The organism is Streptomyces zinciresistens K42, assembly GCF_000225525.1.
In the GTDB taxonomy this organism is placed as follows: domain Bacteria; phylum Actinomycetota; class Actinomycetes; order Streptomycetales; family Streptomycetaceae; genus Streptomyces; species Streptomyces zinciresistens.
Genome location: NZ_AGBF01000005.1, coordinates 55,881 through 113,551, shown reverse-complemented (window position 1 = coordinate 113,551; position 57,671 = coordinate 55,881). Strand labels below are relative to the sequence as shown.

Sequence of the window (57,671 nt, the reverse complement as noted above, 5' to 3'; positions counted from 1 at the left end):
GACGCCGACGCCCTCGCCGAGGCGGCGGTGCGCCTCCTGGGGGACCCGGACCGCCGCGAGGAACTGAGCCGGCGCGGCAGCGCCCATGTGCGCCGCTTCGACTGGTCGACGGTCGGCGCGGACATCCTGTCGGTCTACGAGACGGTGACGGCCGGCGCGGCGGCGGTCGCGGCGGACGAGGGACCGGGCTCCGGCGGGGGCCTGCGGGCCCGGCTGGGACTGGCCCGCGACTGAGCGGCCGGGCCGCGGGGGACGGACGCCGGCGCGGAGCGCGGGGCCGCTCCCGCGCGCCCCGCCCGCCCCGGTGACGACCCGGCGTCGCTAGTCTGCCGCCCGTGACCGCAACCCTGATCTGGATCCTCGTCGCGCTCGTCGCGATCGGCCTCTACCTGAGCTGGACCGCCGGCCGCCTCGACCGGCTGCACGCCAGGATCGACGCCGCACGCGCCGCGCTCGACGCCCAACTGCTGCGCCGCGCCTCGGTGGCCCAGGAACTGGCCACGTCCGGCGTGCTGGACCCGGCTGCCTCCATCGTCCTGTACGAGGCCGCCCACGCCGCCCGGCAGTCCGAGGAGGAGCAGCGCGAGGTCTCCGAGAGCGAGCTCACCCAGGCCCTGCGCGCGGTGTTCGCCGAGAGCCAGCAGGTGGAGGCGGTGCGCGAGGCGCCCGGGGGAGAGGCCGCCGCCCGCGAACTCACCGAGGCCGTCCGCCGGGTGCCGATGGCCAGGCGCTTCCACAACGACGCCGTCCGCGCGGCCAGGGCCCTGCGCCGCCACCGCAAGGTCCGCTGGTTCCGGCTGGCCGGCCACGCCCCCTCCCCGCTGGCCTTCGAGATGGACGACGAGCCGCCCGCCGGACTCGTGGAACGGGCCGCCTGACCAGCGTTTTCGCGCCACAAAGCGGGAAAATGAGCCACCGGCTCCCCATTGGCCCTTGCTGTGGACTGGTCCGCTGCCGTTGTCTCGGTGCTTGCAGCAACCCCCCGTTCACCCAGTGAGGTCACCCGTGTCCATCTCCGAAAACCAGGCTCCCGAGACCGGCACCGCGCGCGTGAAGCGCGGCATGGCCGAGCAGCTCAAGGGAGGCGTGATCATGGACGTCGTCACGCCGGAGCAGGCGAAGATCGCCGAGGACGCGGGCGCCGTCGCGGTCATGGCCCTGGAGCGGGTTCCCGCGGACATCCGCAAGGACGGCGGCGTGGCCCGCATGTCCGACCCGGACATGATCGAGGGCATCATCGAGGCCGTCTCCATCCCGGTCATGGCCAAGTCCCGCATCGGCCACTTCGTCGAGGCCCAGGTCCTGCAGTCCCTCGGCGTGGACTACATCGACGAGTCCGAGGTCCTCACCCCGGCCGACGAGGTCAACCACTCCGACAAGTGGGCCTTCACCACCCCCTTCGTCTGCGGCGCCACCAACCTGGGCGAGGCGCTGCGCCGGATCGCCGAGGGCGCGGCCATGATCCGCTCCAAGGGCGAGGCCGGCACCGGCAACGTCGTCGAGGCCGTCCGCCACCTGCGCCAGATCAAGAACGAGATCGCCAGGCTGCGCGGCTTCGACAACAACGAGCTGTACGCCGCCGCCAAGGAGCTGCGCGCCCCGTACGAGCTGGTCAGGGAGGTCTCCGAGCTCGGCAAGCTCCCCGTGGTGCTGTTCTCCGCCGGCGGTGTCGCCACCCCGGCCGACGCGGCCCTGATGCGCCAGCTCGGCGCCGAGGGCGTCTTCGTCGGCTCCGGCATCTTCAAGTCCGGCGACCCGGCCAAGCGCGCCGCGGCCATCGTCAAGGCGACCACGTTCTACGACGACCCCAAGATCGTCGCCGACGCGTCCCGCAACCTCGGCGAGGCCATGGTCGGCATCAACTGCGACACCCTCCCCGACGCCGAGCGCTACGCCAACCGCGGCTGGTAAGGCGCCCCGTCCATGAGCGACACCCCCGTCACCGGCGTCCTCGCCCTCCAGGGCGACGTACGGGAGCACCTCATCGCCCTGGCCGCGGCCGGCGCCGTGGCCAGGCCGGTGCGGCGCCCCGAGGAGCTCGCCGCGGTCGGCGGCCTGGTCATCCCGGGCGGCGAGTCCACCACCATCTCCAAGCTCGCCGTCCTCTTCGGCGTGATGGAGCCCCTGCGCGCGCGGGTGCGCGACGGCATGCCCGTCTACGGCACCTGCGCCGGCATGATCATGCTCGCCGACAAGATCCTCGACCCGCGCTCGGGCCAGGAGACCGTCGGCGGCATCGACATGATCGTCCGCCGCAACGCCTTCGGACGCCAGAACGAGTCCTTCGAGGCGGCGGTCGACGTGCGCGGCGTCCCGGGCGCTCCCGTGGAGGGCGTGTTCATCCGCGCCCCCTGGGTCGAGTCCGTGGGTGCGCGGGCGGAGGTGCTGGCCGAGCACGACGGCCACATCGTCGCGGTCCGCCAGGGCAACGCGCTCGCCACGTCGTTCCACCCGGAACTGACCGGCGACCACCGCGTGCACTCCCTGTTCGTCGACATGGTGCGCGCGAGCCGCCGAGCCGAGTCCTAGTAGGATCGCGGGAGTCCCCGGGCCCTGAGAACTCGGGGGAGTTCGTACAGGATGGGTTACGCGAAGGAGACAGGCAGATGTCCGGCCACTCTAAATGGGCCACGACGAAGCACAAGAAGGCCGTCATCGATGCCAAGCGCGGCAAGCTCTTCGCGAAGCTGATCAAGAACATCGAGGTCGCGGCGCGCATGGGCGGCGTCGACCTCGAAGGAAACCCGACGCTCTACGACGCCGTCCAGAAGGCCAAGAAGCAGTCGGTTCCCAACAAGAACATCGACTCCGCGATCAAGCGCGGCGGCGGTCTCGAAGCCGGCGGCGCCGACTACGAGACCATCATGTACGAGGGCTACGGCCCGAACGGCGTCGCGGTGCTCATCGAGTGCCTCACCGACAACCGCAACCGCGCCGCCTCCGACGTGCGCGTCGCCATGACCCGCAACGGCGGCAACATGGCCGACCCGGGCTCGGTGTCCTACATGTTCAGCCGCAAGGGCGTCGTGATCGTCCCCAAGGGCGAGCTGACCGAGGACGACGTCCTCACCGCCGTCCTGGACGCCGGCGCCGAGGAGGTCAACGACCTCGGCGAGTCCTACGAGGTCATCAGCGAGGCCACCGACCTGGTCGCGGTGCGCACCGCCCTCCAGGAGACCGGCATCGACTACGACTCCGCCGACTCCAGCTTCGTGCCGTCCGTCCAGGTCGAGCTGGACGAGGAGGGCGCCAGGAAGATCTTCAAGCTGATCGACGCCCTGGAGGACAGCGACGACGTGCAGAACGTCTTCGCCAACTTCGACGTCAGCGACGAGGTCATGGAGAAGGTCGACGCCTGACGCCGGCGCGGCGGGCGGGCTCAACGGGCCGACGGGGCATCCCGTCGGCCCGTCGCCTTGCCGGGAGTTGCTGCCCGGCGTTGTCGGTGGCACCCGATAGCCTGCACAAACAGGTGGTCGAACGGAGGGGCGCGGGGTGCGTGTACTGGGGGTGGACCCGGGGCTGACGCGATGCGGCGTCGGCGTGGTCGAGGGCGTCGCGGGCCGCCCGCTCACCATGCTCGGGGTCGGCGTCGTCCGCACCCCCGCCGACGCCGAGCCGGCCCAGCGCCTGGTCGCCGTGGAGCAGGGCATCGAGCGCTGGCTGGACGAGCACCGGCCCGAATGCGTCGCCGTGGAGCGGGTGTTCAGCCAGCACAACGTCCGCACGGTCATGGGCACCGCACAGGCCAGCGCCGTCGCCATGCTCTGCGCCGCCCGCCGCGGCATCCCCGTCGCGCTGCACACCCCCAGCGAGGTCAAGGCCGCCGTCACCGGCTCGGGCCGCGCCGACAAGGCCCAGGTCGGCGCCATGGTGACCCGGCTGCTGCGGCTCAGCGCCCCGCCCAGGCCGGCCGACGCGGCCGACGCCCTCGCCCTGGCCATCTGCCACATCTGGCGGGCCCCCGCCCAGAACCGGCTCCAGCAGGCCGTCGCCCTGCACACCGCCACCGCACCGAAAGGCCGTCCGGCATGATCGCTTTCGTCAGCGGCACCGTCGCCGCACTCGCTCCGGACGCCGCGGTGGTCGAGGTGGGCGGGGTCGGCATGGCCGTCCACTGCACCCCGGACACGCTGTCCGCCCTGCGCGTCGGCCGGCCCGCCAAGCTGCACACCTCGCTCGTGGTGCGCGAGGACTCCCTCACGCTGTACGGCTTCGCCGACGACGACGCGCGCCAGACGTTCGAGCTGCTCCAGACCGCGAGCGGGGTCGGCCCCCGGCTGGCCCAGGCCATGCTGGCCGTGCACACGCCCGACGCCCTGCGCCGCGCGGTCTCCACCGGCGACGAGAAGTCCCTCACCGCCGTGCCGGGCATCGGCAGGAAGGGCGCCCAGAAGCTCCTCCTGGAACTCAAGGACCGCCTGGGCGCGCCCACCGGGGCACCCGTCGTCGGGGCACCGGTCGCCCAGGGCTGGCGCGACCAGCTGCACGCCGCCCTGCTCGGCCTCGGCTACGCCACCCGCGAGGCCGACGAGGCGGTCGCCGCCGTCACCCCGCAGGCCGAGGCCGGCGACGGCCCGCCCGAGGTGGGCCGCCTGCTGAAGGCCGCCCTGCAGAGCCTCAACAGAGCCCGCTGACCGAGCGGCGTCCCCGGGGGCCGAACACGCCCCGCCGGGACACCGCGACGGCCCCGCCCGACCGACCCGACCGCGACCACGAGGCACACGCAATGAACTGGGACGACGCCACCGACACCCCCGACAGCTCCGCCGCCGAGCGGCTCGTCGGTGCGTCCGCCGACGGCGAGGACCAGGCCGTCGAGGCCGCGCTGCGCCCGAAGGACCTCGGTGAGTTCATCGGCCAGGAGAAGGTCCGCGAACAGCTCGACCTCGTCCTGCGGGCCGCCCGCGCGCGGGGCGCGACCGCCGACCACGTGCTGCTCTCCGGCGCCCCCGGCCTCGGCAAGACCACCCTCTCGATGATCATCGCGGCCGAGATGGCCGCCCCCATCCGCATCACCTCCGGCCCCGCCATCCAGCACGCGGGCGACCTCGCCGCGATCCTCTCCTCCCTCCAGGAGGGCGAGGTCCTCTTCCTGGACGAGATCCACCGCATGTCCCGGCCCGCCGAGGAGATGCTGTACATGGCGATGGAGGACTTCCGCGTCGACGTGATCGTCGGCAAGGGCCCCGGCGCCACCGCCATCCCCCTCGAACTGCCGCCGTTCACCCTGGTCGGCGCCACCACGCGCGCGGGCCTGCTGCCGCCCCCGCTGCGCGACCGCTTCGGCTTCACCGCGCACATGGAGTTCTACGAGCCCGGCGAGCTGGAGCGGGTGATCCACCGCTCGGCCGGCCTGCTCGACGTCGAAATCGACACGGACGGCGCCGCCGAGATCGCCGGCCGCTCCCGCGGCACGCCCCGCATCGCCAACCGGCTGCTGCGCCGCGTCCGCGACTACGCCCAGGTCAAGGCGGACGGCGTCATCACCCGCGACATCGCCGGCGCGGCCCTCGCGGTCTACGAGGTCGACGCGCGCGGCCTGGACCGTCTGGACCGCGCCGTGCTCCAGGCCCTGCTCAAGCTGTTCGGCGGCGGACCCGTCGGCCTGTCCACGCTCGCCGTCGCCGTGGGGGAGGAGCGTGAGACCGTGGAGGAGGTGGCGGAACCCTTCCTCGTGAGGGAGGGGCTGCTGGCGCGCACTCCCCGTGGCCGGGTCGCCACCCCCGCGGCATGGGCGCACCTGGGACTCACCCCGCCCGGGTCGTCCCCCGTGGGAAACGGACAACAGGACCTGTTCGGGGCGTGACCTCATCGTGACGGCGAGCTCCATGGCCCCGGCAGGAACCCTGGTGCCATGCTGAGCGTTGTTCCCTGCGCGGAGACTCGCTTAGACTCCGCCGATGCCGCCGTTGTCGGCGGCAGACAATCCCCCAACCATCAGGCCGCTCACCACCCGCGGTCGTGTGAAGGAAGTTCCGACCCGTGAGTCTCGTGACCCTCCTCCCGTTCATCGTGCTCATCGGGGCCATGTTCCTGATGACCCGGTCGGCCAAGAAGAAGCAGCAGCAGGCCACCGACATGCGGAACCAGATGCAGCCCGGATCCGGTGTCCGCACCATCGGGGGCATGTACGCCACCGTCAAGGAGGTCAGCGAGGACACGGTCCTTCTCGACGCCGGACCGGGCGTGGAACTCCTCTTCGCCAAGAACGCGATCGGTGCCGTTCTCTCCGACGACGAGTACAACCGCATCGTGCACGGCGTCGAGCACGACCTGAAGTCCGACCTCGTCCCGGACGACGCCTCCTCCCTCACCGAGAGCGACGCGGCCGACACCGCCGCCTCCGACGAGAAGCCCGTCGACCTCGGCAAGAAGGCCGAGAGCGACGAGGCCGAGGAGCCGTCCGACGCCGTGGCCGCCGAGGCGAAGGCGGACGACGACGCGAAGAAGACCGGCGGCGACTCCGACGCGAAGTAGTCATGTTCCTGGGCGCGCGGGCCACGCCTGCGCGCCCCCGGGCATGCCGACTTCGCACGGGATCCCTTAACCATGTCATGGCCGTCCGCCCGCCGATCCGGAGCGGGGCGGCCCGAGAGGGAGTACGAGAAGGTGGCAGCACCTAAGAAGGGCCGGAGCGCGAGCGCCCAGAGCAAGCCGGGGCGCTCGCTGGCCCTCATCCTGATCGCCATCGTGGGTCTCACCGCAGGGATGTTCGCCACGGGAGACACCACGCCGCGCCTCGGCATCGACCTGGCGGGCGGCACGAGCATCACGCTCCGTGCCGAGACCGAGCCGGGCCAGGGTTCCGCGATCAACAAGACGAACATGGACACCGCGGTCGAGATCATGAACCGCCGTGTCAATGGCTTGGGTGTCTCCGAGGCCGAGGTCCAGACCGAGGGCAGCCGGAACATCATCGTCAACATCCCCAAGGGCACCGATTCGAAGGAAGCCCGAGCCCAGGTCGGCACCACCGCGAAGCTGTACTTCCGTCCGGTGCTGTCCACCGAGCCCTCCGGCCAGGCGGCCACCCCCACCCCGTCGGCGGGCATGTCCACGGCCCCGGGCGGCAAGCCGACCGAGAAGGCGACGGACAAGGGAAACCCCTCGGCCTCCGCCTCCCCGTCGGACTCCACCGGCCCCTCGGCCTCCTCCACCACCCAGGGCCGCGCGGCCAGTGGCGCGCTGAAGGCGGACGCCTCCCCGTCCGCGAGCACCCCGCCGTCGCCGTCCGGTGACGCCGCCGCGGGCAAGCTCCAGCAGCAGTACACCAAGCTGGACTGCACCAAGGAGAAGGTCCGCGCCGACACGGGCAAGGGCACCAAGCCCTCCGACACCACCCTGGCCTGCGGCAAGAACGCCCAGGGCCAGTGGCAGAAGTACATCCTCGGCCCGGCCGAGGTCGACGGCACCGACGTCAAGAAGGCCCAGGCGGTCTTCAGCACGCAGACCGGCGCCGGCTGGACCGTGACGATGAACTTCACGGGCAAGGGCAGCGACAAGTTCGCCTCCATCACCGGCAAGCTGGCCAAGAACCAGTCCCCGCAGAACCAGTTCGCGATCGTCCTGGACGGCGAGGTCGTCTCCGACCCCTACGTCCGCCAGGCCCTGACCGGCGGCAGCGCCGAGATCTCCGGCAACTTCGACCAGGAGTCGGCCCAGAGCCTCGCGAACATGCTGTCCTACGGCGCCCTCCCGCTCACCTTCAAGGAGGACAGCGTCTCCACGGTGTCCCCCGCCCTGGGCACCGACCAGCTGCAGGCCGGTCTGATCGCGGGCGCCATCGGCCTCGCCCTGGTCGTCCTCTACCTGGTGATCTACTACCGCGGTCTGGCACTCATCGCCGTCGCCTCGCTGCTGGTCTCCGCCGCGCTCACCTACGTGATCATGTCCCTGCTCGGCCCGGCCATCGGCTTCGCGCTGAACCTCCCGGCCGTCTGCGGCGCGATCGTCGCCATCGGCATCACGGCGGACTCGTTCATCGTGTACTTCGAACGGGTGAGAGACGAGATCCGCGAAGGCCGTACGCTGCGGCCCGCCGTGGAGCGCGCCTGGCCGCGTGCCCGGCGCACCATCCTGGTCTCCGACTTCGTGTCGTTCCTGGCCGCCGCCGTGCTGTTCGTCGTGACCGTCGGCAAGGTGCAGGGCTTCGCGTTCACGCTCGGCCTGACCACCCTGCTCGACGTGGTCGTGGTGTTCCTCTTCACGAAGCCGCTGCTGACGATCCTGGCCCGCGGCAAGTTCTTCGGGGGCGGCCACAGCTGGTCCGGCCTCGATCCCAAGCGACTGGGCGTCCAGCCGCCCCTGCGCCGCACGCGCCGTACCTCCGCCCCCCTCGAGACGAAGGAGGCGTGAGATGTCGAAGCTCGGCAACCTCGGCGCCCGACTGCACCACGGCGAGATCGGCTACGACTTCGTCGGCAACCGGAAGATCTGGTACGCCGTCTCCATCCTGATCACCATCACGGCCATCGTCGGCCTGGCGGTGCGCGGCCTGAACATGGGCATCGAGTTCCAGGGCGGAGCGGTCTTCAACACCCCGAAGACCAGTGTCTCGGTGGCCAAGGCGCAGGCGTACGCGGAAGAGGCGTCCGGCCACGACGCGATCGTGCAGAAGCTCGGCAACGGCGACAGCACCCCGCTGCGCATCCAGATCTCGGGCATCGACACCAGCCAGGCCGACAAGGTCTCGGCGCAGCTGGCCAAGGACCTGGGCGTCGCCGAGAAGGACGTCACCGGCGAACTGGTCGGCCCGAGCTGGGGCGAGCAGATCGCCAACAAGGCATGGCAGGGCCTGGGAATCTTCCTGGTCCTGGTGGTGATCTACCTGGCGATCGCGTTCGAGTGGCGCATGGCGATCGCCGCGTTCATCGCCCTGATCCACGACATCACGATCACGGTCGGCATCTACGCCCTGGTCGGCTTCGAGGTCACCCCGGGCACGGTGATCGGTCTGCTCACGATCCTCGGTTACTCGCTCTACGACACGGTCGTCGTCTTCGACAGCCTCAAGGAGCAGACGAAGGACATCACCAAACAGACCCGCTGGACCTACAGCGAGATCGCCAACCGCTCGATCAACAGCACCCTGGTCCGCTCGATCAACACCACGGTGGTCGCGCTGCTGCCGGTGGCGGGCCTGCTGTTCATCGGCGGCGGCTTCCTCGGCGCCGGAATGCTCAACGACATCTCGCTGTCGCTGTTCGTCGGCCTCGCGGCCGGCGCGTACTCCTCGATCTTCATCGCCACGCCGCTCGTCGCCGACCTCAAGGAACTCGAGCCGCAGATGAAGGCCCTGAAGAAGCGGATCCTCGCCAAGCGGGCCCAGGCCGCCGCCGCGGGCCCGGCCGGGAGCGTCCCGGCCGGCGACGACTCCTTCGACGACGACCCGGAGGACGCCGCCGCGGTCGTCGGCCCGCGCAGCCAGACCGCCTCCCGCAACCGGGGCCGGGGCCGTCCGTCGGGCAAGCGCCGATGACCGGCGTCCAGGAGCTGCTGCTCAGCCGTATCCGCGATGTGGCGGACTACCCGGAGCCGGGGGTGATGTTCAAGGACATCACCCCGCTCCTGGCGGACCCCGCCGCGTTCACGGCGCTCACGGACGCGCTCGCGGAGATCGCCGGGAACACCGGGGCCACGAAGATCGTCGGCCTGGAGGCCCGCGGCTTCATCCTCGGCGCCCCGGTCGCCGTCCGCGCGGGCATCGGGTTCATCCCCGTCCGCAAGGCGGGCAAGCTCCCCGGGGCGACCCTCAGCCAGGCGTACGACCTGGAGTACGGCTCGGCCGAGATCGAGGTCCATGCCGAGGACCTGGTCTCGGGGGACCGCGTCCTCGTCATCGACGACGTCCTCGCCACCGGCGGCACCGCCGAAGCCTCGCTCCGGCTGATCCGCCGGGCCGGCGCCGACGTGGCCGGCCTGGCCGTCCTGATGGAACTGGGCTTCCTCGCCGGCCGCAGCCGACTGGAGCCGGCCCTGGCCGGCGCTCCGCTGGAGTCGCTGCTCACGGTCTGAGCCCCCACCGCCGCACATGCCGCGCACCCGCACCCCGGGCGCGCGGCATGCGCGCGTCCGGGCGGAACCGGGCCCCGAGCACCGGCGCGGCCCCGCGCACACCGGCGCGCGACCTCCCCCGCGCACGCGGCCTCACTGCTTCGATCCACCGCGTCCGCGATGGCGGGAAACCGGCGTTTCACCCCGGTCGGCCGCCCGGCGACGGCACCCCCCGCCCCGCCCGCGGCAGCCCCGCGACGGCCTGGACCGCCCGCTGGCCTGGGCCCACGGCACCGGCGGAATCCAGCGGAGGGCTCAGGCGTTCCCCGTGGGTAGACGGCCCTCACATCGGCCTGAAGGCGATCCTGGGGCACAGGATCGCTACCATGGGGTCTCCGGAGCCTGACCGGGGGACCCGGATCGCGCACGAGGAGTCCTCTTGCCAGACGAGGCCCAGCACCTGACCGCCGCCAAGCCCGAGTCCGCCTCGGCGGCGACGGCGAAGCCCGCGCCGACCGCGCCGCACCCGAAGAACGACACGCGCGGTTCGGTCGAGCACGCCCAGTCGGCGCCCGTCGACAAGCCGGCCGAGCAGACGCGACCCAAGCCCGCCCCGCCCGAGCGGCCCGTCAACCCGCCCGCGCGCCCCTCCGCGGGCCAGCCCGCCCGCTCCGGCTCCTCCAACCGCGTCCGGGCCCGTCTGGCCCGCCTCGGAGTGCAGCGCTCCAACCCCTACAACCCGGTGCTGGAACCGCTGCTGCGCATAGTCCGCGGCAACGACCCGAAGACCGAGACGGCCACGCTCCGCCAGGTCGAGAAGGCGTACCAGGTCGCCGAGCGCTGGCACCGCGGCCAGAAGCGCAAGAGCGGCGACCCGTACATCACCCACCCCCTCGCGGTCACCACCATCCTCGCCGAGCTGGGGATGGACCCGGCCACCCTGATGGCGGGCCTGCTGCACGACACCGTCGAGGACACCGAGTACGGCCTAGACCAGCTCCGCCGCGACTTCGGCGACTCCGTGGCCCTCCTCGTCGACGGCGTCACCAAGCTGGACAAGGTCAAGTTCGGCGAGGCCGCCCAGGCCGAGACCGTGCGCAAGATGGTCGTCGCCATGGCCAAGGACCCCCGCGTCCTGGTCATCAAGCTCGCCGACCGCCTGCACAACATGCGCACCATGCGCTACCTCAAGCGCGAGAAGCAGGAGAAGAAGGCGCGCGAGACCCTGGAGATCTACGCGCCGCTCGCCCACCGCCTGGGCATGAACACCATCAAGTGGGAGCTGGAGGACCTCGCGTTCGCGATCCTCTACCCCAAGATGTACGACGAGATCGTCCGGCTCGTGGCCGAGCGGGCGCCCAAGCGCGACGAGTACCTGGCCATAGTGACCGACGAGGTCCAGCAGGACCTGCGCGCCGCCCGGATCAAGGCCACCGTCACCGGCCGCCCGAAGCACTACTACAGCGTCTACCAGAAGATGATCGTCCGCGGCCGGGACTTCGCGGAGATCTACGACCTGGTCGGCATCCGCGTCCTCGTCGACACGGTCCGCGACTGCTACGCCGCCCTCGGCACGGTGCACGCGCGATGGAACCCGGTCCCCGGCCGGTTCAAGGACTACATCGCGATGCCCAAGTTCAACATGTACCAGTCGCTGCACACGACGGTCATCGGACCCAACGGCAAGCCGGTCGAGCTCCAGATCCGCACCTTCGACATGCACCGCCGCGCCGAGTACGGCATCGCCGCGCACTGGAAGTACAAGCAGGAGGCCGTCGCCGGCGCCTCCAAGGTCCGCACCGACGCCCCGAGGACCTCCGGCAAGGGCAAGGACGACCACCTCAACGACATGGCGTGGCTGCGCCAGCTGCTGGACTGGCAGAAGGAGACCGAGGACCCGGGCGAGTTCCTGGAGTCCCTGCGCTTCGACCTCTCCCGCAACGAGGTCTTCGTCTTCACGCCCAAGGGCGACGTCATAGCGCTGCCGGCCGGTGCCACCCCCGTCGACTTCGCGTACGCCGTCCACACCGAGGTCGGCCACCGCACCATAGGAGCGCGGGTCAACGGCCGCCTCGTACCGCTCGAATCGACCTTGGACAACGGCGACCTGGTGGAGGTCTTCACCTCCAAGGCGTCCGGTGCGGGCCCCTCGCGCGACTGGCTCGGCTTCGTGAAGTCGCCGCGCGCCCGCAACAAGATCCGGGCGTGGTTCTCCAAGGAGCGCCGCGACGAGGCCATCGAGCAGGGCAAGGACGCCATCGTGCGGGCGATGCGCAAGCAGAACCTGCCGATCCAGCGCATCCTCACCGGCGACTCCCTCGTCACCCTCGCCCACGAGATGCGCTACGCCGACATCTCCGCCCTCTACGCGGCGATCGGCGAAGGCCATGTCTCCGCGCAGAACATCGTGCAGAAGCTCGTGCAGGCCCTCGGCGGCGAGGAAGCGGCCACGGAGGAGATCGACGAGTCGGTCCCGCCGACCCGCAGCCGCAAGCGCCGCTCCAGCGCCGACCCGGGCGTCATCGTCAAGGGCGTCGAGGACGTGTGGGTCAAGCTGGCCCGCTGCTGTACGCCCGTTCCCGGCGACCCCATCATCGGCTTCGTGACCCGGGGCAGCGGAGTATCGGTTCACCGCAGCGACTGCGTGAACGTGGACTCCCTGTCCCGCGAGCCCGAGCGCATCCTGGAGGTCGAGTGGGCGCCCACCCAGTCCTCGGTCTTCCTCGTCGCCATCCAGGTCGAGGCACTGGACCGCTCACGGCTGCTGTCGGACGTCACCCGGGTCCTGTCCGACCAGCACGTCAACATCCTCTCCGCGGCCGTGCAGACCTCCCGCGACCGGGTCGCCACCTCCCGCTTCACCTTCGAGATGGGCGACCCCAAGCACCTCGGGCACGTCCTGAAGGCCGTCAGGGGAGTGGAGGGCGTCTACGACGTCTACCGCGTGACCTCGGCGCGCAGCCGCTCGTAGCACCGCGCCCCGCACGACGAGGAGGGCCCCGTACCTCGGGTACGGGGCCCTCCTCGTCGTGCTACGTGCCGCCGGCGTCAGCCGCCGAACTCCTGCAGCCCCTTCAGGGCCTGGTCCAGCAGCGCCTGGCGGCCCTCCAGCTCACGCTCCAGCTTGTCGGCCTTCGCGTTGTTGCCCTGGGCGCGCGCCTGCTCGATCTGGCCCCTCAGCTTGTCCACGGCGGCCTGGAGCTGGCCCGTCAGCCCCGCGGCACGCGCGCGTGCCTCCGGGTTGGTCCGGCGCCACTCGGCCTCCTCGGCCTCCTGGATGGCCCGCTCGACGGTGTGCATCCGGCCCTCGACCTTCGGACGGGAGTCGCGCGGCACATGGCCGATGGCCTCCCAGCGCTCGTTGATCGAGCGGAAGGCGGCACGGGCCCCCTTCAGGTCGCCGACCGGCAGGAGCTTCTCGGCCTCGCCGGCCAGCTCCTCCTTCAGCTTCAGGTTCTCGGTCTGCTCGGCGTCCCGCTCGGCGAAGACCGAGCTGCGGGCGGCGAAGAAGACGTCCTGGGCGCCGCGGAAGCGGTTCCACAGGTCGTCCTCGTGCTCGCGCTGGGCCCGCCCGGCGGCCTTCCACTCCGACATCAGCTCGCGGTAGCGGGCCGCGGTCGGACCCCAGTCGGTCGACCCGGACAGCGACTCGGCCTCGGAGACCAGCCGCTCCTTGGTCTTGCGGGCCTCTTCGCGCTGCGCGTCCAGGTGCGCGAAGTGGCCCTTGCGCCGCTTGGAGAAGGCCGACCGGGCGTGCGAGAAGCGGTGCCACAGTTCGTCGTCCGACTTGCGGTCGAGGCGGGGCAGGCCCTTCCAGGTGTCCACCAGGGCCCGCAGCCGCTCACCGGCCGCCCGCCACTGGTCGGACTGCGCCAGCTCCTCGGCCTCGGCGACCAGCGCCTCCTTGGAGTGCCGCGCCTCGTCCGACTGCTTCGCCCGCTGGGCCTTGCGCTCCTCGCGACGCCGGTCGACCGAGGCGACGAGCTGGTCGAGCCGCACCCGCAGCGCGTCCAGGTCGCCGACCACGTGGTGGGCGTCGACCTGCTCACGGATGTGGTCGATCGCGGCCTGCGCGTCCTTGGCCGACAGATCGGTGGTCTTCACCCGCTTCTCGAGGAGGCCGATCTCGACCACCAGGCCCTCGTACTTGCGCTCGAAATAGGCCAGCGCCTCTTCGGGGGTGCCGGCCTGCCAGGAGCCGACGACCTGCTCGCCGCCGGCCGTACGCACGTACACGGTCCCCGTCTCGTCGACGCGGCCCCACGGGTCGCTGCTCACAGCGCCTCCTCCACATGATGCCTGCGGGGGGCTGGTGCTCCCCCGGGCATCGTCCACAGTTTCGTCACGGCCAACATAGGCGACCGGCGGGTTGCCTGTCCGCATCCCGCGCGACCGAAATTACGCAGTTGAGGGTCAGGATTTCGTGACCGTCGCCTTGTTGACCACGACCGTCGCGTTGGGCGCCCCGTCGCCCTGACCGGTGCTCTCGCCCGCGTCGGCGATCTTCTTGAGGACCTTCATCCCGGACGCGGAGACGGTACCGAACGGCGTGTAGCTGGGCGGGAGCTGACTGTCCTGGAAGACGAGGAAGAACTGGCTGCCGCCGCTGTTCTTCTGCCCGGTGTTCGCCATCGCCACGGTCCCGGCCGGGTACGTGTTGTTCTTGAGGCTCTTGTCCTTCAGGTTCTCGTCCGGGATCGTGTAGCCCGGACCGCCCGTCCCGGTGCCCGTCGGGTCTCCGCACTGCAGCACGTAGATGCCGTTGGTGGTCAGGCGGTGGCACTTCGAGCCGTTGAAGTAGCCCTTCCTGGCGAGGAAGTCGAAGGAGTTGACCGTGCGCGGCGCGGCCGACGTCTTCAGCGAGATGTCTATGTCACCGCACGTCGTCGCGAGCTTCATGCCGTACGTGGCCGACTTGTCGATCGCCAGCGTCGGCTCCTTCTTCCAGGTGGCCGTCTTGGGCTTGCCCGCCGTGGGCTTCTCGCACGGGTCCGGCGCCTTGCTGGTCGGGGGAGCGCTGGGCGTGACCTCCGCGCCCGCGTTCTCCTTCTTGGAGCCGTCGTCCTTCAGCACACCGGTCGTGTACAGCGCGAGGCTGCCGATGATGACGACGCCGAGCGCCGCCGCGATCACCGAGTTCCGCGTGCGCGTCTTGCGCCGCGCGGCCGTGCGCCGCTGCTGCTGTCGCAAGAACTTCTCCCGGGCGAGCTGACGCCGCCGCTGTTCCTGGCTGACCACCGGGTTCTCTCCTCATGCGTCGGGTGTCGACGGTACGCGTGCGTTCAGTGAGCCGACTGCCTGCGTGTGTGCCCCGTACCGTATATGGGTTCGCTGTGGAATCGGCAGCGCCGGTAGGCTCTGACGACAGGCGATGCCCGCCGACAAACCACTCTTGTCGACACAAACGAAGGACGATCGTGCTCATTGCCGGGTTCCCCGCCGGGGCCTGGGGGACGAACTGTTATCTCGTCGCCCCCGCCGCCGGTGAGGAGTGCGTGATCATCGACCCGGGCCACGAAGCGGCCCCCGGAGTCGGGGAAGCGCTGAAGAAGCATCGGCTCAGGCCCGTCGCCGTCGTCCTCACCCACGGCCACCTCGACCATGTGGCCTCGGTCGTCCCGGTCTGCGGGGCGCACGACGTCCCGGCCTGGATCCACCCCGAGGACCGGTACATGATGAGCGACCCCGAGAAGGCGCTCGGCCGCTCCATCGGGATGCAGCTGATGGGCGAACTGACCATCGGGGAGCCGGACGACGTCCGGGAGCTCTCCGACGGCTCGAAGCTGGAACTCGCGGGTCTGGAGCTGACGGTCGCGCACGCGCCGGGCCATACCAGGGGGTCGGTGACCTTCGGCCTGCCCGAGGCGGCGGACGTCCCGCCCGTGCTGTTCTCGGGCGACCTGCTGTTCGCCGGCTCCATCGGACGCACCGACCTGCCCGGCGGCGACACGACCGAGATCCTGAAGTCGCTGGCCCGCGTGTGCCTGCCGCTCGACGACTCGACCGTGGTGCTGTCCGGCCACGGCCCCCAGACGACCATCGGCCAGGAGCGCGCCACCAACCCCTATCTGCGGCAGGTGGCCGCCCGCCCGGGAGCCCAGGAGGCTCCCCGACGAGGAATGTGACGAGTAACTCCCGTGAGCACCTTCAAGGCCCCCAAGGGCACGTACGACCTGATCCCGCCGGACTCGGCCGCGTACCTCGCCGTCCGTGAGGCCATCGCCGCCCCGCTGCGCACCTCCGGCTACGGCTACATCGAGACGCCCGGCTTCGAGAGCGTCGAGCTGTTCGCGCGCGGGGTCGGCGAGTCCACCGACATCGTGACCAAGGAGATGTACGCCTTCGAGACCAAGGGCGGCGACCGGCTCGCCCTGCGCCCCGAGGGCACGGCCTCCGTCCTGCGCGCGGCCCTGGAGGCCAACCTGCACAAGGCGGGCAACCTGCCGGTCAAGCTCTGGTACTCGGGCTCCTACTACCGCTACGAGCGCCCCCAGAAGGGCCGCTACCGCCACTTCTCCCAGGTCGGCGCCGAGGCGATCGGGGCCGAGGACCCGGCGCTGGACGCCGAGTTGATCATCCTGGCCGACCAGGCGTACCGCTCGCTGGGCCTGCGTGAGTTCCGCATCCTGCTCAACAGCCTGGGCGACACGGAGTGCCGGCCGGTCTACCGCGCGGCCCTCCAGGACTTCCTGCGCGCCCTCGACCTCGACGAGGACACCCGCCGGCGCATCGACATCAACCCGCTGCGCGTCCTCGACGACAAGCGCGAGTCCGTCCAGAAGCAGCTGACCGGCGCCCCGCTGCTGCGCGACTACCTGTGCGACGCCTGCAAGGCGTACCACGAGGAGGTCCGCGAGCTGATCACGGCGGCCGGCGTGGCCTTCGAGGACGACGCGAGGCTGGTGCGCGGCCTGGACTACTACACGCGCACGACCTTCGAGTTCGTCCACGACGGTCTGGGCGCGCAGTCCGCGGTGGGCGGCGGCGGCCGCTACGACGGGCTGTCCGAGATGATCGGCGGCCCCGCGCTGCCCTCCGTCGGCTGGGCGCTCGGCGTCGACCGCACGGTGCTCGCCCTGGAGGCCGAGGGGATCACCGTGGACGTCCCCGCGCCCACCAGCGTGTTCGCGGTGCCGCTCGGCGAGGAGGCCCGCCGGGTGCTGTTCGCCAAGGTCACCGAGTTGCGCAAGGTCGGCATCGCGGCGGACTTCTCCTACGGCGCCAAGGGCCTCAAGGGCGCCATGAAGAACGCCCACCGCAGTGGCGCCCGTTACACCGTGGTGGCCGGCGAACGCGATCTCGCCGAAGGCGTCGTCCAGCTGAAGGACATGGAGTCCGGGGAGCAGGCCGCCATCGGCGTCAACGAGATCGTCGCGGAACTGGAAGCCCGATTGGGCTGAATTCCGACGAGAGGGGGATCCGCGGGGATCCCCCTCTTTTCGCTGTTCCGGGGGTGTCCGGAACCAGTCGTCCGCGCGGGGCCGCGGGCATTTCCTTATGCGCAGCGAACGGTGAGCACACGGCCGCGTGCGGCACAATGTGCCGTGTCCGGGGAAATTCCAACTCTCAAGTGACGGAATCGGCGTGATGAGCAAGACGACAGTCAAGGACGTCTCCACCGAGCCCGAGGCGGAGCGGGCCGAGGCCGCACCGGGTTCGGTGGGCGGCGGCCGCGCGTTCGCCCTGATGCTGATGATCACGGGCGCGGCCGGGCTGCTGGCCGCCTGGGTCATCACGATCGACAAGTTCAAGCTGCTGGAGGCGAAGGTCGCGGGCGAGACCTTCACGCCCGGGTGCAGCCTGAACCCCGTCGTCTCCTGCGGCAGCGTCATGGAGAGCAAGCAGGCCGCCGCCTTCGGGTTCCCCAACCCGATGCTCGGCCTGGTCGCCTACGGCATCGTCATCTGCGTCGGTGTGAGCCTCCTCGCCCGCGCCCGCTACCCGCGCTGGTACTGGCTCACGTTCAACGCCGGCACGCTGTTCGGCGTGGTCTTCTGCGCCTGGCTGATGTTCCAGTCGCTGTACCGGATCAACGCCCTGTGCCTGTGGTGCAGCCTCGCCTGGGTCGCGACGATCACCATGTTCTGGTACGTGACCTCGTTCAACGTCCGCCAGGGCTTCCTGCCCGCGCCGAGGTGGCTCAGGAGCTTCTTCGGCGAGTTCACCTGGGTCATGCCGGTCCTGCACATCGGCATCATCGGCATGCTGGTCCTGACCCGCTGGTGGGACTTCTGGACCAGCTGAGCCCCCACCGGGGGCCCGGCCGGATTGTCGGTGCCGTCCTTTAGGGTTGCCGACGTGGAGCCCGACCTGTTCACCGCCGCCGCAGAAGAACGCCAGGAGAAGGACCCCGCGGGGAGTCCGCTCGCCGTGCGCATGCGCCCGCGCACCCTCGACGAGGTGGTGGGCCAGCAGCACCTGCTGAAACCGGGCTCCCCCCTGCGCCGGCTGGTCGGCGAGGGGGCCAAGGGGCCCGCCGGACCCTCCTCGGTGTTCCTCTGGGGGCCGCCCGGCACCGGCAAGACCACCCTCGCCCACGTCGTCTCCAAGGCCACCAACAAGCGCTTCGTGGAGTTGTCCGCGATCACCGCCGGGGTCAAGGAGGTGCGCGCGGTCATCGAGGCCGCCCGCCGCGCCACCGGCGGCTACGGCCAGGAGACCGTCCTCTTCCTCGACGAGATCCACCGCTTCAGCAAGGCCCAGCAGGACTCCCTCCTGCCGGCCGTCGAGAACCGCTGGGTGACCCTGGTCGCGGCCACCACCGAGAACCCGTACTTCTCGGTCATCTCCCCGCTGCTGTCCCGCTCCCTCCTGCTCACCCTGGAACCCCTCACCGACGACGACGTCCGGGGCCTGCTGCGCCGGGCGCTCGCCGACGAGCGGGGCCTCAAGGGCGCCGTCGGCCTCCCCGAGGACACCGAGGGGCACCTGGTGCGGATCGCCGGCGGGGACGCCCGCCGGGCCCTGACCGCGCTGGAGGCCGCCGCCGGAGCCGCCCTGGACCAGGGGGAGAGCGAGATCACCCTCGCGACCCTGGAGCAGACGGTCGACCGCGCCGCCGTCAAGTACGACCGCGACGGCGACCAGCACTACGACGTGGCCAGCGCCCTGATCAAGTCCATCCGCGGCTCCGACGTCGACGCGGCCCTGCACTACCTGGCCCGGATGATCGAGGCCGGCGAGGACCCCCGCTTCATCGCCCGCCGCCTCATGATCTCCGCGAGCGAGGACATCGGCCTCGCCGACCCCCACGCCCTGCCGATCGCCGTCGCCGCCGCCCAGGCCGTCGCCATGATCGGCTTCCCGGAGGCGGCCCTCACCCTCAGCCACGCCACCATCGCCCTCGCGCTCGCCCCCAAGTCCAACGCCGCGACCACGGCGATCGGCGCCGCCCTGGAGGACGTCCGCAAGGGACTGGCCGGACCGGTCCCGGCCCATCTGCGCGACGCCCACTACAAGGGCGCCGCCAAGCTCGGCCACGCGCAGGGGTACGTGTACCCGCACGACCTCCCCGAGGGCATCGCCGAACAGCAGTACGCGCCGGACGCCCTCAAAGACCGCGCGTACTACACCCCCACCCGGCACGGCGGCGAGTCGCGGTACGCCGACGCCGTGGACTGGACCAGGAAGCACCTCGGTCGCGGGCGGTCCTGAGCACCCTGTAGACTCCGCCGCAGTGCTGCGTCCCGTGTCCGGCCCCCGGCCGGCGCCTCAGGCGGGACATCCAGCCGGATCTTCGATCCAGGAGCGTCGCGCACCGTCGTAGGTGTCGCGGGCAGCCCACCACCACCCGGGATTCCGGGACCGGCCGGTGGGCCGTTCGTGTGCTGCACGTATGTGCCCAGACCAGGGAACGGCTGCCTGGCAAGTCCCCCGCGGACCTGCCGGGAATCCCCGGCTGCGGACGGCGACCTCCCGTAACCCTGAGGCAGCCGAATGAGAAAAGGAAAAGAAGTGGCGAACCAGTCCCGCCCCAAGGTCAAGAAGTCGCGTGCCCTCGGCATCGCGCTGACCCCGAAGGCCGTCAAGTACTTCGAGGCCCGTCCCTACCCGCCGGGTGAGCACGGCCGCGGCCGCAAGCAGAACTCGGACTACAAGGTCCGTCTGCTGGAGAAGCAGCGTCTGCGTGCGCAGTACGACGTGTCCGAGCGTCAGCTCGTGCGCGCCTACGAGCGTGCCTCCAAGGTGCAGGGCAAGACCGGCGAGGCCCTGATCATCGAGCTGGAGCGCCGTCTCGACGCCCTGGTCCTGCGTTCGGGCATCGCCCGCACCATCTACCAGGCCCGCCAGATGGTCGTGCACGGCCACATCGAGGTCAACGGCCAGAAGACGGACAAGCCGTCCTTCCGCGTCCGTCCCGACGACGTCGTGATGGTCCGCGAGCGCAGCCGCGAGAAGACCCTCTTCTCCATCGCCCGTGAGGGTGGCTTCGCCCCCGACGGCGAGACCCCGCGCTACCTCCAGGTGAACCTCAAGGCCCTGGCGTTCCGCCTGGACCGCGAGCCGAACCGCAAGGAGATCCCGGTGATCTGCGACGAGCAGCTCGTCGTCGAGTACTACGCCCGCTGATCCCCCGGCGGCCGCAGGACTCCCGCGCCTGAGCCCGTCGTCCTTCCGCCTCTCCGGGCGGGGGGACGGCGGGCTTTCGCCGTCCCGGCGACCCGGGCCCGCGCGGGCGGTAATCCGGTGCGGTGGGGCACCCCCGGCGCGATAGGCTCGGCGCACGACTTTTTCGATGCAGACCGATGTAGTGGCACGTTTCAGGGAGCGGGTGCGCACAGTGTCCGGTGGAGAGGTTGCCGGGATCCTGGTGGCCGTGTTCTGGGCGATTCTGGTCTCCTTCCTCGCCGTCGCGCTGGCGAGGCTGGCGCAGACGCTCAGGGCGACCACCAAGCTCGTCGCGGACGTGACCGACCAGGCGGTGCCCCTCCTGGCGGACGCCTCCTCGGCGGTGCGCTCCGCGCAGACCCAGATCGACCGGGTCGACGCGATCGCCTCCGACGTCCAGGAAGTCACATCGAACGCCTCCGCGCTGTCGACCACCGTCGCCTCCACCTTCGGCGGCCCCCTGGTCAAGGTCGCGGCCTTCGGCTACGGCGTCCGCCGGGCGCTCGGCGGACGCAAGGACGACGAGCCCGCCGCGCCCGCCCGGCGCACCGTCGTGGGCCGCACCGTGCCCGGCGCCCGGCGCGAGAAGCGCAACCTCCGCGGGAAGAGGGACTGAGAGCCAGCATGTTCCGCCGTACGTTCTGGTTCAGCACGGGCGTCGCCGCCGGTGTGTGGGCCACCACCAAGGTCAACCGGAAGCTGAAGCAGCTGACCCCCGAGAGCCTGGCCGTCAGCGCGGCGAACAAGGCGATCGAGACCGGTCACCGCATCAAGGACCGGGCGGTGGGCTTCGCCGTCGACGTCCGCGACAACATGGCCCGGCGGGAGGCCGAGCTCGGGGAGGCGCTGGGCATCCACGAGGATCCCGAACTCCCCGCACCCCGGCGCTACCCCGCCATCGAGAACCGCACCCAGCACAAGACGTACGTCATCGACAGCACGACGTACTCGCCCAACCGGAATGAGGACCACTGATGGAGTCGGCCGAGATTCGCCGCCGCTGGCTGAGCTTCTTCGAGGAGCGCGGGCACACCGTCGTCCCTTCGGCGTCGCTCATCGCGGACGACCCGACTCTGCTGCTCGTCCCCGCCGGCATGGTGCCCTTCAAGCCCTACTTCCTGGGCGAGGTCAAGCCCCCGTTCGACCGCGCCACCAGTGTGCAGAAGTGCGTGCGCACGCCGGACATCGAAGAGGTCGGCAAGACCACCCGGCACGGCACGTTCTTCCAGATGTGCGGCAACTTCTCCTTCGGCGACTACTTCAAGGAAGGCGCCATCACCTATGCCTGGGAGCTGCTCACCAGCCCCCAGGACAAGGGCGGTTACGGCCTGGAGCCGGAGAAGCTCTGGATCACCGTCTACCAGGACGACGACGAGGCCGAGCGGATCTGGCACGAGGTCGTCGGGGTGCCGAAGGAGCGCATCCAGCGCCTCGGCATGAAGGACAACTACTGGTCCATGGGCGTCCCCGGCCCCTGCGGCCCCTGTTCCGAGATCAACTACGACCGCGGCCCCGAGTTCGGCGCCGAGGGCGGCCCCGCCGTCAACGACGAGCGGTACGTGGAGATCTGGAACCTGGTCTTCATGCAGTACGAGCGCGGCGAGGGCGTCGGCAAGGACAACTTCGAGATCCTCGGCGAGCTGCCCAGCAAGAACATCGACACGGGCCTCGGTCTGGAGCGGCTCGCGATGATTCTGCAGGGCGTGCAGAACATGTACGAGATCGACACCTCCATGGCCGTCATCGAGAAGGCCACCGAGCTGACCGGTGTCGCCTACGGCGACGCCCACGACTCGGACGTCTCGCTGCGCGTCGTCACCGACCACATGCGCACCTCCGTGATGCTCATCGGCGACGGCGTCAGCCCCGGCAACGAGGGCCGCGGCTATGTGCTGCGCCGCATCATGCGCCGCGCCATCCGCAACATGCGCCTGCTCGGGGCCACGGGCCCGGTCGTGCTGGACCTCATCGACACCGTCATCGGGATGATGGGCCGGCAGTACCCCGAACTGGTCACCGACCGCGAGCGGATCGAGAAGGTCGCCGTCGCCGAGGAGAACGCCTTCCTCAAGACGCTCAAGGCCGGCACCACCATCCTGGACGCCGCCGTCGGCGAGACCAAGGCCGCCGGCGGCACGGTCCTCGCCGGCGACAAGGCGTTCCTGCTCCACGACACCTGGGGCTTCCCGATCGACCTCACCCTGGAGATGGCCTCCGAGCAGGGGCTGTCGGTGGACGAGGACGGCTTCCGCCGGCTGATGAAGGAGCAGCGGGAGCGCGCCAAGGCCGACGCCCAGGCCAAGAAGACCGGGCACGCCGGCGCGGGCGCCTACCGCGAGATCGCCGACAAGGTCGGTGAGACCGACTTCACCGGCTACACCGACACCCAGGGCGAGTGCACCGTCGTCGGCATCCTGGTCGACGGCGTGTCCTCCCCTGCCGCCAGCGAGGGCGACGAGGTCGAGATCGTCCTCGACCGCACCCCGTTCTACGCCGAGGGCGGCGGCCAGATCGGCGACACCGGCCGCATCAAGGTCGACACGGGCGCCGTCATCGAGGTCCGCGACTGCCAGAAGCCGGTCCCGGGCGTCTACGTCCACAAGGGCGTCGTCCAGGTCGGCGAGGTCACCGTCGGTGCCTCCGCCCACGCCTCGATCGACTCGCGGCGCCGCACGGCCATCGCCCGCGCCCACTCGGCCACGCACCTCACCCACCAGGCCCTGCGCGACGCCCTCGGCCCGACGGCCGCCCAGGCCGGTTCCGAGAACCAGCCCGGCCGCTTCCGCTTCGACTTCGGCTCGCCCTCGGCGGTGCCGACGGCCGTCATGACCGACGTGGAGCAGAAGATCAACGAGGTGCTCGCCCGCGACCTCGACGTCCAGGCCGAGGTCATGGGCATCGAGGACGCCCGGAAGCAGGGCGCCATCGCCGAGTTCGGCGAGAAGTACGGCGAGCGGGTCCGCGTCGTCACCATCGGCGACTTCTCCAAGGAGCTGTGCGGCGGCACCCACGTCCACAACACCGCTCAACTGGGCCTGGTCAAGCTGCTCGGCGAGTCGTCCATCGGCTCCGGCGTACGCCGCATCGAGGCCCTCGTCGGCGTCGACGCCTACCACTTCCTCGCCCGTGAGCACACGGTCGTCGCGCAGCTCCAGGAGCTGATCAAGGGGCGTTCCGAGGAGCTTCCGGAGAAGGTCTCCGCCATGCTCGGCAAGCTGAAGGACGCCGAGAAGGAGATCGAGAAGTTCCGCGCGGAGAAGGTGCTCCAGGCCGCCGCCGGCCTCGCCGGCTCCGCCAGGGACGTCCGCGGCGTCGCGGTCGTCACCGGCCGGGTCCCGGACGGCACCACCGCCGACGACCTGCGCAGGCTGGTCCTCGACGTGCGCGGCCGCATCCAGGGCGGACGCGCGGCCGTCGTCGCCCTGTTCACCGTGAACAACGGCAAGCCGCTGACGGTCATCGCCACCAACGAGGCCGCCCGTGAGCGCGGCCTCAAGGCGGGCGACCTGGTGCGTACGGCCGCCAAGACCCTCGGCGGCGGCGGTGGCGGCAAGCCGGACGTCGCCCAGGGCGGCGGTCAGAACCCGGCCGCCGTCGGCGAGGCCGTGGACGCGGTCGAGCGGCTCGTGGCGGACACGGCCAAGTGAGTTCCGACACACGGGCGGGGGACGGCGGCCCGGCCATGCGCCGCGGTCGCCGTCTCGCCGTCGACGTGGGCGACGCCCGGATCGGCGTCGCCTCGTGCGACCCCGACGGGATCCTCGCCACACCCGTGGAGACGGTCCCGGGCCGGGACGTCCCGGCGGCCCTGCGGCGCCTCGGACAGCTCGTGGAGGAGTACGAGCCCATCGAGGTCGTCGTCGGCCTTCCCCGCTCCCTGAAGGGGGGTGAGGGGCCCGCAGCGGTCAAGGTCCGGGGCTTCGCCCGGGAGCTGGCCCGCATGATCGCGCCCGTACCGGTCAGGCTCGTCGACGAGCGGATGACGACGGTGACGGCCAGTCAGGGGCTGCGCGCCTCCGGGGTGAAGTCCCGGAAGGGCCGCTCGGTCATCGACCAGGCGGCCGCTGTGATCATCCTTCAGCAGGCGCTCGAATCCGAACGGGTGTCAGGTAAAGCACCGGGCGAGAGCGTCGAAGTGGTTATCTGATCGCGATACGGTAACGTTCCGCGCGATGCGACGGCCTTCGAACATCCGTCGCGTGGCAGCGAGGCCGGGGGGCTTCTGAGGCTGATCGCTCAGGGGCCGGCCGCCTCGTGCCTCCAGGAATCGGTCACCCCGCCACCGGCCCCCGGCCGGACTCGTCCCCCGGGGACGGCATGGTGAGGGGGACCGGTCCGAGTCACCGCGTGGAGGAGGTGTGATCGGTGACCACGTGTCAGATGATGGACGAGCCCCGGCTGCGGCAGGCGGTGGCCACCGGCCGCGCCGTCCCGGCCGAGCAGGGGCTGGTGGCGACCGGAGCACGACATCGGGGGGCGTACATCCACCAGGCAAGGCTGCGGCGATTCACGGACGGACGTGCCACGAGCAGTGACAGGTCGGTCCTGGACGGTTCCGCTTCGGAGACGCGGTGCCGCCGCGTCCCCGCGCTTCAACGGGCCGACGGCTACGGCTACATCACCCGAGAGGAGGAAGACGCGCACTGCTCCGCCGACGGCGGGAATCCGGCGCGTCGACCGCTCTGATGACTGAGTATGGCCGGGGCGAAGGCTCCGATCCGTGGCATGAGGACCCGTTGCGCGGTGATGGCGGGTGGGGCGGCCAGCAGGCCCACGCGGCCGACCAGCACGCCTACGGCGGCCAGCAGCAGCACTACCCGCAGCAGACCCAGCAGCAGCACTACGGCGGGTGGAACGACGGCGGCCAGTCCGGCTACGGCCAGCAGCAGCACTACCCGCAGCAGCACCCGCACCACCCGCAGCAGCCTCAACAGCACCCGCAGCAACACCAGCCCCAGCAGTACCACCCCCAGCCCCAGCAGCATCCCGGCCAGGGGCAGCAGCCGTACGACACCGGCGGCTGGGGCACGGGCGCCCACCCGCAGGTCCACTACGGCGACCCCTCCGACCCGTACGGCCGGCAGCAGGCGGCCGGGTACGGCGGCGGGCAGCAGGACTACTACGGCACACAGGACGCCTACCCGCCGCCGGAGCCGCCGACCAGGCGCACCGCCGAGCCCGAGCCGGCCGACTGGGACCCGGGGCCGGACCAGGGCGAGCACGCCTTCTTCGCGGGCGCGGACGACACGGACGACGAGGACGCCGACACGGACGGCGCCGGGGACGACGACATCGAGAGCGGGCGCGGTGACCGGCGCGGCAAGAAGCCGAAGAAACGTCGCGGCGGACCCGCCTGCCTGGTGCTGACGCTGATGTTCGTGAGCGCGGTCGGCGGCGTCGGCTACTTCGGCTACCAGTTCTACCAGGACCGGTTCGGCCCGGCCCCCGACTACGCGGGCGGCGGCAACGGCGCCCAGGTCACCGTCGTCATCCCCAAGGGCGCGGGCGGCTGGATCATCGGGCAGAAGCTCAAGTCCGCCGGTGTCGTGCAGAGCGTCGAGGCGTTCGTGTCGGCCCAGAACTCCAATCCGGACGGCAGGTCGATCCAGGACGGCGTCTACACGCTCCAGCGGCAGATGTCGGCGTCGAGCGCCGTCGATCTGATGCTCAGCCCGAAGAGCCGCTCGAACCTGATCATCGCCGAGGGCTCCCGCAACGTCGCGATCTACGCCCTGATCGACAAGCGCCTCGGCGTTGCGGACGGGACCACGGCGGACGTCGCGAAGAAGCAGTACAAGGAGCTGGGCCTGCCGCAGTGGGCGCTGGACCAGCCCAAGGTGAAGGACCCGCTCGAAGGGTTCCTCTACCCCTCCAGCTACGCGGCCAGCAAGGGGCAGAAGCCCCAGACCGTGCTGAAGGAGATGGTCGCGCGGGCCACGGAGAACTACACGCGGCTCGGCCTGGAGAAGAAGGCCGCGGGCCTCGGGCTGGACAGCCCCTGGCAGGTGCTGACCGTGGCGAGCCTGGCCCAGGCCGAGGGCACCAGCCACGACGACTTCCGCAAGATGGCCGAGGTCGTCTACAACCGCCTCAAGCCGCAGAACCCCGAGACCTACGGCGCCCTGGAGTTCGACTCCACGTACAACTACATCAAGAACCAGAGCAAGATCGACCTGAGCATCGCCGAACTGCGGCGCTACAACAGCCCGTACAACACCTACTTCGCCAAGGGACTGCCGCCCGGCCCCATCGACAACCCCGGCGAGGACGCCCTCAAGGGCGCGCTCAACCCGACGAAGGAGGGCTGGTACTACTTCATCTCGCTCGACGGGAAGACCAGCAAGTTCACCAAGAGGCTCAAGGACCACGAGAAGCTGGTCGAGCAGTTCAACGCGTCCCGCGACAAGGGCTGAGGCCGACGGCTCCGGGCGGACCGCCCCGCGGCGGTCCGCCCGCGCGGCCCTGCGGTACCTTGATCGCGTAGAGGACCGGCCGAGGAACGCAGTGAACGGTGGAGTGATGGCCGCGGAAGATCAGCGATGCCGGGCGGCGGTGCTCGGTTCCCCCATCGCCCACTCCCTCTCCCCGGTGCTGCACCGCGCCGCCTACGCCGAGCTGGGGCTCACCGGCTGGTCGTACGACCGCTTCGAGGTCGACGAGGCGGCGCTGCCCGGGTTCCTCGCCCGGCTCGGCCCGCAGTGGGCCGGGTTGTCGCTGACCATGCCGCTGAAGCGGGCCGTCATCCCGCTCCTGGACACGATCAGCGAGACGGCCGCGTCGGTCGAGGCCGTCAACACCGTCGTGCGCACCGAGGACGGCCGCAGCCTCGGCGACAACACCGACATCCCCGGGATGGTCGCCGCACTGCGCGAACGCGGCATCGAACAGGTCGGGTCCGCCGCCGTCCTCGGCGCCGGCGCCACCGCCTCCTCCGCCCTGGCCGCGCTGGCCCGGATCTGCACCGGCGAGGTCGTCGCGTACGTGCGCAGCGAGGCCCGCGCCGCCGAGATGCGGCAGTGGGGCGAACGGCTGGACGTGCAGGTGCGTACGGCCCCCTGGGCGGACGCCGAGCAGGCGCTGCGCGCGCCCCTGGTGATCGCGACGACGCCGGCCGGCACCACCGACGCCCTCGCCGCCGCCGTGCCGGAGCGCCCCACGACCCTCTTCGACGTGCTCTACCACCCCTGGCCCACCCGGCTCGCCGCGCGCTGGTCCCTGGCCGGTGGGGCCGTGGTCGGCGGACTCGACCTCCTGGTCCACCAGGCGGTGCTCCAGGTGGAGCAGATGACCGGCCGGGCCCCGGCCCCCCTGGAGGCCATGCGAAGAGCGGGAGAACGCGCCCTCGCGGCCCGCTAGCGCTGTGGCCGGGAGGGTTCGCCGGGCGTCGCGAGCCGGTGGACCCTCGCGGTGGCAGCGCCAGGATCCGCCGACCGTCTCGGCCCCTGCGCCCCGCGGCAGCGGGCGCCGCAGCCGAGCGGCGCGGACTTCCTCGGCGCGTACGCCCCGCAGCGGCAGCCGCGGACGGCCCGGTCCTCCGTGCCGGGCGGTGCCGACTTCCCCGGGCCGTACGCCCCGGCTCCGGGGCCCGCGCCCGCGTGTCCGGTCCGCCAGCTGGACCGGCGGCCGGACCGCCGCCGCGGACGTGGGAGGATCGGAGGTGGCGGGCCGGGGCCGCGCACCAGGTCGCGCCGTCGCCGTACGCGAGGACGTGCGTACGCAGTGCAGTACCAGGGCGCGAGCACCGAGGAGCACCGTTGAGCAGGTTGCGCTGGCTGACCGCGGGGGAGTCCCACGGCCCCGCACTCGTGGCGACGCTGGAGGGCCTTCCCGCCGGCGTGCCGATCACCACGGAGATGGTGGCGGACCACCTGGCCAGGCGGCGGCTCGGCTATGGACGCGGCGCGCGCATGAAGTTCGAGCGCGACGAGGTCACCTTCCTCGGCGGTGTCCGGCACGGCCTCACCCTCGGCTCCCCGGTCGCGATCATGGTGGGCAACACCGAATGGCCCAAGTGGGAGCAGGTCATGGCGGCCGATCCGGTCGACCCGGAGATCCTCGCCGGCCTCGCCCGCAACGCCCCGCTGACCCGTCCGCGCCCCGGCCACGCCGACCTGGCGGGCATGCAGAAGTACGGCTTCGACGAGGCCCGGCCGATCCTGGAGCGGGCCTCCGCCAGGGAGACCGCCGCCCGGGTGGCGCTGGGCGCGGTGGCCCGGTCGTACCTCAAGGAGACGGCCGGGATCGAGATCGTCAGCCATGTCGTCGAGCTGGCCGCGGCGAGGGCGCCCCAGGGCGTGTACCCGACGCCCGCCGACGTCGAGAAGCTGGACGCCGACCCCGTGCGCTGCCTGGACGCGGACGCCTCGAAGGCGATGGTCGCCGAGATCGACCAGGCCCACAAGGACGGCGACACCCTCGGCGGTGTCGTCGAGATCCTCGCCCACGGCGTCCCGGTCGGCCTCGGCTCCCACGTCCACTGGGACCGCAAGCTCGACGCGCGGCTCGCGGGCGCGCTCATGGGCATCCAGGCGATCAAGGGCGTCGAGATCGGTGACGGCTTCGCGCTGGCGCGCGTGCCCGGTTCCCAGGCCCACGACGAGATCGTGAACACCCCCGACGGCATCCGCCGGGTCTCCGGCCGCTCCGGCGGCACCGAGGGCGGTCTCACCACCGGCGAGCTGCTGCGGGTGCGTGCCGCGATGAAGCCGATCGCGACCGTGCCGCGCGCCCTGCAGACCGTGGACGTGGCCACCGGGGAGGCCGCGCAGGCCCACCACCAGCGCTCCGACGTCTCCGCCGTGCCGGCCGCGGGCATCGTCGCCGAGGCCATGGTGGCCCTCGTGCTCGCGGACGCCGTCGCGGAGAAGTTCGGCGGCGACTCGGTCACCGAGACCCGCCGCAACGTCTCCTCGTACCTCGACAGCCTGGCGATCCGGTGAGCGGGCCGCTGGTCGTGCTCGTCGGACCGATGGGCGTGGGCAAGTCGACCGTCGGGCAGCTGCTCGCCGACCGGCTCGGCGCGGGCTACCGCGACACCGACGACGACATCGTCGAGGAACAGGGCCGCAGCATCGCCGAGATCTTCGTGGACGAGGGCGAGGACGCCTTCCGGGCCATCGAGAAGGAGGCGGTCCGCCGGGCGATCGCCGCGCACGACGGCGTCCTGGCGCTCGGCGGCGGCGCGATCCTCGACCCCGGCACGCGCGCGCTGCTCGCCGGGCAGCGGGTCGTCTACCTCTCGATGGACGTCGAGGAGGCGGTCAGGCGGACCGGGCTGAACGCCGCCCGCCCGCTGCTCGCGGTCAACCCGCGCAAGCAGTGGCGCGAGCTGATGGAGGCCCGCCGCCCGCTGTACGAGGGGATCGCCACCGCGGTCGTGGCCACCGACGGCCGCACGCCCGAGGACGTGGCACAAGCCGCCCTGGACGCACTGGAGTTGAAGGAAGCATGAGCGAGACCATCATCCGGGTCCAGGTCGGCGGCACCGCGGGCACCGACCCCTACGAGGTCCTGGTGGGCCGCCGGCTCCTGGGCGAACTGGCCGGGCTGATCGGCCCCCGCGCCAAGCGGGTCGCCGTGCTCCACCCCGAGGCGCTCGCCGAGACCGGCGAGGCGCTGCGCGCGGACATCGCCGGCCAGGGCTACGAGACGGTCGCCATCCAGGTCCCGAACGCGGAGGAGGCCAAGACCGCCGAGGTCGCCGCCTACTGCTGGAAGGCGCTCGGCCAGTCCGGCTTCACCCGCTCCGACGTCGTCGTCGGCGTGGGCGGCGGGGCCACCACCGACCTCGCCGGGTTCGTGGCGGCGACCTGGCTGCGCGGGGTGCGCTGGATCGCGATCCCGACCACCGTGCTCGCCATGGTGGACGCGGCCGTCGGAGGCAAGACCGGCATCAACACCGCCGAGGGCAAGAACCTCGTCGGCGCCTTCCACCCGCCGGCCGGCGTGCTGTGCGACCTGGCCGCCCTGGAGTCCCTGCCGGTCAACGACTACGTCTCCGGACTAGCGGAGATCATCAAGGCCGGCTTCATCGCCGACCCGGCGATCCTGGAGCTGATCGAGGCCGACCCGCAGGCCGCGCGCACCCCGGCCGGCCCGCACACCGCCGAGCTGATCGAGCGCTCGATCCGGGTCAAGGCCGAGGTGGTCTCCTCGGACCTGAGGGAGTCGGGCCTGCGGGAGATCCTGAACTACGGCCACACCCTCGGCCACGCCATCGAGAAGAACGAGCGCTACTCGTGGCGGCACGGCGCAGCGGTCTCCGTCGGCATGCACTTCGCCGCCGAACTCGGCCGTCTCGCCGGGCGGTTGGACGACGCGACGGCCGACCGCCACCGGGCGATCCTGGAGTCGGTGGGCCTGCCGCTGCACTACCGCCACGACCAGTGGCCCAGGCTGCTGGAGGCCATGAAGGTCGACAAGAAGTCCCGCGGCGACCTGCTGCGCTTCATCGTCCTGGACGGTCTGGCCAAGCCGACCGTGCTGGAGGGACCGGACCCCGCCGTCCTGCTCGCCGCGTACGGCGAAGTCGGCCAGTAAGTCCGCCGAAGCGCGCTTCCGTCCGATTCGCCTGTGGTGATGGGCACTTCGGACCGCCTCCGGCCGTTCACCAAACGGCGGCCGGGGGCGGTACCGTTCGGTGGGAGCGCGGCCCGAGCCCCGCTGCCAGCGCCAACGGCCATGGACGACGAGACGGAGTGGCACCGGATGCAGCACCCAGTGGGTTCTCCGCTGCCGCCGCCCCACCAGCCGGGGCACGGCTGGTCGTCGGCCGCGCATCACCCGGGCGCGCACCCCCCTGGCACGCACCAGGGCCCCGCGCCGCAGCACCAGGGCCCCGCCGCGCACCAGGGCTCGGCTCCGCCCCCGCCCCCTCCCGCGCCGGGCTTCGCCCCGCCCGGACCCGTCCCCGCGCCGCCGCGCGCCCCGGTCCCGCCCACGCCCGAGACCACCGGCCATGTGCCCCTGCCGCCCGGCGGCCCGGTCGCGATGCCCACGGTCCCGCCCGCCGTGGCACCGGACCCGGCGGCCACCACCCTCGCCGTGCTGCTGATCGGCCCGGCCGGGGCCGGCAAGACGAGCGTCGCCAAGTACTGGGCGGACCACCGCAGGGTGCCCACGGCCCACATCAGCCTCGACGACGTCCGCGAATGGGTCCGCTCGGGCTTCGCCGACCCCCAGTCCGGGTGGAACGACCACTCCGAGGCCCAGTACCGCCTGGCCCGCCGCACCTGCGGATTCGCCGCGCGCAACTTCCTCGCCAACGGGATCTCGTGCATCCTCGACGACGCCGTCTTCCCGGACCGTCCCGTGGTCGGCCTCGGCGGCTGGAAGCGGCACGTGGGCCCCGGCCTGCTGCCCGTCGTCCTGCTCCCCGGCCTGGAGATCGTCCTGGAGCGCAACGCGGAGCGCTCGGGCAACCGCCGCCTCACCGACGACGAGGTCGCCCGCATCCACGGCCGGATGGCGGGCTGGTACGGCTCGGGTCTGCCGATCATCGACAACTCCCAGCTGGACGTCCCCCAGACGGCCCGGATCCTGGACGACGTCCTCGCCCGCTCGATAGCCAGCCCGCCGGCCTGGTGACGGTGCGGCGCCCCGGCACGGGGGCGTCCGTAAAGGGTGCGGGCCGGCCACCCGGTCCGGCTCCCGCGGGTACGCCTCCGGCGGGCCGTGCGGTGTGCCGCGACCCGGGGCGCCTGCCCGGCGCGGGGGGCACGCGCCGGGCGGCTCGTCCGGGCGGTGCGGGAGCCGCCCCGTCCGCCGCCGGGCCGGCCGTCACGGGTCCGTACGATCCCGGTACCGCCCACTCAGCCCTCCTCGACCGGCGCCGACCCCGCGAAGCTCTTACGCTCGGGGCATGTCAGAGGTGTACGCCACCCGCCGATCCCGGCTGAGGGAACGCTGTCAGGCCAGCGGCAGCGCCACCGCGCTGATCTCCCGCCCCGCCAACGTCCGCTACCTGGCGGGCGCCGCCCCGCAGAACGCCGTGCTGCTCCTGGGCAGGACCGAGGACCTGCTCGTGTGCTCGGGCCCGACCGACGGCCGCCCCACCGAGGGCCGCCTCGACGAGGCGCTGCGCACCCACACCCTCTCCGGCCCCGGAGGCGACACCGCCGTGGCGGCCGCCGACCTCGCCGCGTCCCGGGGCGCCGAGTCGCTGGCCGTGGAGGAGCGCCATCTGACCGTCGCCCGGCACCGGGCCATCCGCTCGGTCGTCCCGCGGCTGCGGCTGGCCGACCTGGGGGCGGGCGTCGAGCAGCTGCGGGTGGTCAAGGACGAGGAGGAGATCTCCTGCCTGCGCATCGGCGCCGAGATCGCCGACCAGGCGCTCGGTGAACTCCTCGAATCCATCCTGGTGGGCCGCACCGAACGCCACCTGGCCCTGGAACTCGAACGCCGCCTCGTGGACCACGGTGCCGACGGGCCCGCGTTCCCCACCGCCGTCGCCACCGGCCCCCACTCCGGCCGCCGGGCGCACCGGCCCACCGACCGCCGGGTCGAGGAGGGGGACTTCCTCTCGGTCTGCCTCGGCGCCACATACCGCGGCTACCGCTGCGAGATCGGCCGGACCTTCGTCATCGGGACGTCCCCGGCCGACTGGCAGATCGAGCTGTACGACCTGGTCTTCGCAGCCCAGCGCGCCGGACGCGAGAGCCTGGCGCCCGGCGCCGCCTGCCGGGACGTCGACCGTGCCGCCCGCCAGGTCCTGGACTCCGCCGGGCACCACGCGGCGCTCCCGTCCCTCACCGGTCACGGCGTCGGACTGGAAATCGACGAGGACCCGCAGTTGGCCCCCGCGGCCATGGGTAAACTGGACGCTTGCGTGCCGGTCACCGTCGAACCGGGGGTCCACCTCCCGGGCAGGGGCGGTGTCCGGATCGATGACACGCTCGTCGTCCGCCCCGAGGCGGACGGCGGACCCGAGCTACTCACCATCACGACCAAGGAGCTGCTCGCCCTCTAGGCAGGTGCGTGCGCCGGGGTCGTCCACGTCAGTCCAGGAGATTCCGCAACCGTGGCTTCCACGAACGACCTCAAGAACGGCATGGTGCTCAAGCTCGAAGGCGGCCAGCTCTGGTCCGTCGTCGAGTTCCAGCACGTCAAGCCCGGCAAGGGCCCGGCCTTCGTGCGCACCAAGCTCAAGAACGTGCTCTCCGGGAAGGTCGTCGACAAGACCTTCAACGCCGGCGTGAAGGTCGAGACGGCCACCGTCGACAAGCGCGACATGCAGTTCTCGTACATGGACGGCGAGTACTTCGTCTTCATGGACATGGAGACCTACGACCAGCTCCTGGTCGACCGCAAGGCCGTCGCCGACGCCGCCAACTTCCTGATCGAGGGCTTCACCGCCACCGTCGCGCAGCACGAGGGCGAGGTGCTCTTCGTCGAGCTGCCGGCCGCCGTCGAGCTCGTCGTCCAGGAGACCGAGCCGGGCGTCCAGGGCGACCGCTCCACCGGCGGCACCAAGCCCGCCACGCTGGAGACCGGTCACCAGATCCAGGTCCCCCTCTTCATCACCACCGGAGAGAAGATCAAGGTCGACACCCGCACCAGCGACTACCTCGGCCGGGTGAACAGCTAACCGTGGCTGCCCGCAACACGGCCCGCAAGCGCGCTTTCCAGATCCTCTTCGAGGGCGACCAGCGCGGTGCCGACGTCCTCACGGTCCTCGCGGACTGGGTCCGGCTCTCCCGGGACGACACCCGGCAGCCGCCCGTCAGCGAGTACACGATGGAGCTGGTCGAGGGCTACGCGCAGCGCGCGAGGCGGATCGACGAGCTGATCGCGCAGTACTCCGTCGGCTGGACGCTCGACCGGATGCCGGTCGTGGACCGCAACCTCCTGCGCCTCGGCGCGTACGAGCTGATCTGGGTCGACGGGACCCCGGACGCGGTCGTGCTGGACGAGATGGTGCAGCTGGCGAAGGAGTTCTCCACGGACGAGTCGCCCTCGTTCGTCAACGGCCTGCTCGGCCGGCTGAAGGACCTGAAGCCCTCGCTGCGCCGCGAGGAAGCCTGAGGCTCCCGACCGCGCCGTCGTGCCGAGGGCCCGCAGCACCGCCGCTGCGGGTCCTTCGGCACGATGACGCGCCCCGAGGGCCCGGCCCCGGCTCCCGGCGGCCTCACGGGCCCGGAGAGGCCGCCGGGGAGGACAGGTACGTACAACGCCGCCGGGGTGGCCGGAACCGATCGGTTCCGGCCACCCCGGCGGCACGTTTCTTCTGAAGAGCCCGACCCCGGGGAGCGCTCAGCCCTCGTCGGCGTGGGAGACGGCGCGACGCGCGTCGGCGTCCAGCACGCCCCAGCTGATCAGCTGCTCGGTCAGGACCGAGGGGGACTGGTCGTAGATGACGGCGAGTGTGCGCAGGTCGTCCTGGCGGATCGACAGCACCTTGCCGTTGTAGTCACCGCGCTGCGACTGGATCGTCGCCGCGTACCGCTGGAGCGGGCCCGCCTTCTCGGCCGGGACGTGCGCCAGCCGCTCCAGGTCCAGGACCAGCTTCGGCGGCGGCTCGGCGGCCCCGCCCGGAGTGGTGCCCGGCAGGAGCTCCTGCACCGGGACGCCGTAGAAGTCCGCCAGCTCGGCGAGGCGCTGCACGGTCACGGCGCGGTCGCCGCGCTCGTACGAACCGACCACGACGGCCTTCCAGCGTCCCTGGGACTTCTCCTCGACCCCGTGGAGGGAAAGGCCCTGCTGGGTGCGGATGGCCCGGAGCTTGGCCCCGAGCTGTTTGGCGTATTCGCTGGACATATGGCTCCCCGGCACTGGGTCGACGCGGCTGGCTTGGCTTCCATGCCGCGCGGTTGGTAACTCACTGTGAGGTTACGCAGCGTTACTCTGGCCCGTCAAGCCGAATGGTCCACACCGACGCTTCCGTGCTATCGGTGGCCGATTGGGCCAAGCGGGTGAACGGAGGTGTACGACCGGCCTGCTACGGTAGACGGCGCAAACCAGACGTCCTTTAAGGTCCGTCCCGTGAGGCGGAGAAGGAGGTCCTTTCCGCATGGACAGGCAGCAGGACACGCAAGGCCCCGATGCCAGGCCCGTTCTCGAAGGCCCCGACATCGCGCGGGTGCTGACCCGCATCGCCCACGAGATCGTCGAGCGCGCCAAGGGCGCCGACGACGTGGTGCTCCTCGGAATCCCCACCCGCGGCGTCTTCCTCGCCCGGCGGCTGGCGGTCAAGCTGGAGGAGATCACCGAGCGCGCGATCCCGGTCGGTTCACTGGACATCACGATGTACCGCGACGACCTGCGCATGCACCCGCCGCGCGCGCTCGCCCGCACCGAGATCCCCGGGGACGGCATCGACGGCCGGCTCGTCGTCCTGGTCGACGACGTCCTCTTCTCCGGCCGCACCATCCGCGCCGCGCTCGACGCGCTGAACGACATCGGCCGCCCGCGCGCGGTGCAGCTCGCGGTCCTCGTCGACCGAGGCCACCGGGAACTGCCGATCCGCGCCGACTACGTCGGCAAGAACCTCCCCACGTCGCTGCGGGAGACGGTCAAGGTCCTGCTCGCCGAGGAGGACGGTCGCGACACCGTGCTGCTCGGCGCCAAGCAGACCGCCCAGTAGCGCCCACGGCGTACGGCCCGCGCGCCGTACGCCCGCTCCGTGCGCTCGCGCGCACCCGTCTGCCCCGAACCTCCCGACTGAACTGCCTTACGGAGCCTGACAGATGCAGCGTCATCTCATCTCGGCCGCCGACCTCTCCCGCGACGACGCCGTCCTGATCCTCGACACCGCCGAGGAGATGGCCCGGGTCGCCGACCGGCCGATCAAGAAGCTGCCGACCCTGCGCGGCCGCACCGTCGTCAACCTCTTCTTCGAGGACTCCACGCGCACGCGTATCTCCTTCGAGGCCGCCGAGAAGCGGCTGTCCGCGGACGTCATCAACTTCTCCGCCAAGGGGTCCAGCGTGTCCAAGGGCGAGTCCCTGAAGGACACCGCCCAGACCCTGGAGGCGATGGGCGTCGACGCCGTCGTCATCCGGCACGGCGCCTCGGGCGCCCCGTACCGCCTCGCGAACTCCGGCTGGATCGACGCGGCCGTCATCAACGCCGGCGACGGCACCCACCAGCACCCCACCCAGGCGCTCCTCGACGCCTTCACGATGCGCCGGCGCCTGGTCGGCCGGGACGCCGGGCTCGGCCGGGACCTCGCCGGGCGGCGCATCACCCTCGTCGGCGACGTCCTGCACAGCCGGGTCGCCCGCTCCAACGTGGACCTGCTGCACACCCTCGGCGCCGAGGTCACCCTGGTCGCCCCGCCCACCCTGGTGCCGGTCGGCGTCGGGTCCTGGCCGTGCGAGATCTCGTACGACCTCGACAGCGTGCTGCCCAAGTCCGACGCCGTGATGATGCTGCGCGTGCAGCGCGAGCGGATGAACGCCGCGTTCTTCCCCACCGAGCGCGAGTACTCCCGGCGCTACGGCCTCGACGCCGACCGCATGGCGCGGATGCCCGGGGACGCCATCGTGATGCACCCCGGCCCGATGGTCCGCGGCATGGAGATCACCGCCGAGGTCGCCGACTCCGAGCGCTGCACCGCCGTCGAGCAGGTCGCAAACGGAGTCTCCATCCGGATGGCCGTGCTGTACCTCCTGCTCGGGGGCAACGAGCCCGCCGTCACCCACACCCGTACCGAGGAGAAGTAAGACGATGAGCAAGACCCTGATCCGTGGTGCGCAGGTGCTCGGGGGCGAGCCGCAGGACGTACTGATCGAGGACGGCACCGTCGCGCAGGTCGGCACCGGCCTGAGCGCGGAGGGCGCCGAGGTCGTCGAGGCGGCGGGCAAGGTCCTGCTGCCGGGCCTGGTCGACCTGCACACCCATCTGCGCGAACCCGGCCGCGAGGACTCCGAGACGGTCCTGACCGGCACGCGCGCGGCGGCCTCCGGCGGCTACACGGCCGTGTTCGCCATGGCCAACACCTTCCCCGTCGCCGACACCGCCGGCGTCGTCGAGCAGGTCTACCGGCTCGGCCAGGAGCACGGGTACTGCGACGTGCAGCCCGTCGGCGCCGTCACCGTCGGCCTGGAGGGCCGCAAGCTCGCCGAACTGGGCGCCATGCACGAGTCCGCGGCCGGCGTCACCGTCTTCTCCGACGACGGCAAGTGCGTCGACGACGCCGTGATCATGCGCCGCGCCCTGGAGTACGTGAAGGCGTTCGGCGGCGTCGTCGCCCAGCACGCGCAGGAGCCGCGGCTCACCGAGGGCGCCCAGATGAACGAGGGCGTCGTCTCCGCCGAGCTGGGCCTCGGCGGCTGGCCGGCGGTGGCCGAGGAGTCGGTCATCGCCCGGGACGTCCTGCTCGCCGAGCACGTCGGCTCCCGCGTCCACATCTGCCATCTGTCGACCGCCGGATCCGTCGAGATCGTCCGCTGGGCCAAGTCCCGCGGCATCGACGTCACCGCCGAGGTCACCCCGCACCACCTGCTGCTCACCGACGAACTGGTGCGGACCTACGACCCGGTCTACAAGGTGAACCCGCCGCTGCGCACCGAGCGTGACGTGAGGGCGCTGCGCGAGGCCCTCGCCGACGGCACCATCGACATCGTCGCCACCGACCACGCCCCGCACCCCCACGAGGACAAGGACTGCGAGTGGGCCGCGGCAGCCATGGGCATGGTCGGCCTGGAGACCGCGCTGTCGGTGGTCCAGGAGACGATGGTGGACACCGGACTGCTGACCTGGGCCCAGGTCGCCGAGCGCATGTCCTTCAAGCCCGCCGAGATCGGCCGGGCGAGCGGCCACGGACGTCCCGTCTCGGCTGGTGAGCCCGCCAACCTCACGCTCGTGGACACGGCTTACCGTGGACCGGTGGACCCCGCGGGCTTCGCCTCGCGCAGCCGCAACACCCCGTACCGGGGGCGTGCGCTGCCGGGCCGTGTGACGCACACCTGGCTCCGGGGCAAGGCCACGCTCGTCGACGGGAAGCTCACGTGACACCTGCAACACTGCCCATGACCGGACTCGCCACCCGCCTCGCGGTCGAACAGAAGTCCGCCGAGGTGACCGACTGGGCCGCCAGAATCGGCTGGGTCATCGGTCTCGCCCTCTTCGTCGCGCTCGTCTACTGGCTGATGCGCGAGGGCTGGAAGTGGCGCGGCACCCTCCAGAACGACCTGCCGGAGCTGCCCACCGCGCCGGACGACCCCGGCGCCGCCAGACTGAGCCTGAGCGGCCAGTACCACGGTTCCACCACCGCCGGCCAGTGGCTGGACCGCCTCGTGGCGCACGGCCTGGGCAACCGCAGCCGGGTCGAGCTCACCCTGACGGACGCGGGACTGGACGTCGTACGCCCCGGCGCGGCCGACTTCTTCGTCCCGGCGGGGCAACTGCGCGAGGCCCGGCTCGACAAGGGCATCGCGGGCAAGGTCCTCACCGAGGGCGGACTGCTCGTCGTGACCTGGGCGCACGGCGACCGGCTGATCGACTCGGGGTTCCGCTCCGACCGGGCGGCCGAGCACAACGAGTGGGTCGACGCCGTCAACTCCATGATCAAAACCGACAGCACGGAAGGCGCCGAACGATGACGACCTCCACCAGGGGAGCCGCGAAGACTCCCGCCGTACTCGTCCTGGAGGACGGCCGGACCTTCCGCGGCCGCGCCTACGGGGCCGTGGGGGTGACCTTCGGCGAGGCCGTGTTCTCCACCGGGATGACCGGCTACCAGGAGACCCTGACCGACCCGTCGTACCACCGCCAGGTCGTCGTGATGACCGCCCCGCACGTCGGCAACACCGGCGTCAACGACGAGGACCCGGAGAGCGGCCGGATCTGGGTCGCCGGCTACGTCGTGCGCGACCCCGCGCGCGTGCCGTCCAACTGGCGCTCCCGGCGCTCCCTGGACGAGGAGCTCCACCGGCAGGGCGTCGTCGGGATCTGCGGCATCGACACCCGCGCCCTCACCCGCCACCTGCGCGAGCGCGGCGCCATGCGCGTCGGTATCTTCTCCGGCAACGCCCTGCCCGACGAGGGCACCATGCTCGCCGAGGTCCGCCAGGCCCCCGAGATGAAGGGCGCCGACCTCTCCGCCGAGGTCGCCACCAAGGAGGCGTACGTCGTCCCGGCGATCGGCCCCGACGGTGCGGCCGTCCCGATCGGCACCGCGAGGTTCACCGTCGCCGCCGTCGACCTCGGCATCAAGGGCATGACCCCGCACCGCATGGCCGAGCGCGGCATCGAGGTCCACGTCCTGCCCGCGACCGCCACCGCCGAGGACGTCTACGCCGTGCACCCGGACGGCGTGTTCTTCTCCAACGGCCCCGGCGACCCCGCCACCGCCGACCACCCCGTCTCCGTCATGCGGGCGGTCCTGGAGCGCGGCACCCCGCTCTTCGGCATCTGCTTCGGCAACCAGATCCTCGGCCGCGCCCTCGGCTTCGGCACCTACAAGCTCAAGTACGGCCACCGGGGCATCAACCAGCCCGTGCAGGACCGTACGACGGGCAAGGTCGAGGTCACCGCGCACAACCACGGCTTCGCCGTCGACGCGCCGGCCGACCGGGTCTCCGAGACTCCCTACGGCCGCGCCGAGGTCTCCCACGTCTGCCTGAACGACGACGTGGTGGAGGGTCTGCACCTCCTGGACCGGCCGGCCTTCAGCGTCCAGTACCACCCCGAAGCGGCGGCCGGCCCGCACGACGCCGCCTACCTGTTCGACCGCTTCGTCTCCCTGATGGAGGGCCAGCGTGCCTAAGCGCACCGATATCCAGTCCGTCCTGGTCATCGGCTCCGGCCCGATCGTCATCGGCCAGGCCGCCGAGTTCGACTACTCCGGCACCCAGGCGTGCCGCGTCCTGAAGTCCGAGGGCCTGCGCGTCGTCCTCGTGAACTCCAACCCGGCGACGATCATGACCGACCCGGAGATCGCCGACGCCACGTACGTCGAGCCGATCACCCCAGAGTTCGTCGAGAAGATCATCGCCAAGGAGCGCCCCGACGCGCTGCTGCCCACCCTCGGCGGTCAGACGGCCCTCAACACGGCCATCTCGCTGAGCGAGGCGGGCACCCTGGAGAAGTACGGCGTCGAACTCATCGGCGCCAACGTCGAGGCCATCAACAAGGGCGAGGACCGCGACCTGTTCAAGGCGGTCGTCGAGGCCGTCCGCGGCAAGATCGGCCACGGCGAGTCCGCCCGCTCGGTCATCTGCCACTCCATGGACGACGTGCTCGGCGGTGTCGAGACACTGGGCGGCTACCCGGTCGTCGTCCGCCCGTCCTTCACCATGGGCGGCGCCGGCTCCGGCTTCGCCCACGACGAGGAGGAGCTGCGCCGCATCGCAGGCCAGGGCCTCACGCTCTCCCCGACCACCGAGGTGCTCCTGGAGGAGTCCATCCTCGGCTGGAAGGAGTACGAGCTGGAGCTGATGCGCGACAAGCACGACAACGTCGTGGTCGTCTGCTCCATCGAGAACTTCGACCCGATGGGCGTGCACACCGGTGACTCGATCACCGTCGCCCCGGCGATGACGCTGACCGACCGCGAGTACCAGATCCTGCGCGACATCGGCATCGCCGTCATCCGCGAGGTCGGCGTCGACACCGGCGGCTGCAACATCCAGTTCGCGGTGAACCCCGAGGACGGCCGGGTCATCGTCATCGAGATGAACCCGCGCGTCTCGCGCTCGTCGGCCCTCGCCTCCAAGGCGACCGGCTTCCCGATCGCCAAGATCGCCGCCAAGCTCGCCGTCGGCTACACCCTCGACGAGATCCCCAACGACATCACGCGCGAGACCCCGGCCTCCTTCGAGCCGACCCTCGACTACGTGGTCGTCAAGGCCCCCCGCTTCGCCTTCGAGAAGTTCCCGAGCGCCGACTCCACGCTGACGACCACCATGAAGTCGGTGGGCGAGGCCATGGCCATCGGGCGCAACTTCACCGAGGCGTTCCAGAAGGCGCTGCGCTCGCTGGAGAAGAAGGGCAGCCAGTTCACCTTCGTCGGCGAGCCCGGCGACAAGACCGCGCTGCTCCAGGAGGCGGTCCGCCCCACCGACGGCCGGATCAACGCCGTCATGCAGGCCATCCGCGCGGGCGCCACCCAGGAGGAGGTCTTCGCGTACACGAAGATCGACCCCTGGTTCGTCGACCAGCTCTTCCTGATCAAGGAGATCGCCGACGAACTCGCCGAGGCGCCCGAACTCACCCCGGACCTGATCGCCGAGGCCAAGCGGCACGGCTTCTCCGACGCCCAGATCGGCGAGATCCGCGGACTGCGCGAGGACGTGGTGCGCGAGGTCCGCCACGCGCTGGGCATCCGGCCGGTCTACAAGACCGTCGACACCTGCGCCGCCGAGTTCGCCGCGCGGACCCCGTACTTCTACTCCTCCTACGACGAGGAGAGCGAGGTCGCCCCGCGCGAGAAGCCCGCGGTCATCATCCTGGGCTCCGGCCCCAACCGCATCGGCCAGGGCATCGAGTTCGACTACTCCTGCGTCCACGCCTCCTTCGCGCTGAGCGACGCCGGGTACGAGACCGTCATGGTCAACTGCAACCCGGAGACCGTCTCCACCGACTACGACACCTCCGACCGGCTGTACTTCGAGCCGCTGACGCTGGAGGACGTGCTGGAGATCGTGCACGCCGAGCGGCAGGCCGGCCCCGTGGCGGGCGTCGTCGTCCAGCTCGGCGGCCAGACCCCGCTGGGGCTGTCGCAGGCGCTCAAGGACAACGGCGTGCCGATCGTCGGCACCTCCCCGGAGGCCATCCACGCCGCCGAGGACCGCGGCGCCTTCGGCCGCGTCCTGGCCGAGGCGGGCCTGCCTGCCCCCAAGCACGGCACCGCCACCACCTTCGCCGGGGCCAAGGCCATCGCCGACGAGATCGGCTACCCGGTCCTGGTGCGGCCCTCGTACGTCCTCGGCGGACGCGGCATGGAGATCGTCTACGACGAGACCCGGCTGGAGTCCTACATCGCCGAGTCGACCGAGATCAGCCCCTCGCGGCCGGTGCTCGTCGACCGCTTCCTGGACGACGCCATCGAGATCGACGTCGACGCGCTCTACGACGGCCGCGAGCTCTACCTCGGCGGCGTCATGGAGCACATCGAGGAGGCCGGCATCCACTCCGGCGACTCGGCGTGCGCGCTGCCGCCGATCACGCTGGGCGGCTTCGACATCAAGCGCCTGCGGTCCTCGACGGAGGCCATCGCCAGGGGCGTCGGCGTACGCGGCCTGATCAACATCCAGTTCGCGATGGCCGGCGACATCCTCTACGTCCTGGAGGCCAACCCGCGCGCGTCCCGCACGGTCCCCTTCACCTCCAAGGCGACCGCCGTGCCGCTGGCCAAGGCCGCCGCCCGCATCTCGCTCGGCGCCACCATCGCGGAGCTGCGCGCCGAGGGCCTGCTCCCGGCGCACGGCGACGGCGGCGAGCTGCCGTTCGACGCGCCGATCTCCGTCAAGGAGGCCGTGATGCCGTGGTCGCGCTTCCGCGACATCCACGGCCGCGGCGTCGACACCATCCTCGGCCCGGAGATGCGCTCCACCGGCGAGGTCATGGGCATCGACTCCGTCTTCGGCACGGCGTACGCCAAGTCGCAGGCCGGCGCGTACGGGCCGCTGCCCACCAAGGGCCGCGCGTTCATCTCGGTCGCCAACCGCGACAAGCGTTCGATGATCTTCCCCGCGCGCGAACTGGTCGCCCACGGCTTCGAACTGCTCGCCACCTCCGGTACGGCCGAGGTGCTCAAGCGCAACGGCATCAACGCCACGGTCGTGCGCAAGCAGTCCGAGGGCATCGGCCCCAACGGCGAGAAGACCATCGTCCAGCTCATCCACGACGGCGGGGTCGACCTCATCGTCAACACCCCGTACGGCACCGGCGGCCGCCTCGACGGCTACGACATCCGTACGGCGGCCGTGGCGCGGTCCGTGCCGTGCCTGACGACGGTCCAGGCGCTCGCCGCCGCCGTCCAGGGCATCGACGCCCTGAACCACGGCGACGTGGGCGTGCGCTCGCTCCAGGAACACGCCGAACACCTGACCGCGGCCCGCGACTAGCAGCCGAGGAGGGGGACACCGGAAACGGTGTCCCCCTCTTCATGCTCCTCATGAGGTCACCCGAGACTTCAGAAGGACCCAGAAGTATCCAGAAACAATGAGAAGTACCCAGAAGTACCCAGAAGTGCTCAGAAGGATTCAGAAGGACCCAGAGGACACGGACATGTACAAGCTCTTCTTCCGCCTGGTCTTCACGAGGATGGACCCGGAACGCGCCCACCACCTGGCCTTCCGCTGGATCCGCGGCGCCGCGCGCGTCCCGGTGCTGCGCACCTTCCTCGCCGCCGCCCTGGCGCCCCGCCACAAGGAGCTGCGCACGGAGGCGTTCGGACTGCGCATGCACGGCCCCTTCGGCCTCGCCGCGGGCTTCGACAAGAACGCCGTCGCGATCGACGGCATGGCCATGCTCGGCTTCGACCACGTCGAGATCGGCACGGTCACCGGGGAGGCGCAGCCCGGCAACCCCGGGAAGCGCCTCTTCCGGCTCGTGAACGACCGCGCGCTGATCAACCGCATGGGCTTCAACAACGAGGGCTCGCTCGTCGTGGCGGCCCGCCTGGCCTCGCGCACGCCGCTCCTGCGGACCGTCGTGGGCGTCAACATCGGCAAGACCAAGACCAAGACCGTCCGGGAGGAGGACGCGGCCGGCGACTACGTGAAGTCGGCCGAGCGCCTCGCGCCGTACGCCGACTACCTGGTCGTCAACGTGTCCTCGCCGAACACCCCCGGACTGCGCAACCTCCAGGCCGCCGAGTCGCTGCGGCCGCTGCTGAGCGCCGTGCGCGAGGCCGCCGACCGCACGGCGACCGGCCGCCGGGTGCCGCTGCTCGTGAAGATCGCGCCGGACCTCGCCGACGAGGACGTGGACGCGGTGGCCGACCTCGCCGTCGAGCTGGGCCTGGACGGCATCATCGCCACCAACACCACCATCGCGCGCGAAGGGCTCGGCCTGGCCTCCGCGCCCGCCCTGGTCAAGGAGACCGGCGGGCTCTCCGGCGCGCCCCTGAAGGCCCGCTCCCTGGAGGTGCTGCGGCGCCTCTACGCGCGCGTGGGCGACCGGATCACCCTGGTGGGCGTCGGCGGCGTCGAGGACGCCGAGGACGCCTGGCAGCGCATCCTGGCGGGCGCCACCCTGGTGCAGGGCTACAGCGCCTTCGTCTACCAGGGCCCCTTCTGGGCCCGCGCCGTCCACAAGGGGCTCGCCGCGCGCCTGCGCACCAGCCCGTACGCCACCCTCGCCGACGCGGTCGGCGCCGACGTGAGGAAGCCCGTATGACCGAGTCCTTCGGCGCGCGACTGCGCCGTGCCATGGACGAGCGCGGCCCCCTGTGCGTGGGCATCGACCCGCACGCGTCCCTGCTCGCCGAATGGGGCCTGGCCGACGACGTGGCGGGCCTGGAGCGGTTCAGCCGCACGGTCGTGGCGGCGCTGGCCGGCCGGGTCGCGGTGCTGAAACCGCAGAGCGCGTTCTTCGAGCGGTTCGGCTCGCGCGGCGTCGCCGTCCTGGAAAGGACCGTGGCGGAGGCGCGCGCGGCCGGCGCGCTGGTCGTGATGGACGCCAAGCGCGGCGACATCGGCTCCACCATGGCCGCCTACGCCGAGTCGTTCCTGCGCGAGGACTCGCCGCTGTTCTCGGACGCGCTCACCGTCTCGCCCTACCTCGGCTACGGCTCGCTGGCCCCGGCCGTCGCGCTGGCGCGCGAGAGCGGCGCCGGGCTGTTCGTCCTCGCGCTGACCTCGAACCCGGAGGGCGGCGAGGTCCAGCACGCGGTCCGCGCGGACGGGCGTACCGTCGGCGCGACCGTGCTCGGCCACCTGGCGGCCGAGAACGCGGGGGAGGAGCCGCTGGGGTCCTTCGGCGCGGTCGTCGGGGCGACCCTCGGCGACCTGTCGGCGTACGACCTCGACATCAACGGCCCGCTCCTCGCGCCCGGCATCGGGGCCCAGGGCGCCACGCCGGCGGATCTGCCCCGGGTCTTCGGCGCCGCCGTGCGCAACGTCGTGCCCAACGTCAGCCGCGGTGTGCTCCGGCACGGCCCCGACGTGGTCGCGCTGCGTGACGCGGCGTCACGCCTCGCCGAGGAGGTGGCGGCCGCCGTGGCCGGTGCCTGAGGCGCCTGAGCGCGTTCCGGCCGGTCACCGGACTGCGCGCGGGGGTGGCGCGGGCTCCGCTTGAGGCTGGATACATCCTCAAATCCTGGGCAGTATGTCCCAAATGCCTGCCCTCACGGAGGCTGACCAGGACTTTTCCGCTGTTCTCGCTGACTCTGGCGGACTTGCCCGCTAGTCTCCGACGAGAGTCCACGGGCAAGCGTGTTGCTCGCGGCTCCCCAGGTGTGGGGCGACTAGGTTCCTCACCGGTCCGTATCCGACAGATCGACATCCGAGGTGACGTAGGCGTGGCTCTTCCGCCCCTTACCCCTGAACAGCGCGCAGCCGCGCTCGAAAAGGCCGCCGCGGCTCGCCGGGAGCGGGCCGAGGTCAAGAATCGACTCAAGCACTCCGGCGCCTCCCTGCACGAGGTGATCAAGCAGGGCCAGGAGAACGACGTCATCGGCAAGATGAAGGTCTCCGCGCTGCTCGAGTCCCTGCCGGGCGTGGGCAAGGTCCGCGCCAAGCAGATCATGGAGCGGCTCGGCATCTCCGAGAGCCGCCGGGTGCGTGGCCTCGGCTCCAACCAGATCGCCTCCCTGGAGCGTGAGTTCGGCAGCACCGGCTCCTGATCCGGGTCCTCCGGACCGGGAGTCCCGGGCACTGCGGGATTGCTGGAATAATCGCTGCATGAGTGAACGTCCGCGGCTGACCGTGCTCTCCGGCCCTTCGGGGGTCGGCAAGAGCACGGTCGTCGCCCATATGCGCAAGGAACACCCCGAGGTCTGGCTCTCGGTGTCGGCGACGACCCGCAAGCCCCGCCCCGGCGAGCGGCACGGAGTCCACTACTTCTTCGTCACCGACGAGGAGATGGACAAGCTGATCGCCAACGGCGAACTGCTGGAGTGGGCCGAGTTCGCGGGCAACCGCTACGGCACGCCGCGTGCGGCCGTGCTGGAGCGGCTGGAGGCCGGCGAGCCCGTCCTGCTGGAGATCGACCTCCAGGGCGCCCGGCAGGTCCGCGAGTCCATGGCCGAGGCCCAGCTGGTGTTCCTGGCTCCGCCCTCCTGGGAGGAGCTGGTGCGCAGGCTCACCGGACGGGGCACCGAACCGCCCGAGGTCATCGAGCGCCGCCTGGCCGCCGCGAAGATCGAGCTGGCCGCCGAGCCGGAGTTCGACGTGACCTTGGTCAACACCTCCGTCGAGGACGTGGCGCGTGAGCTGCTAGCCTTGATGGACGTCGTGTGATCGTGACCGTGCGGCCTTCCGCCGCCACCGGCCCCGGTCACCCGTACTGATTCTTTCCCATCCATCGGAAGGTAGAGCGTGTCCTCTTCCATCACCGCGCCCGAGGGCATCATCAACCCGCCGATCGACGAGCTCCTCGAGGCCACCGACTCGAAGTACAGCCTCGTGATCTACGCGGCCAAGCGGGCCCGCCAGATCAACGCGTACTACTCGCAGCTCGGCGAGGGCCTCCTCGAGTACGTCGGTCCGCTCGTCGACACGCACGTCCACGAGAAGCCGCTCTCGATCGCCCTGCGCGAGATCAACGCGGGTCTGCTGACGTCCGAGGCCATCGAGGGCCCGGCGCAGTAAGTACGATCAACAGCTTTCAGCTGACTTTTCCACAGGCCCGGCAGTCACACTGCCGGGCCTGTGGTGTGTAGTGGAGTCGTACGTAGCCGAGTGCGGGGAGAGACGAGTGCGGGGAGAGACGGTGGACAAGCCGAAGGTCGTTCTGGGGGTCAGCGGCGGCATCGCCGCCTACAAGGCATGCGAGCTGCTGCGCAGATTCACGGAGTCCGGCCATGAGGTCCGCGTGGTGCCCACCGCCTCCGCGCTGCACTTCGTCGGCGCCGCCACCTGGTCCGCCCTCTCCGGCAACCCCGTCTCCACGGAGGTCTGGGACGACGTCGACCAGGTCCCGCACGTCCGCATCGGCCAGCACGCCGACCTGGTCGTCGTGGCGCCGGCCACCGCCGACCTGCTCGCCAGGGCCGCCCACGGCCTCGCCGGCGACCTGCTGACCAACACCCTGCTCACCGCCCGCTGCCCGGTGGTCTTCGCCCCCGCCATGCACACCGAGATGTGGGAGCACCCCGCCACCCGGGAGAACGTGGCGACGCTGCGCCGGCGCGGCGCCGTCGTCATCGAGCCCGCCGTCGGCCGGCTCACCGGGGTCGACACCGGCAAGGGCCGGCTGCCCGACCCCGCGGAGATCTTCGAGGTCTGCCGCCGCGTGCTGGCCAGGGGCGTCACCGAGCCCGACCTCGCGGGCCGGCACGTCGTCGTCAGCGCGGGCGGCACACGCGAGCCGCTCGACCCCGTGCGCTTCCTCGGCAACCGCTCCTCCGGCAAGCAGGGCTACGCCCTCGCCCGCACCGCCGCCGCGCGCGGCGCCCGCGTCACGCTCGTGTCCGCCAACACCGGGCTGCCCGACCCGGCGGGCGTCGACGTCGTCCCCGTCGGCACCGCCGTGCAGATGCGCGAGGCCGTCCTCAAGGCCGCCGCCGACGCCGACGCGGTGGTGATGGCGGCCGCGGTCGCCGACTTCCGTCCCGCCGCCTACGCCGCGGGGAAGATCAAGAAGAGGGACGGCCAGGAGCCCGATTCCGTCGTCCTGGTGCGCAATCCGGACATCCTCGCGGAGATCTCCGCCGAGCGGGCCCGCCCCGGCCAGGTGATCGTCGGCTTCGCCGCCGAGACCGACGACGTCCTGGCCAACGGCCGGGAGAAGCTGCGGCGCAAGGGCTGCGACCTCCTCGTGGTCAACGAGGTGGGGGAGCGCAAGACCTTCGGTTCGGAGGAGAACGAGGCGGTCGTCCTCGGCGCTGACGGCAGCGAGACACCCGTGCCCCACGGCCCCAAGGAAGCCCTGGCCGACACCGTGTGGGACCTGGTGGCGCCCCGCCTCGCCGGGACCGCGTGAGACGCCGCCGACCACGGTGGAGCCGGACTCGATTCGGGCGTGGCGCCTCTGGTCAAGGGGCGGGCGGCATTGGCAGAATGCCCGTGCCGCAGGTCACAGCGCTCCCGAGAGGCGAGACAGGGGGGTCCGTGACCGGGCGCGACAGATAAACTGTCCCAGGACGGTGCCGGGCGCAGCCCCCGAGCCCGTCCGCCCATGATCAGCCAGCAGCCGCTGCAACCCCAGGGAGCGTTGTGTCCCGTCGCCTGTTCACCTCGGAGTCCGTCACCGAGGGTCACCCCGACAAGATCGCTGACCAGATCAGCGACACCATTCTCGACGCACTGCTGCGCGAGGACCCGTCGTCCCGCGTCGCCGTCGAGACCCTGATCACGACCGGTCTGGTGCACGTGGCCGGAGAGGTCACGACCAAGACGTACGCCGACATCGCGACGCTCGTCCGCAGCAAGATCCTCGAGATCGGCTACGACTCCTCCAAGAAGGGCTTCGACGGAGCCTCCTGCGGCGTCTCGGTCTCGATCGGCGCGCAGTCCCCGGACATCGCGCAGGGCGTGGACACCGCGTACGAGTCCCGGGTCGAGGGTGCCGCCGCAGGGGGAGAACTCGACGAACTGGACCGCCAGGGCGCCGGCGACCAGGGCCTGATGTTCGGCTACGCGACGGACGAGACGCCCACGCTGATGCCGCTGCCGGTCTTCCTGGCGCACCGCCTGGCCAAGCGCCTGTCCGAGGTCCGCAAGAACGGCACCATCCCCTACCTGCGCCCCGACGGCAAGACGCAGGTCACCATCGAGTACGACGGCGACAAGGCGGTCCGCCTGGACACCGTGGTCGTCTCCTCGCAGCACGCCTCCGACATCGACCTCGACTCGCTCCTCGCGCCCGACATCCGCGAGTTCGTGGTCGAGCCGGAGCTGAAGGCGCTCCTCGACGACGGCATCAAGCTGGACACCGAGAACTACCGCCTGCTGGTCAACCCGACCGGCCGCTTCGAGATCGGCGGCCCGATGGGCGACGCCGGCCTCACCGGCCGCAAGATCATCATCGACACCTACGGCGGCATGGCCCGCCACGGCGGTGGCGCGTTCTCCGGCAAGGACCCGTCCAAGGTGGACCGCTCGGCCGCGTACGCCATGCGCTGGGTCGCCAAGAACGTCGTCGCGGCCGGACTCGCCTCGCGCTGCGAGGTGCAGGTGGCGTACGCGATCGGCAAGGCCGAGCCGGTGGGCCTGTTCGTCGAGACCTTCGGCACCGCCAAGGTCGACGCCGAGCGGATCGAGAAGGCCATCGAGGAGGTCTTCGACCTGCGTCCGGCCGCCATCATCCGCGACCTGGACCTGCTCCGCCCGATCTACGCCCAGACCGCCGCCTACGGTCACTTCGGCCGTGAGCTGCCGGAGTTCACCTGGGAGCGGACCGACCGCGTGGACGCGCTGCGCGAGGCGGCGGGCCTGTAGAGCCCGTCCCCGAGCCCGCGCGAGGCCCGGCTCCCCTGCGGGGGCCGGGCCTCGCCCGTTCCCCCCGGGAGGGCCCGGCCGGACGTCCGGCGGACGGCCCGGCCGTCCGGTGCGGGGTGCGCGCGGGCGCCCGACGGGCACACGGGCGGCGTCGGTTGTCAGTGGCGTTTGGTAGGAATGCAGGCGTGAGCAGCGAGAACGAGCGGCCGGGGGGCGGTGCCGAGGGGGCGCCGCCCGAGCAGCTTGCGCTCATCCGGGAGAGCGTGCGCCAGGCGAAGACGCCACGGGCACGACCCCGCACCTGGCGGGGCGCCCCGCTCGCGAAGGACCTCCCCGTCGCCAGAGTGCTGGTCGACAAGGGCGTACTGCACCTCGACCGCTACTTCGACTACGCGGTGCCCGAGGAACTGGACGCGGACGCCCAGCCCGGGGTGCGGGTGCGCGTCCGGTTCGGGGCGGGCGCCCACCATGTGCGCGAAGGGCGGCGGGAGGGCGGCGGGCTGCGCGACGGGTACATCGTGGAGCGGCTGGCCGAGTCGGACTATCAGGGGCCGTTGGCGGCCCTGGCACAGGTGCTCTCGCCCGAACCCGTCCTCGACCCCGAACTGCTCGCCTTCGCCCGCGCGGTGGCCGACCGGTACGCGGGCAGCCTCGCGGACGTGCTCCAACTCGCGATCCCCCCGCGGCACGCCAAGGCCGAGGCCGGGCAGCTGCCCCCCGCTCCGCCCCCGCCGCCCGCCCCGCACCCCGGGCCCTGGCAGCGCTACGAGCGAGGGCCCCGGCTGCTTCAGGCGCTGGCCGCCGGGCACGCCCCGCGCGCGGTGTGGACGGCGCTGCCCGGCCCCGAGTGGGCCGGTGAGATCGCCCTCGCCGTCCAGGCGACCCTCGCCTCCGGGCGCGGCGCGCTGGTGGTCGCGCCGACCGGCCGGTCCGCCGCCCGGGTGGACGCGGCCCTCACGGAGGTGCTGGGAGAGGGACAGCACGCCCTGCTGACCGCCGACGCGGGCCAGGAGCGGCGCTACCGGCAATGGCTGGCCGTGCGACGCGGGTCCGTGCGGGCCGTGGTGGGCACCCGCGCCGCGATGTTCGCCCCGGTGCGGAATCTGGGCCTGGTGGTGATCTGGGACGACGGCGACTCCAGCCACAGCGACGACAACGCCCCCTTCCCGCATGTGCGCGAAGTGCTGGAGCTGCGGGCATCGGGTGACAAGTGCGGCTTTCTGCTGGGCAGTTGGGGCTGCACGGTCGAGGCCGCCCAACTGGTGCGCAGCGAGTGGGCGGTGCCGGTCACGGCGGACCGGGAGCACACGCGCCGGCTCGCCCCGCTGGTGCGGACCGTCGGCGACACCGACCTCGCCCGCGACGAGGCGGCCCGCGCGGCCCGGCTCCCCTCACTCGCCTGGCAGGTGGCCAGGGAGGGGCTGCGGCACGGGCCGGTGCTCGTGCAGGTGCCCCGGCGCGGCTATGTGCCGAGGCTCGCGTGCGCCCAGTGCCGGGCGCCCGCCCGCTGCCGGAACTGCGTCGGCCCCCTGGAGGCCCGGGGCGGCTCCGAGGCCCTGGTGTGCGCCTGGTGCGGACAGGGCTGCGCCGACTGGCACTGCCCCGAGTGCGGCGGTTTCCGGCTGCGGGCCCAGGTGGTGGGGGCGCGGCGGACCGCCGAGGAGCTGGGTCGGGCCTTCCCCGCGGTCCCGGTGCGCACGTCGGGGCGGGAGCACGTGCTCGACACGGTGCCGGGCACGCCCGCCCTGGTGGTGAGCACCCCCGGCGCCGAGCCCGTGGCCGAGGGCGGTTACGCGGCGGCCCTGCTGCTCGACGGGTGGGCGCTGCTCGGCCGGCCCGACCTCCGGGCGGGGGAGGAGGCCCTGCGCCGCTGGATCACGGCGTCGGCCCTGGTGCGGCCCCAGGAGGCCGGCGGCACCGTGGTGATCGTCGCGGAGGCCACGCTGCGCCCGGTGCAGGCGCTGGTGCGCTGGGACCCGGTGGGCCACGCGGTCCGGGAGCTCGCCGAGCGCGCGGAGCTCGGGTTTCCGCCCGTGTCGCGGATGGCGGCCGTCTGCGGGCCGCCCGAGGCACTGACGGAGTTCCTGGGAGCCGTGGAACTGCCGAGGGACGCCGAGGTGTTGGGGCCGGTCCCGCTCCAGGTCACCCCCGCCGGACGTGCACGGCGCCCCGGCGGGCCGCCCCCGGGCGAGCAGTGGGACCGCGCGCTGGTCCGCGTGCCGCCCGGGAGCGGCGCCGCGCTGGCCTCGGCGCTGAAGCACGCTCGGGCGGCGCGGACGGCTCGCGGCGGCACGGAGTCCGTGCTGGTGCGCATCGACCCACCGGACATCGGCTGAGCGCCGGGGGCACGCCGAGGAGGGCGCGCGTCCCGCTGCCCGCCTGGGACCGTGCTGGTGCGCAAGCGACCCACCGGACGTCGGCTGAGCGCCGGGGGCGCGCCGAGGGACGGTCCCCGCCCCGCCCTTAACCAACAGCGTCCGCCCCTCGTACCGGGCCCCGCCTCTCACCTCGTACCGTGCGGGACCCGGCCCTCCCGCCCCGGAGACCGCGCCGCGCGCGTCCCGCTGCGGCCGGTGTGGCGCTCGGGGACGGGGGTGTTCGGGCAGGGGTCTGCCCTCCCGGGTGCGCTCCGGGAGGGCAGAGAGCGGGGGCCGTCAGCCGTTGCGCGGGCCGGGGAACGCGGTGGGCCTGGCCTCGTCGCGCAGGGCCGGACTCCCCGCCGTCGGCTGGGTGGGCATGGAGCGTGCTGCGGGGACGGTGGGCACCGTCGGCAGGGCCGTCGAGACGTTGACCGTGCGGGAACCCGACGGCTCGGACGTCCGCTCGGCCTCGGCGGCCGCCTGGGCGGCGGCACGGCGGGCGCCGTAGCGGCGGTGGACGGCCTGCTTGGTGACGCCGAGGGCGGAACCCACCGCGTCCCAGGAGAACCCGAGCGAGCGGTCGAAGTCCACGGCCGCCGTGACCAGGGTCTCGACGCTGTCCCGCAACTCCTGGGCGAGGCGGACCGTCGGGGCGGGGGCGCGTCCGTAGACGACGAAGCCCGCGGAGGGGCCGGAGCGGCGCGGGCGGTAGACGTTGCCCAGCTGGGCGGTCAGGGTGCGCAGCGCGTCCACCTGCCGGCGGACCCGCTCGATGTCCCGCACCAGCAAGTGCAGGCTGGCCCGAGCCTGGGCGTCGTGGGTTGCGTGGTCGGCCATGAACAAGCCTCTCGAACCGGCGATGAAAGGGAGGGGGGCCGCGACGTCGGCGTGTGCGGCCCGAAGTGGTCAACTCTTTCTTGACCAACGCGGCAACGGTCCGCGGGTCACGCTCTGGGGGCGTGTGGGCATATGCCCACGCCCCCGAGGGGCGGACGGGCCTCCACCGCCGGTCCGGGAGAAGGCGGCCGCGGGGCCCGGCCGCGGGGCCCTGGCCGCCGCCGGGGTGAGCCCCCGGGACGCGCGGTCATAGACTGGTGCGTCGCCCAGCCCGTCCCGCCCGAGAGGCCCGTGCCCACCCATGAAGCTCGTCTTCGCCGGTACCCCCGAGGTCGCCGTTCCCGCTCTGGACGCCCTGATCGCCTCCGGGCGGCACGAGGTGGCCGCCGTCGTCACCCGGCCCGACGCACAGGCCGGACGCGGGCGCAGGATGGTCGCGAGCCCGGTGGCCGAGCGGGCCGCGGAGGCCGGGATCGAGGTGCTCAAGCCCGCCAGGCCGCGCGACCCCGGCTTCCTGGACCGGCTCCGGGAGATCGCGCCCGACTGCTGCCCGGTCGTCGCCTACGGCGCCCTGCTGCCGCGGGTCGCCCTCGACGTCCCCGTCCACGGCTGGGTCAACCTGCACTTCTCGCTGCTGCCCGCCTGGCGCGGCGCCGCCCCCGTGCAGCACAGCATCATGGCGGGCGACGGGATCACCGGCGCCTCCACCTTCCTGATCGAGGAGGGGCTCGACTCCGGGCCGGTCTACGGCACCGTCACCGAGGAGATCCGGCCCACCGACACCAGCGGCGATCTGCTGACCCGGCTCGCCCTCGCGGGCGCCGGACTGCTCGCCGCGACCATGGACGGCATCGAGGACGGCACCCTGAAGGCCGTCCCGCAGCCCGCCGAGGGCATCACGCTCGCGCCGAAGGTCAACGTCGAGGACGCCCACGTCGACTGGAGCACCCCGTCCCTGCGCGTGGACCGGGTCGTGCGCGGCTGCACCCCGGCTCCGGGCGCCTGGACCGTCTTCCGCGGCGAGCGGCTCAAGCTGATCCAGGTGCGGCCCGTGCCCGGACGCGACGACCTGGCGCCTGGCGTGCTCGCCGCGGGCAAGAACGACGTCCACGTGGGCACCGGTTCCTACGCCGTCGAGCTGCTGTGGGTGCAGGCGCAGGGCAAGAAGCCGATGCGGGCGGCGGACTGGGCGCGCGGCGCGCGCATCACCGAGGGGGAGCGGCTCGGCGCGTAGCCGTCCGTACGCCGGGGCGGACCCCCGACGTACGCTGGTCGTACCTCTCATCCAGCAATCCGGAGCACCTTTTTCGTGAGCGACACCTCCCGCCGGCCCGGCAGACCCGGCAAGCCCTACCGGCGGCCCAAGAAGGACCCCGTCCGCGTCCTCGCCTTCGAGGCGCTGCGTGCCGTGGACGAGCGGGACGCGTACGCCAACCTCGTCCTGCCGCCCCTGCTGCGCAGGGCCCGTGAGCAGGGCGACTTCGACGGACGGGACGCCGCGCTCGCCACCGAGCTGGTCTACGGGACGCTGCGCCGGCAGGGGACGTACGACGCCGTCATCGCGGCCTGCGTGGACCGGCCGCTGCGCGAGGTGGACCCGCCGGTGCTGGACGTCCTCAGCCTCGGCGCCCACCAGCTGCTCGGGACGCGCATCCCGACGCACGCCGCCGTCTCCGCCTCCGTGGAGCTGGCCCGGGTCGTGCTCGGCGACGGGCGGGCCAAGTTCGTCAACGCCGTGCTGCGCAAGGTCGCCCAGGACGATCTGGACGGCTGGATCGCGCGCGTCGCGCCGCCCTACGACGACGACCCCGAGGACCATCTCGCCGTCGTGCACTCGCATCCGCGCTGGGTGGTCTCCGCCCTGTGGGACTCGCTCGGCGGCGGCCGGGCGGGCATCGAGCGGCTGCTGGCGGCCGACAACGAGCGGCCCGAGGTGACCCTGGTGGCCCGTCCCGGGCGGGCCACCACCGCGGAACTGCTCCGCGAGGAGGCCGCGGTGGCCGGCCGCTGGTCGCCGTACGCCGTACGGCTGGCCGAGGGCGGGGAGCCCGGCGCCGTCGAGGCCGTCCGCGAGGGGCGCGCCGGTGTGCAGGACGAGGGCAGCCAGCTGGTCGCCCTCGCGCTGGCCGGCGCACCGCTGGAGGGCTCCGACCGGATGTGGCTCGACGGGTGCGCGGGACCCGGCGGCAAGGCCGCGCTGCTGGCGGCTCTCGCCGCCGAGCGGGGCGCGGTGCTGCTGGCCTCCGAGAAGCAGCCGCACCGCGCGGGGCTCGTGGCGAAGGCCCTGCACGGCAGTCCCGGCCCGTACCAGGTGATCGCCGCCGACGGGACGCGCCCGCCGTGGCGCTCCGGCAGCTTCGACCGGGTGCTCGTGGACGTGCCGTGCACGGGGCTCGGCGCGCTGCGGCGCCGGCCCGAGGCGCGCTGGCGGCGGCGCCCGCAGGACCTGGAGGGCTTCGCGCCGCTCCAGCGCGGACTGCTGCGCACCGCGCTCGACTCGGTGCGCGTCGGCGGTGTCGTCGGCTACGCGACCTGCTCGCCGCATCTCGCCGAGACCCGGGCCGTGGTCGAGGACGTGCTCAAGCAGCACGACGCGGCGGCCGAGCTGATCGACGCGCGTCCGCTCCTGCCGGGCGTCCCCGACCTGGGCGAGGGACCGGACGTGCAGCTGTGGCCCCATCTGCACGGGACGGACGCCATGTACCTGGCGCTGCTGCGGCGCCTGGGCTGAGCGGGCGTCCCGGGGCCCGCCGGGCGCCTCCACCCGTTCCGCGCGCCCGCCGCGCATGAGGCAGGCGGGCGCGCGGAGGGGCGGCTCCGGCCCCGCCGGGCCGCCGCCGGACGCCCGGCACGGCGGGTGCGATCCGGACAGACCGTCCGATGAACGCCTCAGGTCCGTACCGGGGCGTACATTCGTGCCCGGACATGGCAGGCTTGGGTCATGGCCGCGCAGATCAACCCCAGCATCCTCTCCGCAGACTTCGCCCGCCTCGCGGACGAGGCGAAGGCGGTCGAAGGAGCCGACTACCTCCACGTCGACGTCATGGACAACCACTTCGTCCCGAACCTGACGCTCGGCGTGCCGGTCGTGGAGTCCCTCGCGCGTGCGACGGACACCCCGCTGGACTGCCATCTGATGATCGAGGCCCCCGATCGGTGGGCGCCCCGGTACGTCGAGGCGGGGGCCTCCTCCGTCACCTTCCACGTCGAGGCGGCCGCGGCACCCGTGCGGCTGGCGCGGGAGATCAGGGCCCAGGGCGCCCGCGCCTCCATGGCGCTCAGGCCCGCCACGCCCATCGAGCCGTACGAGGATCTGCTCCCCGAACTCGACATGGTGCTGATCATGACGGTCGAGCCGGGCTTCGGCGGCCAGGCGTTCCTCGACATCATGCTGCCGAAGATCCGCCGCACCCGGGAGCTGATCGGCAAGCACGGCCTCCAGATGTGGCTCCAGGTCGACGGCGGGGTCTCCGCCGCGACCATCGAGCGGTGCGCCGAGGCGGGGGCGGACGTCTTCGTGGCCGGCTCGGCGGTGTACGGGGCCGGGGATCCGGCCGAGGCGGTCCGGGGACTGCGCGCTCAGGCCGAGGCGGTCACACGGACCGCCGCCTGGGCATGCGGCCACTGAGCCAAGGAAACGTGAACGGCGTCCATCAGGGCGGATCAAGAGCGCCGAATCTGCGAGGATGAACGGCGAGTCCAGAGTGTGAACAGCAGTGAGGAGAGCGCCGTGTCGGGTATGTCGGCGGGCCGGTCAGCCATGCGGATGGGGCCCGCTGAGCTGGTGCAGGCGGCGGCCATGGCCCGCCGCTTCTACCTGGAGGGAAAATCCAAGATCCAGATCGCGGAGGAGTTCGGCGTCAGCCGCTTCAAGGTGGCCCGGGTCCTGGAGACCGCTCTCGAACGGGACCTGGTGCGCATCGAGATCCGGGTCCCGGCCGAGCTGGACGCCGACCGCTCGGACGCGCTCCGAGCCCGGTACGGCCTGCGGCACGCGGTCGTGGTCGAGTCCCCCGCCGAGGTCGAGGAGACCCCCGACCCGGAGAACCTGGGAGAGGTGGCCGCCGACCTGCTCGGCGAACTGGTGAACGAGGGGGACGTGCTGGGCCTGGCCTGGGGCCGGTCCACCATCCACATGGCCGCGGCGCTCGACCGGCTGCCGCCGTGCACCGTGGTGCAGCTGACCGGGGTGTACGACGCCGGGACCGCCGAGCGCGGCTCGGTCGAGGCCGTGCGGCGTGCCGCGCAGGTCTCGGGCGGCGACGCCCACCCCATCTACGCGCCGATGCTGCTGCCGGACGCGGCCACCGCGGCGGCGCTGCGCCACCAGACCGGGATCGCGCGGGCCTTCGAGTACTTCGACAAGGTCACGGTCGCCTGT

Annotated in this window: 54 protein-coding genes (2 of these 54 cut by a window edge); 50 read left to right on the top strand and 4 right to left on the bottom strand. The window is 72.1% G+C overall.

Annotated features, from left to right (window positions below; all coding sequences use genetic code 11):
* The 13 genes from SZN_RS03655 to relA form a co-directional block, all read left to right on the top strand.
* Window positions 1-234, top strand: the final stretch of a protein-coding gene (locus SZN_RS03655) for a glycosyltransferase family 4 protein (RefSeq protein ID WP_007491517.1). 939 nt of this gene lie to the left of the window's left edge; only the last 234 of its 1,173 coding nucleotides appear in the window; the start codon falls outside the window, past its left edge; it ends in the stop codon at window positions 232-234.
* A 101-nt stretch (window positions 235-335) separates the two neighbouring features.
* A complete protein-coding gene (locus SZN_RS03650; RefSeq protein ID WP_007491514.1) occupies window positions 336-878 on the top strand; it encodes a LemA family protein in 543 nt (180 codons plus the stop codon).
* 127 nt (window positions 879-1,005) lie between these two features.
* Entirely contained in the window at window positions 1,006-1,911 is a 906-nt protein-coding gene (pdxS, locus tag SZN_RS03645; protein ID WP_007491512.1) for a pyridoxal 5'-phosphate synthase lyase subunit PdxS, read from the top strand.
* A gap of 12 nt (window positions 1,912-1,923) precedes the next feature.
* Window positions 1,924-2,529 carry a pyridoxal 5'-phosphate synthase glutaminase subunit PdxT gene (gene pdxT / locus SZN_RS03640; RefSeq protein WP_007491510.1) on the top strand — a complete coding sequence of 202 codons (606 nt, stop codon included), beginning with the start codon at window positions 1,924-1,926 and terminating at the stop codon, window positions 2,527-2,529.
* A 77-nt stretch (window positions 2,530-2,606) separates the two neighbouring features.
* Window positions 2,607-3,359 carry a YebC/PmpR family DNA-binding transcriptional regulator gene (locus SZN_RS03635; RefSeq protein ID WP_007491508.1) on the top strand — a complete coding sequence of 251 codons (753 nt, stop codon included), beginning with the start codon at window positions 2,607-2,609 and terminating at the stop codon, window positions 3,357-3,359.
* A 136-nt stretch (window positions 3,360-3,495) separates the two neighbouring features.
* A complete protein-coding gene (ruvC, locus tag SZN_RS03630; RefSeq protein WP_007491507.1) occupies window positions 3,496-4,035 on the top strand; it encodes a crossover junction endodeoxyribonuclease RuvC in 540 nt (179 codons plus the stop codon).
* Entirely contained in the window at window positions 4,032-4,637 is a 606-nt protein-coding gene (gene ruvA, locus SZN_RS03625; RefSeq protein WP_007491506.1) for a Holliday junction branch migration protein RuvA, read from the top strand. Before ruvC ends, ruvA begins: the two co-directional genes overlap by 4 nt.
* A 92-nt stretch (window positions 4,638-4,729) precedes the next feature.
* On the top strand, window positions 4,730-5,809 hold the full coding sequence (gene ruvB, locus SZN_RS03620; protein WP_007491505.1) for a Holliday junction branch migration DNA helicase RuvB: 1,080 nt from the start codon (window positions 4,730-4,732) through the stop codon (window positions 5,807-5,809).
* A 176-nt stretch (window positions 5,810-5,985) separates the two neighbouring features.
* Window positions 5,986-6,480, top strand: coding sequence for a preprotein translocase subunit YajC (yajC, locus tag SZN_RS03615; protein ID WP_043727888.1), 495 nt, complete (start codon window positions 5,986-5,988; stop codon window positions 6,478-6,480).
* A gap of 132 nt (window positions 6,481-6,612) precedes the next feature.
* Window positions 6,613-8,358: a protein translocase subunit SecD gene (secD, locus tag SZN_RS03610; protein ID WP_007491503.1), complete on the top strand. Its 1,746-nt coding sequence runs from the start codon at window positions 6,613-6,615 to the stop codon at window positions 8,356-8,358.
* A gap of 1 nt (window position 8,359) precedes the next feature.
* On the top strand, window positions 8,360-9,481 hold the full coding sequence (secF, locus tag SZN_RS03605) for a protein translocase subunit SecF (RefSeq protein WP_007491502.1): 1,122 nt from the start codon (window positions 8,360-8,362) through the stop codon (window positions 9,479-9,481).
* Window positions 9,478-10,017: an adenine phosphoribosyltransferase gene (locus tag SZN_RS03600; RefSeq protein WP_007491501.1), complete on the top strand. Its 540-nt coding sequence runs from the start codon at window positions 9,478-9,480 to the stop codon at window positions 10,015-10,017. The genes secF and SZN_RS03600 overlap by 4 nt, the downstream gene beginning before the upstream one ends.
* A gap of 418 nt (window positions 10,018-10,435) precedes the next feature.
* Complete coding sequence (gene relA / locus SZN_RS03595) at window positions 10,436-12,967, top strand: GTP pyrophosphokinase (RefSeq protein WP_007491500.1); 2,532 nt, start codon at window positions 10,436-10,438, stop codon at window positions 12,965-12,967.
* A 77-nt stretch (window positions 12,968-13,044) separates the two neighbouring features.
* Here the strand turns inward: relA and SZN_RS03590 are convergent, their stop codons facing one another.
* Both SZN_RS03590 and SZN_RS03585 read right to left on the bottom strand, forming a co-directional pair.
* Window positions 13,045-14,274, bottom strand: a complete 1,230-nt coding sequence (locus SZN_RS03590; protein WP_007491499.1) for a DUF349 domain-containing protein — start codon at window positions 14,272-14,274, stop codon at window positions 13,045-13,047.
* Between the two features lie 135 nt (window positions 14,275-14,409).
* Entirely contained in the window at window positions 14,410-15,234 is an 825-nt protein-coding gene (locus SZN_RS03585) for a peptidylprolyl isomerase (protein ID WP_007491498.1), read from the bottom strand.
* A gap of 179 nt (window positions 15,235-15,413) precedes the next feature.
* On the opposite strand from SZN_RS03585, the gene SZN_RS03580 reads away from it, so the two are divergent.
* The 19 genes from SZN_RS03580 (at window position 15,414) to nusB (ending at window position 34,626) form a co-directional block, all read left to right on the top strand.
* Window positions 15,414-16,121, top strand: a complete 708-nt coding sequence (locus SZN_RS03580) for an MBL fold metallo-hydrolase (RefSeq protein WP_007491497.1) — start codon at window positions 15,414-15,416, stop codon at window positions 16,119-16,121.
* 12 nt (window positions 16,122-16,133) lie between these two features.
* Window positions 16,134-17,396: a histidine--tRNA ligase gene (gene hisS, locus SZN_RS03575; RefSeq protein WP_007491495.1), complete on the top strand. Its 1,263-nt coding sequence runs from the start codon at window positions 16,134-16,136 to the stop codon at window positions 17,394-17,396.
* 187 nt (window positions 17,397-17,583) lie between these two features.
* Complete coding sequence (locus tag SZN_RS03570; protein ID WP_007491493.1) at window positions 17,584-18,240, top strand: vitamin K epoxide reductase family protein; 657 nt, start codon at window positions 17,584-17,586, stop codon at window positions 18,238-18,240.
* A 54-nt stretch (window positions 18,241-18,294) separates the two neighbouring features.
* The gene (locus tag SZN_RS03565) at window positions 18,295-19,650 is read left to right on the top strand and encodes a replication-associated recombination protein A (RefSeq protein ID WP_007491491.1); all 1,356 of its coding nucleotides are present in this window, start codon (window positions 18,295-18,297) and stop codon (window positions 19,648-19,650) included.
* A gap of 300 nt (window positions 19,651-19,950) precedes the next feature.
* Window positions 19,951-20,565: a 30S ribosomal protein S4 gene (rpsD, locus tag SZN_RS03560; protein ID WP_007491489.1), complete on the top strand. Its 615-nt coding sequence runs from the start codon at window positions 19,951-19,953 to the stop codon at window positions 20,563-20,565.
* Between the two features lie 211 nt (window positions 20,566-20,776).
* Entirely contained in the window at window positions 20,777-21,220 is a 444-nt protein-coding gene (locus SZN_RS03555) for a DUF948 domain-containing protein (protein ID WP_043727880.1), read from the top strand.
* Between the two features lie 8 nt (window positions 21,221-21,228).
* Window positions 21,229-21,579, top strand: a complete 351-nt coding sequence (locus SZN_RS03550; RefSeq protein ID WP_007491486.1) for a hypothetical protein — start codon at window positions 21,229-21,231, stop codon at window positions 21,577-21,579.
* Window positions 21,579-24,251, top strand: a complete 2,673-nt coding sequence (gene alaS, locus SZN_RS03545) for an alanine--tRNA ligase (protein WP_007491485.1) — start codon at window positions 21,579-21,581, stop codon at window positions 24,249-24,251. Before SZN_RS03550 ends, alaS begins: the two co-directional genes overlap by 1 nt.
* A gap of 35 nt (window positions 24,252-24,286) precedes the next feature.
* Entirely contained in the window at window positions 24,287-24,751 is a 465-nt protein-coding gene (ruvX, locus tag SZN_RS03540; RefSeq protein WP_050814995.1) for a Holliday junction resolvase RuvX, read from the top strand.
* A 218-nt stretch (window positions 24,752-24,969) separates the two neighbouring features.
* A complete protein-coding gene (locus tag SZN_RS41225) occupies window positions 24,970-25,290 on the top strand; it encodes a hypothetical protein (RefSeq protein WP_007491483.1) in 321 nt (106 codons plus the stop codon).
* Window positions 25,290-27,017 (top strand): endolytic transglycosylase MltG, encoded by a 1,728-nt coding sequence (gene mltG / locus SZN_RS03530; protein ID WP_043727874.1) that lies wholly within the window; start codon window positions 25,290-25,292, stop codon window positions 27,015-27,017. Before SZN_RS41225 ends, mltG begins: the two co-directional genes overlap by 1 nt.
* A gap of 106 nt (window positions 27,018-27,123) precedes the next feature.
* Window positions 27,124-27,960, top strand: coding sequence for a shikimate dehydrogenase (locus SZN_RS03525; RefSeq protein WP_043727868.1), 837 nt, complete (start codon window positions 27,124-27,126; stop codon window positions 27,958-27,960).
* A gap of 398 nt (window positions 27,961-28,358) precedes the next feature.
* On the top strand, window positions 28,359-29,543 hold the full coding sequence (gene aroC, locus SZN_RS03520) for a chorismate synthase (protein ID WP_043727864.1): 1,185 nt from the start codon (window positions 28,359-28,361) through the stop codon (window positions 29,541-29,543).
* Window positions 29,540-30,055, top strand: a complete 516-nt coding sequence (locus tag SZN_RS03515) for a shikimate kinase (protein ID WP_007491477.1) — start codon at window positions 29,540-29,542, stop codon at window positions 30,053-30,055. The genes aroC and SZN_RS03515 overlap by 4 nt, the downstream gene beginning before the upstream one ends.
* Window positions 30,052-31,143 carry a 3-dehydroquinate synthase gene (gene aroB, locus SZN_RS03510; RefSeq protein WP_007491475.1) on the top strand — a complete coding sequence of 364 codons (1,092 nt, stop codon included), beginning with the start codon at window positions 30,052-30,054 and terminating at the stop codon, window positions 31,141-31,143. Before SZN_RS03515 ends, aroB begins: the two co-directional genes overlap by 4 nt.
* A 168-nt stretch (window positions 31,144-31,311) precedes the next feature.
* Window positions 31,312-32,190: a Pro-rich N-terminal domain-containing protein gene (locus tag SZN_RS03505; RefSeq protein ID WP_078508422.1), complete on the top strand. Its 879-nt coding sequence runs from the start codon at window positions 31,312-31,314 to the stop codon at window positions 32,188-32,190.
* A gap of 274 nt (window positions 32,191-32,464) precedes the next feature.
* On the top strand, window positions 32,465-33,571 hold the full coding sequence (locus SZN_RS03500) for an aminopeptidase P family protein (RefSeq protein WP_007491472.1): 1,107 nt from the start codon (window positions 32,465-32,467) through the stop codon (window positions 33,569-33,571).
* A gap of 51 nt (window positions 33,572-33,622) precedes the next feature.
* Window positions 33,623-34,189 carry an elongation factor P gene (efp, locus tag SZN_RS03495; RefSeq protein ID WP_007491471.1) on the top strand — a complete coding sequence of 189 codons (567 nt, stop codon included), beginning with the start codon at window positions 33,623-33,625 and terminating at the stop codon, window positions 34,187-34,189.
* Window positions 34,190-34,191: 2 nt separating this feature from the next.
* A complete protein-coding gene (gene nusB, locus SZN_RS03490; protein WP_007491470.1) occupies window positions 34,192-34,626 on the top strand; it encodes a transcription antitermination factor NusB in 435 nt (144 codons plus the stop codon).
* 228 nt (window positions 34,627-34,854) lie between these two features.
* Here nusB and bldD read toward each other — a convergent pair whose 3' ends face one another.
* A complete protein-coding gene (bldD, locus tag SZN_RS03485; protein WP_007491469.1) occupies window positions 34,855-35,358 on the bottom strand; it encodes a transcriptional regulator BldD in 504 nt (167 codons plus the stop codon).
* 253 nt (window positions 35,359-35,611) lie between these two features.
* On the opposite strand from bldD, the gene pyrR reads away from it, so the two are divergent.
* From pyrR to SZN_RS03415, 14 genes are all read left to right on the top strand, one after another.
* Entirely contained in the window at window positions 35,612-36,184 is a 573-nt protein-coding gene (gene pyrR, locus SZN_RS03480; RefSeq protein ID WP_007491468.1) for a bifunctional pyr operon transcriptional regulator/uracil phosphoribosyltransferase PyrR, read from the top strand.
* A 103-nt stretch (window positions 36,185-36,287) separates the two neighbouring features.
* Window positions 36,288-37,265, top strand: a complete 978-nt coding sequence (locus SZN_RS03475) for an aspartate carbamoyltransferase catalytic subunit (protein ID WP_007491467.1) — start codon at window positions 36,288-36,290, stop codon at window positions 37,263-37,265.
* A 4-nt stretch (window positions 37,266-37,269) separates the two neighbouring features.
* A complete protein-coding gene (locus SZN_RS03470; RefSeq protein ID WP_007491465.1) occupies window positions 37,270-38,556 on the top strand; it encodes a dihydroorotase in 1,287 nt (428 codons plus the stop codon).
* Between the two features lie 17 nt (window positions 38,557-38,573).
* Window positions 38,574-39,146, top strand: coding sequence for a PH-like domain-containing protein (locus SZN_RS03465; RefSeq protein ID WP_007491464.1), 573 nt, complete (start codon window positions 38,574-38,576; stop codon window positions 39,144-39,146).
* Window positions 39,143-40,312 carry a glutamine-hydrolyzing carbamoyl-phosphate synthase small subunit gene (carA, locus tag SZN_RS03460; protein ID WP_007491461.1) on the top strand — a complete coding sequence of 390 codons (1,170 nt, stop codon included), beginning with the start codon at window positions 39,143-39,145 and terminating at the stop codon, window positions 40,310-40,312. The genes SZN_RS03465 and carA overlap by 4 nt, the downstream gene beginning before the upstream one ends.
* The gene (gene carB, locus SZN_RS03455) at window positions 40,305-43,613 is read left to right on the top strand and encodes a carbamoyl-phosphate synthase large subunit (protein WP_007491457.1); all 3,309 of its coding nucleotides are present in this window, start codon (window positions 40,305-40,307) and stop codon (window positions 43,611-43,613) included. The genes carA and carB overlap by 8 nt, the downstream gene beginning before the upstream one ends.
* 163 nt (window positions 43,614-43,776) lie before the next feature.
* Window positions 43,777-44,889, top strand: a complete 1,113-nt coding sequence (locus tag SZN_RS03450) for a quinone-dependent dihydroorotate dehydrogenase (protein ID WP_007491455.1) — start codon at window positions 43,777-43,779, stop codon at window positions 44,887-44,889.
* Window positions 44,886-45,725: an orotidine-5'-phosphate decarboxylase gene (gene pyrF / locus SZN_RS03445; protein WP_007491454.1), complete on the top strand. Its 840-nt coding sequence runs from the start codon at window positions 44,886-44,888 to the stop codon at window positions 45,723-45,725. The genes SZN_RS03450 and pyrF overlap by 4 nt, the downstream gene beginning before the upstream one ends.
* A gap of 287 nt (window positions 45,726-46,012) precedes the next feature.
* Window positions 46,013-46,336: an integration host factor gene (locus SZN_RS03440; protein WP_003977346.1), complete on the top strand. Its 324-nt coding sequence runs from the start codon at window positions 46,013-46,015 to the stop codon at window positions 46,334-46,336.
* A complete protein-coding gene (gmk, locus tag SZN_RS03435) occupies window positions 46,275-46,952 on the top strand; it encodes a guanylate kinase (protein ID WP_483027198.1) in 678 nt (225 codons plus the stop codon). Before SZN_RS03440 ends, gmk begins: the two co-directional genes overlap by 62 nt.
* Window positions 46,953-47,030: 78 nt before the next feature.
* Window positions 47,031-47,303 (top strand): DNA-directed RNA polymerase subunit omega, encoded by a 273-nt coding sequence (gene rpoZ / locus SZN_RS03430; protein WP_005319902.1) that lies wholly within the window; start codon window positions 47,031-47,033, stop codon window positions 47,301-47,303.
* Window positions 47,304-47,424: 121 nt separating this feature from the next.
* Window positions 47,425-48,636, top strand: a complete 1,212-nt coding sequence (gene coaBC, locus SZN_RS03425) for a bifunctional phosphopantothenoylcysteine decarboxylase/phosphopantothenate--cysteine ligase CoaBC (RefSeq protein WP_007491444.1) — start codon at window positions 47,425-47,427, stop codon at window positions 48,634-48,636.
* 233 nt (window positions 48,637-48,869) lie between these two features.
* The gene (metK, locus tag SZN_RS03420; protein WP_007491442.1) at window positions 48,870-50,093 is read left to right on the top strand and encodes a methionine adenosyltransferase; all 1,224 of its coding nucleotides are present in this window, start codon (window positions 48,870-48,872) and stop codon (window positions 50,091-50,093) included.
* Window positions 50,094-50,278: 185 nt separating this feature from the next.
* Window positions 50,279-52,429 (top strand): primosomal protein N', encoded by a 2,151-nt coding sequence (locus SZN_RS03415; RefSeq protein WP_007491440.1) that lies wholly within the window; start codon window positions 50,279-50,281, stop codon window positions 52,427-52,429.
* A gap of 318 nt (window positions 52,430-52,747) precedes the next feature.
* On the opposite strand, the gene SZN_RS03410 is transcribed toward SZN_RS03415, so the two are convergent.
* Complete coding sequence (locus SZN_RS03410) at window positions 52,748-53,290, bottom strand: hypothetical protein (protein WP_007491438.1); 543 nt, start codon at window positions 53,288-53,290, stop codon at window positions 52,748-52,750.
* 301 nt (window positions 53,291-53,591) lie between these two features.
* Between SZN_RS03410 and fmt the strand changes: the two genes are divergently transcribed.
* From fmt to SZN_RS03390, 4 genes are all read left to right on the top strand, one after another.
* The gene (gene fmt / locus SZN_RS41860; protein WP_007491436.1) at window positions 53,592-54,524 is read left to right on the top strand and encodes a methionyl-tRNA formyltransferase; all 933 of its coding nucleotides are present in this window, start codon (window positions 53,592-53,594) and stop codon (window positions 54,522-54,524) included.
* Window positions 54,525-54,599: 75 nt separating this feature from the next.
* The gene (locus tag SZN_RS41855; protein WP_007491433.1) at window positions 54,600-56,021 is read left to right on the top strand and encodes an RsmB/NOP family class I SAM-dependent RNA methyltransferase; all 1,422 of its coding nucleotides are present in this window, start codon (window positions 54,600-54,602) and stop codon (window positions 56,019-56,021) included.
* A 210-nt stretch (window positions 56,022-56,231) separates the two neighbouring features.
* A complete protein-coding gene (gene rpe / locus SZN_RS03395) occupies window positions 56,232-56,918 on the top strand; it encodes a ribulose-phosphate 3-epimerase (RefSeq protein ID WP_007491431.1) in 687 nt (228 codons plus the stop codon).
* 78 nt (window positions 56,919-56,996) lie between these two features.
* Window positions 56,997-57,671 carry the 5' portion of a sugar-binding transcriptional regulator gene (locus SZN_RS03390; protein ID WP_050814993.1) on the top strand. It continues 369 nt past the right edge of the window, so the window shows 675 of its 1,044 coding nt (coding positions 1-675); it begins with the start codon at window positions 56,997-56,999; its stop codon lies off the right edge, out of view.

Coding starts and splice junctions, on each gene's coding strand:
- pdxT (WP_007491510.1), top strand. CDS start 1,924: ATGAGCGACACCCCCGTCACCGGCGTCCTCGCCCTCCAGGGCGACGTA.
- SZN_RS03635 (WP_007491508.1), top strand. CDS start 2,607: ATGTCCGGCCACTCTAAATGGGCCACGACGAAGCACAAGAAGGCCGTC.
- ruvA (WP_007491506.1), top strand. CDS start 4,032: ATGATCGCTTTCGTCAGCGGCACCGTCGCCGCACTCGCTCCGGACGCC.
- ruvB (WP_007491505.1), top strand. CDS start 4,730: ATGAACTGGGACGACGCCACCGACACCCCCGACAGCTCCGCCGCCGAG.
- secF (WP_007491502.1), top strand. CDS start 8,360: ATGTCGAAGCTCGGCAACCTCGGCGCCCGACTGCACCACGGCGAGATC.
- SZN_RS03600 (WP_007491501.1), top strand. CDS start 9,478: ATGACCGGCGTCCAGGAGCTGCTGCTCAGCCGTATCCGCGATGTGGCG.
- SZN_RS03570 (WP_007491493.1), top strand. CDS start 17,584: ATGAGCAAGACGACAGTCAAGGACGTCTCCACCGAGCCCGAGGCGGAG.
- SZN_RS03550 (WP_007491486.1), top strand. CDS start 21,229: ATGTTCCGCCGTACGTTCTGGTTCAGCACGGGCGTCGCCGCCGGTGTG.
- alaS (WP_007491485.1), top strand. CDS start 21,579: ATGGAGTCGGCCGAGATTCGCCGCCGCTGGCTGAGCTTCTTCGAGGAG.
- ruvX (WP_050814995.1), top strand. CDS start 24,287: ATGCGCCGCGGTCGCCGTCTCGCCGTCGACGTGGGCGACGCCCGGATC.
- mltG (WP_043727874.1), top strand. CDS start 25,290: ATGACTGAGTATGGCCGGGGCGAAGGCTCCGATCCGTGGCATGAGGAC.
- SZN_RS03525 (WP_043727868.1), top strand. CDS start 27,124: ATGGCCGCGGAAGATCAGCGATGCCGGGCGGCGGTGCTCGGTTCCCCC.
- aroB (WP_007491475.1), top strand. CDS start 30,052: ATGAGCGAGACCATCATCCGGGTCCAGGTCGGCGGCACCGCGGGCACC.
- SZN_RS03505 (WP_078508422.1), top strand. CDS start 31,312: ATGCAGCACCCAGTGGGTTCTCCGCTGCCGCCGCCCCACCAGCCGGGG.
- SZN_RS03500 (WP_007491472.1), top strand. CDS start 32,465: ATGTCAGAGGTGTACGCCACCCGCCGATCCCGGCTGAGGGAACGCTGT.
- bldD (WP_007491469.1), bottom strand. CDS start 35,358: ATGTCCAGCGAATACGCCAAACAGCTCGGGGCCAAGCTCCGGGCCATC.
- pyrR (WP_007491468.1), top strand. CDS start 35,612: ATGGACAGGCAGCAGGACACGCAAGGCCCCGATGCCAGGCCCGTTCTC.
- SZN_RS03475 (WP_007491467.1), top strand. CDS start 36,288: ATGCAGCGTCATCTCATCTCGGCCGCCGACCTCTCCCGCGACGACGCC.
- SZN_RS03470 (WP_007491465.1), top strand. CDS start 37,270: ATGAGCAAGACCCTGATCCGTGGTGCGCAGGTGCTCGGGGGCGAGCCG.
- SZN_RS03465 (WP_007491464.1), top strand. CDS start 38,574: ATGACCGGACTCGCCACCCGCCTCGCGGTCGAACAGAAGTCCGCCGAG.
- carA (WP_007491461.1), top strand. CDS start 39,143: ATGACGACCTCCACCAGGGGAGCCGCGAAGACTCCCGCCGTACTCGTC.
- SZN_RS03450 (WP_007491455.1), top strand. CDS start 43,777: ATGTACAAGCTCTTCTTCCGCCTGGTCTTCACGAGGATGGACCCGGAA.
- pyrF (WP_007491454.1), top strand. CDS start 44,886: ATGACCGAGTCCTTCGGCGCGCGACTGCGCCGTGCCATGGACGAGCGC.
- SZN_RS03410 (WP_007491438.1), bottom strand. CDS start 53,290: ATGGCCGACCACGCAACCCACGACGCCCAGGCTCGGGCCAGCCTGCAC.
- fmt (WP_007491436.1), top strand. CDS start 53,592: ATGAAGCTCGTCTTCGCCGGTACCCCCGAGGTCGCCGTTCCCGCTCTG.
- rpe (WP_007491431.1), top strand. CDS start 56,232: ATGGCCGCGCAGATCAACCCCAGCATCCTCTCCGCAGACTTCGCCCGC.